Origin of the sequence: Paenibacillus sp. NPDC058177, assembly GCF_042883835.1 — a bacterium.
GTDB classification, from domain to species: Bacteria; Bacillota; Bacilli; order Paenibacillales; family Paenibacillaceae; genus Paenibacillus_AQ; species Paenibacillus_AQ agri.
The window spans coordinates 1,326,446-1,372,604 of the sequence record NZ_JBHVVB010000001.1 but is presented as its reverse complement, the minus strand read 5'-3'; the positions used below and the strand labels follow the sequence as shown (position 1 = coordinate 1,372,604).

38 protein-coding genes, 1 pseudogene and 1 other annotated feature are annotated in these 46,159 nt (G+C 45.1%); of the genes and pseudogenes, 25 read left to right on the top strand and 14 right to left on the bottom strand.

The annotated features are described in order from the left end of the window. Nucleotides 1–774: 774 nt before the first annotated feature. On the bottom strand, nucleotides 775–1,692 hold the full coding sequence (locus ACFVU8_RS06515; protein ID WP_387426384.1) for a LysR family transcriptional regulator: 918 nt from the start codon (nucleotides 1,690–1,692) through the stop codon (nucleotides 775–777). A gap of 134 nt (nucleotides 1,693–1,826) precedes the next feature. Here ACFVU8_RS06515 and ACFVU8_RS06510 point away from each other — a divergent pair, with 134 nt between their 5' ends. From ACFVU8_RS06510 to ACFVU8_RS06470, 9 genes are all read left to right on the top strand, one after another. Then, nucleotides 1,827–3,656, top strand: coding sequence for a sensor histidine kinase (locus ACFVU8_RS06510; RefSeq protein ID WP_387426382.1), 1,830 nt, complete (start codon nucleotides 1,827–1,829; stop codon nucleotides 3,654–3,656). Then, nucleotides 3,628–4,719 (top strand): response regulator transcription factor, encoded by a 1,092-nt coding sequence (locus ACFVU8_RS06505; RefSeq protein ID WP_387426381.1) that lies wholly within the window; start codon nucleotides 3,628–3,630, stop codon nucleotides 4,717–4,719. The genes ACFVU8_RS06510 and ACFVU8_RS06505 overlap by 29 nt, the downstream gene beginning before the upstream one ends. Nucleotides 4,720–4,969: 250 nt before the next feature. Further along, entirely contained in the window at nucleotides 4,970–6,295 is a 1,326-nt protein-coding gene (locus ACFVU8_RS06500; protein ID WP_387426380.1) for an ABC transporter substrate-binding protein, read from the top strand. Nucleotides 6,296–6,406: 111 nt separating this feature from the next. Then, nucleotides 6,407–7,285: a carbohydrate ABC transporter permease gene (locus ACFVU8_RS06495; RefSeq protein ID WP_066372789.1), complete on the top strand. Its 879-nt coding sequence runs from the start codon at nucleotides 6,407–6,409 to the stop codon at nucleotides 7,283–7,285. 19 nt (nucleotides 7,286–7,304) lie between these two features. Continuing rightward, on the top strand, nucleotides 7,305–8,132 hold the full coding sequence (locus ACFVU8_RS06490; RefSeq protein ID WP_175372660.1) for a carbohydrate ABC transporter permease: 828 nt from the start codon (nucleotides 7,305–7,307) through the stop codon (nucleotides 8,130–8,132). A 130-nt stretch (nucleotides 8,133–8,262) separates the two neighbouring features. Next, complete coding sequence (locus tag ACFVU8_RS06485; RefSeq protein ID WP_387426379.1) at nucleotides 8,263–8,664, top strand: NUDIX hydrolase; 402 nt, start codon at nucleotides 8,263–8,265, stop codon at nucleotides 8,662–8,664. Nucleotides 8,665–8,952: 288 nt separating this feature from the next. Next, a complete protein-coding gene (locus ACFVU8_RS06480; RefSeq protein ID WP_066369363.1) occupies nucleotides 8,953–9,378 on the top strand; it encodes a DMT family transporter in 426 nt (141 codons plus the stop codon). 30 nt (nucleotides 9,379–9,408) lie between these two features. Further along, nucleotides 9,409–9,903 carry a DMT family transporter gene (locus tag ACFVU8_RS06475; RefSeq protein WP_387426378.1) on the top strand — a complete coding sequence of 165 codons (495 nt, stop codon included), beginning with the start codon at nucleotides 9,409–9,411 and terminating at the stop codon, nucleotides 9,901–9,903. 139 nt (nucleotides 9,904–10,042) lie between these two features. Then, a complete protein-coding gene (locus ACFVU8_RS06470; RefSeq protein ID WP_387426377.1) occupies nucleotides 10,043–10,615 on the top strand; it encodes a TetR/AcrR family transcriptional regulator in 573 nt (190 codons plus the stop codon). A 179-nt stretch (nucleotides 10,616–10,794) separates the two neighbouring features. On the opposite strand, the gene ACFVU8_RS06465 is transcribed toward ACFVU8_RS06470, so the two are convergent. The 3 genes from ACFVU8_RS06465 to ACFVU8_RS06455 all read right to left on the bottom strand — a co-directional run bounded on the left by ACFVU8_RS06465 (nucleotide 10,795) and on the right by ACFVU8_RS06455 (nucleotide 12,815). Beyond that, entirely contained in the window at nucleotides 10,795–11,172 is a 378-nt protein-coding gene (locus tag ACFVU8_RS06465) for a hypothetical protein (protein WP_387426375.1), read from the bottom strand. 5 nt (nucleotides 11,173–11,177) lie between these two features. Continuing rightward, a complete protein-coding gene (locus tag ACFVU8_RS06460; RefSeq protein WP_387426374.1) occupies nucleotides 11,178–11,819 on the bottom strand; it encodes a PadR family transcriptional regulator in 642 nt (213 codons plus the stop codon). 102 nt (nucleotides 11,820–11,921) lie between these two features. Further along, nucleotides 11,922–12,815, bottom strand: coding sequence for a LysR family transcriptional regulator (locus tag ACFVU8_RS06455; RefSeq protein ID WP_387426373.1), 894 nt, complete (start codon nucleotides 12,813–12,815; stop codon nucleotides 11,922–11,924). Between the two features lie 152 nt (nucleotides 12,816–12,967). Between ACFVU8_RS06455 and ACFVU8_RS06450 the strand changes: the two genes are divergently transcribed. Beyond that, on the top strand, nucleotides 12,968–13,762 hold the full coding sequence (locus ACFVU8_RS06450; RefSeq protein ID WP_387426372.1) for an SDR family oxidoreductase: 795 nt from the start codon (nucleotides 12,968–12,970) through the stop codon (nucleotides 13,760–13,762). Between the two features lie 157 nt (nucleotides 13,763–13,919). Here the strand turns inward: ACFVU8_RS06450 and trpS are convergent, their stop codons facing one another. Both trpS and ACFVU8_RS06440 read right to left on the bottom strand, forming a co-directional pair. Beyond that, nucleotides 13,920–14,918 (bottom strand): tryptophan--tRNA ligase, encoded by a 999-nt coding sequence (gene trpS / locus ACFVU8_RS06445; protein WP_387426370.1) that lies wholly within the window; start codon nucleotides 14,916–14,918, stop codon nucleotides 13,920–13,922. A 104-nt stretch (nucleotides 14,919–15,022) separates the two neighbouring features. Continuing rightward, nucleotides 15,023–15,338 (bottom strand) — a binding site (T-box leader). A 52-nt stretch (nucleotides 15,339–15,390) separates the two neighbouring features. Then, nucleotides 15,391–16,047, bottom strand: coding sequence for an NADPH-dependent F420 reductase (locus ACFVU8_RS06440; RefSeq protein WP_387426368.1), 657 nt, complete (start codon nucleotides 16,045–16,047; stop codon nucleotides 15,391–15,393). Between the two features lie 145 nt (nucleotides 16,048–16,192). On the opposite strand from ACFVU8_RS06440, the gene ACFVU8_RS06435 reads away from it, so the two are divergent. The 6 genes from ACFVU8_RS06435 (at nucleotide 16,193) to ACFVU8_RS06410 (ending at nucleotide 27,404) form a co-directional block, all read left to right on the top strand. Further along, nucleotides 16,193–16,783, top strand: a complete 591-nt coding sequence (locus tag ACFVU8_RS06435) for a TetR/AcrR family transcriptional regulator (RefSeq protein ID WP_175372670.1) — start codon at nucleotides 16,193–16,195, stop codon at nucleotides 16,781–16,783. Nucleotides 16,784–16,873: 90 nt separating this feature from the next. Continuing rightward, on the top strand, nucleotides 16,874–18,034 hold the full coding sequence (locus ACFVU8_RS06430; RefSeq protein ID WP_387426367.1) for an MFS transporter: 1,161 nt from the start codon (nucleotides 16,874–16,876) through the stop codon (nucleotides 18,032–18,034). Nucleotides 18,035–18,170: 136 nt separating this feature from the next. After that, nucleotides 18,171–19,517: an SDR family NAD(P)-dependent oxidoreductase gene (locus tag ACFVU8_RS06425; RefSeq protein ID WP_387426366.1), complete on the top strand. Its 1,347-nt coding sequence runs from the start codon at nucleotides 18,171–18,173 to the stop codon at nucleotides 19,515–19,517. A gap of 450 nt (nucleotides 19,518–19,967) precedes the next feature. After that, entirely contained in the window at nucleotides 19,968–23,540 is a 3,573-nt protein-coding gene (locus tag ACFVU8_RS06420; RefSeq protein ID WP_379466727.1) for a discoidin domain-containing protein, read from the top strand. 369 nt (nucleotides 23,541–23,909) lie between these two features. Then, the gene (locus ACFVU8_RS06415; RefSeq protein ID WP_387426363.1) at nucleotides 23,910–26,225 is read left to right on the top strand and encodes a discoidin domain-containing protein; all 2,316 of its coding nucleotides are present in this window, start codon (nucleotides 23,910–23,912) and stop codon (nucleotides 26,223–26,225) included. 402 nt (nucleotides 26,226–26,627) lie between these two features. Next, entirely contained in the window at nucleotides 26,628–27,404 is a 777-nt protein-coding gene (locus tag ACFVU8_RS06410; protein ID WP_379466730.1) for an SDR family oxidoreductase, read from the top strand. Nucleotides 27,405–27,476: 72 nt separating this feature from the next. Here the strand turns inward: ACFVU8_RS06410 and ACFVU8_RS06405 are convergent, their stop codons facing one another. Beyond that, nucleotides 27,477–28,484 carry an ROK family protein gene (locus ACFVU8_RS06405; protein WP_387426361.1) on the bottom strand — a complete coding sequence of 336 codons (1,008 nt, stop codon included), beginning with the start codon at nucleotides 28,482–28,484 and terminating at the stop codon, nucleotides 27,477–27,479. A 156-nt stretch (nucleotides 28,485–28,640) separates the two neighbouring features. Between ACFVU8_RS06405 and ACFVU8_RS06400 the strand changes: the two are divergent. From ACFVU8_RS06400 to ACFVU8_RS06385, 4 genes and pseudogenes are all read left to right on the top strand, one after another. Then, nucleotides 28,641–28,769 (top strand): annotated as a pseudogene (locus tag ACFVU8_RS06400) (MFS transporter); the annotation flags it as partial. Nucleotides 28,770–29,156: 387 nt separating this feature from the next. Then, a complete protein-coding gene (locus tag ACFVU8_RS06395) occupies nucleotides 29,157–30,419 on the top strand; it encodes a serine hydrolase domain-containing protein (RefSeq protein ID WP_387426358.1) in 1,263 nt (420 codons plus the stop codon). Nucleotides 30,420–30,531: 112 nt separating this feature from the next. After that, nucleotides 30,532–31,125 carry a YkoP family protein gene (locus tag ACFVU8_RS06390; protein ID WP_387426356.1) on the top strand — a complete coding sequence of 198 codons (594 nt, stop codon included), beginning with the start codon at nucleotides 30,532–30,534 and terminating at the stop codon, nucleotides 31,123–31,125. 97 nt (nucleotides 31,126–31,222) lie between these two features. Beyond that, nucleotides 31,223–31,921: a polysaccharide deacetylase family protein gene (locus ACFVU8_RS06385; protein ID WP_175372679.1), complete on the top strand. Its 699-nt coding sequence runs from the start codon at nucleotides 31,223–31,225 to the stop codon at nucleotides 31,919–31,921. 34 nt (nucleotides 31,922–31,955) lie between these two features. Here ACFVU8_RS06385 and folE2 read toward each other — a convergent pair whose 3' ends face one another. Next, complete coding sequence (folE2, locus tag ACFVU8_RS06380) at nucleotides 31,956–32,867, bottom strand: GTP cyclohydrolase FolE2 (protein WP_387426353.1); 912 nt, start codon at nucleotides 32,865–32,867, stop codon at nucleotides 31,956–31,958. 206 nt (nucleotides 32,868–33,073) lie between these two features. Between folE2 and ACFVU8_RS06375 the strand changes: the two genes are divergently transcribed. Both ACFVU8_RS06375 and ACFVU8_RS06370 read left to right on the top strand, forming a co-directional pair. After that, nucleotides 33,074–34,675, top strand: coding sequence for a peptide ABC transporter substrate-binding protein (locus ACFVU8_RS06375; protein ID WP_387426352.1), 1,602 nt, complete (start codon nucleotides 33,074–33,076; stop codon nucleotides 34,673–34,675). Nucleotides 34,676–34,808: 133 nt separating this feature from the next. After that, the gene (locus tag ACFVU8_RS06370) at nucleotides 34,809–35,402 is read left to right on the top strand and encodes a hypothetical protein (protein ID WP_387426350.1); all 594 of its coding nucleotides are present in this window, start codon (nucleotides 34,809–34,811) and stop codon (nucleotides 35,400–35,402) included. A 237-nt stretch (nucleotides 35,403–35,639) separates the two neighbouring features. Here the strand turns inward: ACFVU8_RS06370 and ACFVU8_RS06365 are convergent, their stop codons facing one another. From ACFVU8_RS06365 to ACFVU8_RS06355, 3 genes are all read right to left on the bottom strand, one after another. Next, nucleotides 35,640–36,116, bottom strand: a complete 477-nt coding sequence (locus ACFVU8_RS06365) for a ferritin-like domain-containing protein (RefSeq protein WP_387426348.1) — start codon at nucleotides 36,114–36,116, stop codon at nucleotides 35,640–35,642. A gap of 209 nt (nucleotides 36,117–36,325) precedes the next feature. Then, a complete protein-coding gene (locus ACFVU8_RS06360; protein ID WP_379466740.1) occupies nucleotides 36,326–36,991 on the bottom strand; it encodes a Type 1 glutamine amidotransferase-like domain-containing protein in 666 nt (221 codons plus the stop codon). Nucleotides 36,992–37,125: 134 nt separating this feature from the next. Continuing rightward, nucleotides 37,126–38,100, bottom strand: a complete 975-nt coding sequence (locus ACFVU8_RS06355) for a GNAT family N-acetyltransferase (RefSeq protein ID WP_387426347.1) — start codon at nucleotides 38,098–38,100, stop codon at nucleotides 37,126–37,128. 581 nt (nucleotides 38,101–38,681) lie between these two features. Here ACFVU8_RS06355 and ACFVU8_RS06350 point away from each other — a divergent pair. The 3 genes from ACFVU8_RS06350 to ACFVU8_RS06340 are packed head-to-tail and all read left to right on the top strand — an operon-like array spanning nucleotide 38,682 to nucleotide 40,828. Continuing rightward, nucleotides 38,682–39,194 carry a DUF402 domain-containing protein gene (locus ACFVU8_RS06350; protein WP_387426345.1) on the top strand — a complete coding sequence of 171 codons (513 nt, stop codon included), beginning with the start codon at nucleotides 38,682–38,684 and terminating at the stop codon, nucleotides 39,192–39,194. Nucleotides 39,195–39,239: 45 nt separating this feature from the next. Then, entirely contained in the window at nucleotides 39,240–39,902 is a 663-nt protein-coding gene (locus tag ACFVU8_RS06345; protein ID WP_387427220.1) for an RNA polymerase sigma factor, read from the top strand. Further along, the gene (locus ACFVU8_RS06340; protein WP_387426343.1) at nucleotides 39,869–40,828 is read left to right on the top strand and encodes a DUF4367 domain-containing protein; all 960 of its coding nucleotides are present in this window, start codon (nucleotides 39,869–39,871) and stop codon (nucleotides 40,826–40,828) included. Before ACFVU8_RS06345 ends, ACFVU8_RS06340 begins: the two co-directional genes overlap by 34 nt. Nucleotides 40,829–40,984: 156 nt before the next feature. On the opposite strand, the gene ACFVU8_RS06335 is transcribed toward ACFVU8_RS06340, so the two are convergent. From ACFVU8_RS06335 to ACFVU8_RS06325, 3 genes are read right to left on the bottom strand one after another with little or no spacing between them, the layout of a single operon-like run. Then, nucleotides 40,985–42,811: an ABC transporter ATP-binding protein gene (locus ACFVU8_RS06335; RefSeq protein WP_387426341.1), complete on the bottom strand. Its 1,827-nt coding sequence runs from the start codon at nucleotides 42,809–42,811 to the stop codon at nucleotides 40,985–40,987. Beyond that, complete coding sequence (locus ACFVU8_RS06330; protein WP_387426339.1) at nucleotides 42,811–44,649, bottom strand: ABC transporter ATP-binding protein; 1,839 nt, start codon at nucleotides 44,647–44,649, stop codon at nucleotides 42,811–42,813. The genes ACFVU8_RS06335 and ACFVU8_RS06330 overlap by 1 nt, the downstream gene beginning before the upstream one ends. 1 nt (nucleotide 44,650) lies before the next feature. Further along, entirely contained in the window at nucleotides 44,651–45,778 is a 1,128-nt protein-coding gene (locus tag ACFVU8_RS06325) for a helix-turn-helix domain-containing protein (RefSeq protein ID WP_387426338.1), read from the bottom strand. Nucleotides 45,779–46,159: the final 381 nt, after the last annotated feature.

Below are 46,159 nucleotides of genomic sequence, written 5' to 3'. Positions count from 1 at the left end.
GCACAAATCTAAAGCACAAACTTTAAAGTCCAAACCTAAAGCACAAACCTAAGCACAAACCTAAGCACAAATCTAAAGCACAAATCTAAAGCACAAATCTAAAGCACAAACTTTAAAGTCCAAACCTAAAGCACAAACCTAAGCACAAACCTAAGCACAAATCTAAAGCACAAATCTAAAGCACAAACTTTAAAGTCCAAACCTAAAGCACAAACCTAAAGTGCAAACCCAAACCCAAACCCAAACCCAAACCCAAACCCAAACCCAAACCCAAACCCAAACCCAAACCCAAACCCAAACCCAAACCCAAACCCAAACCCAGACTTCAAACCTAAGACTCGGCTTCACTCCAGTGAAGCCTGGGGCTTTCGGCCGTATTCATCCTATGGCGCATACTTTTCAATAATGAAAATAGCTCTATATTCCCAATTAAGTGCAATTTTGTATCTTAATTTCCCCTTCAGAAGAGAAAAATGGAAAATAAGAGCATTTTTGTACCTTATTTTAGGAGGAATAAGCCCATAGAGCGTATTTCGAGGAATTTAACATACAAAAATGCACTTATTTAACTTATATCTTTAGTTGCAGCTGAATTAAGGTACAAAAATGCTGCTATGTACACTTTGGGCGCGGTTAAAGCAATGTTACTCTTCAATCGGCGTTGTTTGTTACTACATTCTATTACATCAAGCTATTGTTACTTATGATCTTAACGTTGGTGCCCCAACACAAAAATGCCCGGCCGCGAAGACCGCGTACCGGGCGCAAGTAAAGTTACTTGCCTGCAGATTGTAAGGCCGAATCCCCAATACCCTTTTCTAGAACAAATTCCTGCAGCATCGAGAGATACGCCTTTACCGGTTGGCTCAGGAACTTCCCGCGATTATGAATAATCGCTACCTGCCGGCTTAACACGGGATGAATGATAGGGATGGCGCGAATACTACCGTCATTGTACAGATGGATCAGCGATTTGGATAAGACACTAACGCCTGCTCCCGATTTGATGAGGCTGAAAATAGAGTCTATTGTGTTCGTCTCGATGAATGGCTCCAGCGAGAAGCCGGAGGTACTACAAGAGGCGTCTATTAACTGGCGGCACCGGTGCTCCTTAGGGAACATGATGATCGGCAGCTTCTGTACCTCAGCAAACTCAATAGAAGGCGAGTCGGCTAAAGGATGTCCGGCTGGCACGGTCAAATAAAATTGTTCCTCATAAAGCGGAATATGTTCTAACCGGTCGTCTTCGATGGGAAGAATGGTTACAGCGATATCCATCTCATTTTGCAGGATGGGGTCTACGACATTTTCAGCGGCTACGATTCTGATCTTGATCTTTGGAAATTGGCGATTGAACTCCACCAGTAGCAGTGATACGAGATGATTCAGTTCGCCTGGAAGGGAGCCGATCGTAATGGTGCCGCGTTCGCCATCCTGTAATTCTTCCAATTGTTCCTTGGCGCTATGCATTACATTGAAGATGGTGCACGCATGATTATAAAGTATAGATCCAGCTGCTGTGATGGCAATTTTCTTACCAATCCGGTCAAAAAGCGGTATGCCAAGCTCGTCCTCCAGCGCCTTGATCTGATGACTAAGTGTAGGCTGGGTAACACCCAGCTTGTCTGCCGCACGCGTAAAATGTAGCTCATCGCAGATGGCTTTAAAATATTCGAGTTGCCGTAGTTCCATGTGTCCGTCTCTCCCTGTTACATTATCGCTGCCTACTATAGCAGAAGCCCTCTTGACAGGCAAATGATTTAATACTTTATAGACACGATCCGTTATAATAAGCAATGCGGAATGTCAGCAAGGGAGAGGAAGAGATGAAGATTAAGCGGATAATTTGGAAATGGTTCAGTGGAATGACGTTCAAGAGCAAGCTGCTGACTGTCTTTATACCTTTAATTGTCGTGTCGCTTAGCATTTTGGGAGTGGTATCCAGTGAGATTTTTAGCCGTTCTCTCATCAATCGTAGCGTTAATGATGTAATTGATCAATCGAGTCTGATTATCAATAAGCTGGATTCCATTACGAAAAATATGGAGATTTGCTCCAATATGCTGGTCACGGATGTGAACCGGTTATACGATAACTTTCCCATTGAACGAACAGCTGTAGAGGAGAATCAATTCCGGTTGACGATGCAGAGCCGCTTGGCGATTGATCTGTCATTGTTCGCGGAAACAGATGCAGCCGTTTTCATTGACAGTAACGGTAAAATTTATACGTCCTATCCAGCACGAAATGATGAAAGCGAAGCCATTCGCAGTGGCGTTCCTGAGGAACTGCTGAAACAGGGCAACTATGGCTCAGCTTACTGGTTTCCTATGCAGAAAAGGAATTACATGACACCAAATCCTGATGTACCTGTTCTAACACTAGGAAAGGTAGTTATTAACATCAACACTGGGGAACGCTATGGCACGTTATTCCTAATTATTAAAGAGCCTACCCTGTCAGCTTCTCTTGTAAGCGGGAACAATATTAATCAAAAGAACTATTTTCTCGTGGACGAGCGCCGGATCATCGTGGCCAGCCCGGACAAGGAGCAAGTACTGACCCCAATTACGAATCCAACAGAGCTTGCGCTGCTCAAATCAACATCAGATCAAACAGAGACGGCTACCCGAAATACAGATGGCAAGAGACTAATTACGGTTACAGATTATCCGGGGATGCAGTGGAAGCTGCTTAATGTAGCGGACCTGGATGTTCTGACAAAGGATGTTGGAAAAAACACAAAGCTCACAATTCTGATCGGCTTCACCTGTCTTCTGTTGTCTTTGCTGGGGGCCCATTTTCTCTCCAAGGTGGTCCTGAATCCACTGCAGGATTTGACGAAAAGAATGCGCCGGGTCATGGACGGTAACCTGTATGTAGAAGCACCAGTTCACACCAATGACGAAATCGGTTTGATTTCCCGTGTGTTTAATTCCATGATCAAGCAGATTCAGGAGCTGCTGCAGAATAAGGAGAAGGAACAGAAGCGGAAGCGAGAATATGAGCTGGCATTGATTACTTCTCAGGTGAAGCCGCACTTTTTGTACAATACGCTGGATACGATTTATATTCTGAATGATATGGATCGTAATCAGGAGGCACGGGATACAACCAAGGCCTTGGCAGATTTTTATCGGGTGGTGCTTAGCAAGGGCCGTGAGCTCATTATTCTGGATCAGGAAATCAAGATGACTACCGACTATTTGTCCATCATGCAGATGAGATACCCCGATGTGTTCCAGTATGAGATTCGTATCCCGCAAGAACTGCGGAACACGCCGATTCCGAAGTTATCGCTCCAGCCGTTGGTGGAGAACGCTATCTATCATGGCCTGAAGACCAAAGGGGAGCGTGGACTCATTGTAATCTCCGCAGTGAAAGAGAAGGAGAAGATCATCCTCCGCGTGGAGGACGACGGAGTGGGAATGAGTGAGGAGCAGCTGAAAGAGGCTTGTTGCTTCCAAGAGGAGGACAAGGTGGTTAAATCCATCGGGGTTTATAGTGTTCAGGAGCGAATAAAATTGTATTTTGGAGCAAAATACGGTTTAACCATATTCAGTGAAGAGGGAAAAGGAACAAGGGTGGATATTACTGTTCCAGGCGGAAAAACAGGAGGGAAAGCGGATGTACCGGATTATGATCGTGGACGATGAACCCTTGTTTCGAGATTATTTACGGATGAAAATGGATTGGGAAGACTATGGCTACATGGTATGCTGCGAAGCCCGCAATGGCAAAGAAGCGCTGGAGGAAGCAGAGATTCATCGCCCTCATCTGGCCTTGATTGATATCAATATGCCGTTCATGAACGGCTTTGAGCTTGCAGAGCAACTGAAGATACGTTTCTCGGAGATGACGATTGTCTTCGTGACAGGCCACAATGAATTTGAGTATGTCCAGCAAGCGGTTCGTCTGGGCGTTCATGATTATTTGTTAAAACCATTTAATCGGGAGGAACTTGCGGCCATGCTGGAACGGATTCAGCCGAAGCTGCCGAAGCTCCAAGAATCGCCCGAAGAAGCACAGGCTGCTCTGCAGAGTGCTGATGTCAATAACAAGCAATACCCTGCAGCCGCGATTCAGGAGAGTATCCTGATCTCGTTGCGACTTAGTGACCAGGACACATTAAGTGAGGTAAAGCGCGCCATTCAATCGCTTCGCTCCCATGATTTGAACAGCGAATACGTCTACACGATGCTTATGGGGCTGGTCTCGATCGGACTGTCCTTTGCCGGAGAGCGGGGAGTAGCCTCAGAGCATCTGCTGGAGAATCTGACTGGGTCGTCTCCTGACAAGAATCTCCGCGGGTGTGTGACCTGGGATGAGATAGAGGTTTGGTTGCTGAGCTTTTTCGAACGGCTGATTGGCTTGACGGAGAGCACAAGACAAACCAAGTCTTATAAGCTTTACAGTGATGCAAAAGCATATATTGAACAACATTACACCGAAGAAGAGTTATCCGTTGAGGCTGTTGCTGCCATCTTATTCGTGGACCCCAGCTATTTGCGGCGCGTATTCCGCAAGGAATCCGGTTATTCGGTGCTGGATCACATCACCCATATCCGAATGAAGAAGGCTAAGGAACTGATCCATAAGGGGAATATGAAGCTATCGACGATTGCATACGAAGTTGGATACAGTGATCCGAATTATTTCAGCAAAAGCTTCAAAAAGAAATTTGGCATGACGCCTACAGAGTTTGAACAACTGAGGTAAAAGGGAGCCGGGTCTGCCCGGCTCTTTTGCATGAATATAGGAATTTATATGTTCTACGCTATAAATTATCCTTATATTTCTCGCTGAAACGGATACCTTCCCTTAGAGTCGGCATTGCTGATTCTACTTGTTGTCCCGTTTTTTACTTATCCGGCCCGTTTTGCTCATTCTGCAAAAGGCACAGATCATTTTATAATGAAAGCGCAAACAAGAAAGCGCTAACTAAATTAAGCTACAGGGGGAAATAAAGATGAAGAGCACATGGAATAAAACGTGGGCTGGAGTACTTGCATTGACACTGGTTGCGTCCCTGACCGCCTGTGGTGGCGGATCTTCTTCAAACAAACCGACTAACACAGGCACTTCAGGAGGAAGTGAAGCCGGAGCGAATGAGAAAGTCAAACTGAAAGTGTACGCACAACATTTTGATGATGATACCGCCAAGCCGTTTGATTACGCAGTTGAAGAACTGAAGAAGGAAATGCCAAATGTGGAGATTGAGCTTGATCCGGCAGTTCAAGACGGATTCCAGAAGCTGAAAACTTATGCGGCGACAGGAAATCTGCCTGATATCTATTATACAGATTGGAACACACTACAAACCTTCTCCAAATCCCAAAACGTACAGGTACTCGACGATTATGATACGACCAAAGAATACAAGGCAAATCTTAATCCAGGCGTCGAATCCCGGATGGTTGCTCCAGATGGTCACGTCTATGCCTTCCCGGATACAGGTGTAGAGTTCGAGCTTCTGTATTACAACAAGAAGATTTTCCAAGAAGCTGGCATTTCGGTCCCAATCAAAACGATTGACGAACTCGCAGAAGCAGCTCAGAAATTAAAGGCTAAGGGTTATGTACCACTCTCCATCTTTGCCAAAGAAAAATGGATCACTACAGCGTTCTACAATGCCTTCTTGACACGTGAGGATGGCATCGGAACAGGCGTATTTGAAAAAGGTGATCCGAAGGAAACTCCGCAAAGTGCAGTCACTGCCGCTGAGCAAGTGAAAAAGCTGCAACAAGTCGGATTGCTTGATGTCAATGCAACCAATACGAATTATGACCAGGCCTCTTCGATGTTCTATACCGGGAAATCCGCTATGATGATTAACGGCCAATGGGAAATTTACAGTGCGCAAGAAAAGATGGGCGACAATGTAGACTTCATGTACTGGCCGGCCAAAGACGAGCAAACCTATGAGAACATGAAATTCCAAATGAACGGCTCCGGTGGACCACAAGGATATGCTGTATCCTCCAAGAGCAAAAATATTGATGTGGCTGTTAAAGTAGCGGCTTTCATCGCCAAAAAATCGGCTGAGTACAAATTTACGGTACTAGGTAACCCAATCGTTGCACCGAAGATCGATAAGCCTGTTACGGCAACAGATATTCCGGCAATGATGAAGCGCCTGACTACGGATGTACTGCCTAACGCTAAGGGCTACGCTGTAGCGGTCAGCAAGTTGAGCATCAGCACAGCGATTGATGATAATACGCAAAACCTGCTGGTTGATGGATTTAGTGTAGATGATTTTGTTAAAAATATGAATCGCGCTTTGGCCAAATAAAGAGAGAGCTACAGAGAAACGTTTAAGAACCCTGGACTTCAAGCTTCGGCTTGGGGCTTCCGGGGTTCTAAACCAGAGAATATTTATTTTGGAAAGGAGCTGTGGAGGGTTATGAGACAGTATTTGGGCAATAAAAAAGCGATTCTATTCTTCCTTCTGCCCGCCATGCTAATCTACACCATAATTATCATTTATCCGGTGCTGCAAACCGTTTACCGCAGTTTTTACAACTGGGACGGTCTCAGTGATGCAACCTTCAACGGGCTGGGGAATTTCCGCGATTTATTCACGGACCCGCTCCTGAAGACATCGCTGAAAAACGGTGGGATTTTTGCTTTAGTGCTTGTTGTATTTCAAATCGGCTTGGGTACAATTCTGGCTTTAGTCTGTGCAGACGTTACGGTTAAGGGACGCAAGCTGCTCAAGACGGCTTACTTTATTCCGGTCGTATTGTCCGTGACGGTTGTCTGCCAGCTCTGGATCGCGATCTATGATCCGACTAACGGGCTTATCAATCGTCTGCTGCAAATGCTGGGTATTCCTTATCAGCAGCATTGGTTAACTTCACCGACCAAATCGATTATCGCAATTGCATTCGTCAATGCATGGCAGTTCATGGGTTATCAATTCGCACTTCTGTATGCAGGCGTCAAGTCTATTCCTGAACAGTATATGGAGGCCGCGACGATCGACGGCTGCAGCAAATGGAAGGCCCACTGGAAAGTGACACTACCGCTAATGAAAGAAACGTACAAGTTCTGCTTTACGATCGCTATCACCGGCGGAATTAGCGCCTTTACGCAAATGCTGATCATGACCAACGGTGGACCGGGAACGAGCAATTATACGATGACCTTCATGGTATACCGTTACGCTTTCCTCGAAAGCAACTATGGTTATGCTTGCGCCGTAGCGGTAGTTCTGGTAATCATTTCGCTCATTGCAACGGTGGTTATCAACAAAGTATTTGATCGTAACGAGGCGGTCTAGGCAGAAAGGGGAACGTGACATGAAAAAGGCGTTAGGCGTACTTTACCAGGTTCCGCTGTGGATCTATTTTATCGTTTCGGTATATCCGCTAGTCTGGATGATTTCATATTCATTGAAAAATAACGACGAAATTTTCTCGACCAATCCGTTTGGCTTACCGACACACTTCCGCTTTGAGAACTATGTGACTGCATGGTCACAATTCAATATTCCAAAATACTTTATTAACAGTATTGTAGTTTCATCCATTGCTACAGTCTTCATTCTGCTCTTTGCGTTGATGTTCGCCTTTGCTGTAGCCCGGCTGACCTGGAAGTTCAGAAATGCTGTTCGGATCTATATGCTGGTCGGGATGTTTATCCCGCTTCAGGTAATTATGATTCCGCTCGCGATTCTGGTTCGGGACTTCCATTTATCTAATACGTATGGAGCACTGATTGTTCCTTATATAGCCTTAGGGCTTCCGTTCTCAACCATGATATTCTACGGATTCATGCGTGGAATTCCAACGGAGATTGAAGAAGCGGCTTGTATGGATGGTGCGAATATCTACCGGATGTTTATGCAAGTGATCATGCCGATGGTTATGCCGGCTATTGCAACGGTTGCAATTTTCCAATTCCTTACGAACTGGAACGAATTCACCCTTGCATATATCCTGATCTCTAATGAAGCGATGAAAACTCTGCCGCTCGGTCTCTTGTTCTTCCAAGGACAATACAGCACGGACTGGGGCGGAATGGGTGCCGTAATGACGATGGCTTCGCTGCCGATGATCATCGTGTATCTGTTCTTCAGTGAGCAGGTGGAACGAGCAATGACGGTCGGCTCTGCGGTTAAGGGATAGGCGAAACAAGCTGAAACTTAGTAAGGCTAAAAACTTTCTGTCTTTCGAGACAGAGAGTTTTTTTATTGTTTTTTTGAAACGAAGCGCCCTCATGCTATAATGTTCAGAAAAACAAACGCAGGAGACTGAAATGACTACATTGATTGATAAAATAGCTTTGGTTCATATGGTTGAAGGTCGTGTGCTGGCTGCCCGCTCCACCGGAAAAGATACCTACTATCTGCCTGGAGGGAAACGTGAGCCCGGCGAGACCGATGAAGAAACGCTTGTTCGTGAGATAGAGGAGGAATTGTCCGTTCAGATTAAGCCAGAGACGATCTCGTTATTAGGGACCTTTGAAGCAGGGGCACATGGCAAAGCAGAAGGTGTGACTGTGCGAATGACCTGCTATACTGCGGAATTTGAAGGGGAGTTAACCGCCGCCTCGGAAATTGAGGAACTGGCATGGTTAACCTACAGCGATCGGGATCGCGTCTCCGCCGTCAGCCAATTGATTTTCGACAAGCTGCATGAGTTGAAGCAGCTATTCTAAATGAAGTCCTGAATGAAATTCCAAACGAAATTCTGAGTAAAAGTCCGTTTACAGCCTATAATAGGCGTGAAGCGGGCTTTTTTTGTTCAAATATAAGAATTTATATGTTTCACTTTATAAATCATCCTTATATTTCTCGCTGAAACGGATACCGTCCCTTAGAAGACGGAAAAGCTGTTTCTACTTGCTGAAAGCGGAATTTACGAATAAAGGACAGATGTCCTTCCCTGAATGGGCCGTAATGTCTTTTAATTAGTAGGAGAGTTAGATGAAGGAGAGAGACATGAGATGAGAGGAATTATTTTTGCATTTTTGGGTGGGGCCTGCATTACGCTGCAAGGTGTCGCTAACGCGAGAATTAGTCAGGATATTGGCACCTGGCAGGCTGCGACAATCACTCAGCTGACCGGATTTTTGATGGCATTGCTGATCCTGTTGTTCGTCCGGGACGGCAAGCGGCAGGGTTTTAAGAAAGTGAAGCCTTTATATTTGCTGGGAGGCTCCTTTGGTGCTGTTATTATTTTCACCGAGGTTACAGCGATTCGGATGATGGGTGTGACCTATACGATCTCTGCGCTGCTAATTGCCCAGTTATGCCTGACATTCTTAACTGATGTTCGTGGATGGTTTGGGGTCAAAAAACTGAAGCTGCGGGTACCGCATTTTATTGGCATCGGGATGATGATCGCTGGTGTCGTAATCATGAAATTTTAAAATTGTAATACACAAATGGGGGAAACACATATGCTAGCGGGAATACTACTGGCGCTTATCGCCGGTTCACTTGTCGGCCTGCAAAATATTTTTAACAGTAAAGTTAATGAACATACCGGTTCATGGTCAACGACTACATTGGTGCTCGGTATGGGCTTCATCGCTTCACTGACCATCAGCCTGATTGTTGAAGGAAAAAGCACCTTTGCGCTGCAAAATATGCAGCCATGGTATTGGATCAGCGGAATGATCGGCGTTGGCGTTGTGATCTGTCTCGTTCAGGGAGTGAAGCTGCTGGGACCTACCTACGCGATCTCCATCGTGATGACTTCACAACTCGCTTTTGCCCTGCTATGGGATTCTATGGGGTGGCTTGGACTAGAAAAGGTTCCGTTTAACTTTAATCAGTTTCTTGGAGTACTGGTCATTGTCGGCGGAATTATTGTGTTTAAATTTGGAGGTAAAGCGAAAGGGACAGAAGCAGCACAAGCACCTGTCCTTGGCAGAACGGGTACACAGGAGTAACGCAGACAAGAGGTTTGAGCACCACCTTAGACCCCGCACCGGCGCGCCGGGAGGCGCACACGTTGCGGGGGAACTCTTACAGTACTTCGTGCAAATTGTATCCATTGACTTTAACCGAACGATCATTTAAGGTGAGGTCATGAGACATAAAGACGAAAAAAAGAGTGAAGCCATCTTTGAAGCAACGATTAAACTATTGAATGAAATTGGATTTTCGGATATTTCCATGTCCAAAATTGCCAAGGTAGCGAACGTTTCCTCGGCAACCATCTATGTGTATTTTGAAAATAAGGAGGATATGTTAGCCAAGCTTTACGTTAAGGTTAAGGAAAAAATGAGTCAGCAGATGAGCAAGGGACTGGATGAATCCCTGTCTTCCCAAAAATTGTGCGAGCAGCTTATGCGAAATTCTCTGGATTTTATCATGAACAACAAGGATTACTTCCTGTTGCTGGAACAGTATCAGCACTCTCCCTATGTTGAACGGCTATGCCTGGATGATACGTCATCGATGTTTGTTGGGCTATATGAACTATTCGACAAAGGGAAGCAGAAGGGAGAGCTTAAAGCGCTGAACACTATGCTGCTCTTGTCCTACTGTTACCTGCCAGTCACGCATTTCGCCAAATCGGCATTCAAGGGGCAACTGGAGGGCAGCGAAGAGAATTTCCAGCAGATTATTCGTATGAGTTGGGATGCGGTTCGCTCCTAGATGGAGAAGCCGCTACTATATGTATGACCGAAGAAGTATTTAACTGGGGGAAGCTAGAGAATATTTAGCATACAACGGAAGACATCCAGACGCATATAGGCGGTAAAAGAGTCTGCAAATAAAAGAACCCTGTCGGTTAACGACAGGGTTCTTTTTGGTTATGGGGGGGACGCCAGCCATTAATTTGCACCATACCATTCCTTAGCCTCTGTCTTGCCGAGTCTCCAAACGACAAGGACCGGCAGGATGATGCCAACCAAGAATCCGAAGTTATGCCAGACAAAGTACTCCACGATCCGGAGAAGAATAAGAATGCTGGCGAGTACGATAGCATGGTTACGCCGGGAGGGAATGGGTTGTCCCAAGCGGCTTGCGACCCAAATGGCGACCAAGCCAAAGAGGATCATGATCGCCGCCAATGTCATTTTCAGAGAATTATTACTGCCAATGGAATAGAAACCGTTGAAAAGGTTAACAACCGCTGCGAGATATAAAAGAATTTGCGTCAGCATCACCGCCTGCGGCTTCTGACTGCTTGTCCGAAGATTGCTTGACATATGGATCACTCCTCTTCAATAGGTGAATGTGGGCGATTGGTTGGGCTCAGCGCCGTTTCAGCACGGTCGCACCATTGCAGAACGGTTTCTGAAAACTCTTTTCCATACTGCTGCAACAATAAGGGACCGGTGAGGGAGGCGGCGCTGCCAGGGATGTCCCAAGCGGCACCTGGCTGAATGCCTTGAGTGCTTCTTAAGAACCATTCAAAATGATTGCGTCGCTCTTTTATCAGGTTGAGCAGTAATTCAGGTTCTTCCTGACTGGCAAACAGAAATTTGACGAGATTCTCATCCCTGATCTGAATAGGAGCGGAGGGAGTGGACAACCATGTCCGCAGTGCGCAGCGGCCACAAGTGGTAAGCTTCCAACGCTGGCGTGATCTCGGGCCTTCGATGCCATTAAAGGCTTCAATCAGTTCTAAGCCCTCAAGCACCTTCAGTTGGGGGTAAAGCTGACCGTCACTGATTCCCCAGAAGAAGCCTACGGATCTTTTGGCAGCCTCGCGAATCTCGTATCCACTTCGTGGCTGAAGAGATAAGAATCCCAGTATCGTCCATGCAGTTGGCGTCAATTCTAATGGCTCCGGATGATCAGAGCTTGCTGAGAGCAAGTTTTCATCGTCGCTATTAGCCGTATGACTATTCATAAAGGAACTTCACCTCTTTCATATATCTCTCCCAGAGATATATTCTCATGGTGTAGCATCCTTGTCAACTCACCTCTTTTTAATTCCCTGAACCACGTTGTATTATTCCTCTGACTCGGCCACCGGTGAGGTTTGTTCCACGTACGCAATAAAGCGTTTGGTAGCTGGCGAGAGGTAACGGTCTTTGCGCCACTTCAGCCCGATCTCCCAGTACCAGCCCTCCTCCTGGATGGGAATCCAGGCCAAGCCATCGAGCATGAGGCCCAGCGTCTGAGGAAGAACAGACACCCCGAGTCCGGCTTTGATAAAGCCGGCAACCGTAGCCAAATCCTCAGCGTCATATGTGGAGGTCAGCATAAAGCCTGTATTTTGAAAACGAGAGGTTAGGGTAGCCTTCAGGCCACAGTTGTTCTTGAGTCCGACAAAGGGTTCCCCGGACAGCTCCAGCAGGCTCAGTGATTCACGTCCGGCAAAGGGGTGAGTGGAGGAGACAACGATATATAGGGGCGTTTTCTCGATGATGATCCATTCGTGATTGTCCATGATGGTTTCCCTGGAAGTGATCATCAGATCAGAGTGACCGGTCTCCAGATGCTCATCAATATCACCATTGTTGCCTTGCTTTAGTTCAAATCTCACTTCTGGATGGTCAACGCGGTAGTCCCTGATAAGAGAAGGAACTCGGTCTACACCTAAGATGTTCAAATAAGACATGGAGATGATACCTTGGTCGGGATGAATCCATTCCTCGATTTCCTGCATCCCGTTCTTGATGTCCTGCAAAGCTTGTTCCACCCATTTCACGAACATTTTCCCGTAACGATTCAGTTGTATATTGCGTCCATTACGCTCGAAGAGCGGAATACCTAACTCGCTCTCCAGCTTGGTGATCGAATGGCTTAATGCAGGCTGGGTGATGTTCAAAGCCTTGGCAGCCATGGTCATATGTTGCAGACGGGCAGCAGTCAGGAAATATTCTAGTTGGGTAAGCTCCAACTTCGGCACCTTCTTTTATATGAAATATATTAATGAATTTGATTATAACTATGAATTAGACAATATAACAAGTCGGAGGATAAGATTACAGTGAACTTGATGAACAAGTGCATTTGCCTAGTCGGCATAAATAAATAGCAGGAGGATGAATCATGAATATATTTTTGAAAAATCCGTTAAACGAGTTTGCAGGAAAAACGGCGCTGGTTACCGGTGGGACAAAGGGAATGGGTAAAGCGATCGCCAGCAGACTGGCTCAAGCCGGAGCCACGGTGATGACCAGCGCCCGCTCTGTCCCCGACGAGTTGGGTGACGCTAGCTTGTTCGTCCAAGCTGACTTGGCTACTCCTGAAGGGGTGGAGAAGGTCATTCAAGCGGTGAAAAGCCGTTTTGGCAGCATTGATATTGTGGTGCACTGTGTAGGTGGATCGACAACTCCCGCCGGGGGCGCGCTCGCCTTGACCGATGAAGATTGGTTGCATGAGCTGAGCTGGAATCTGCTGGCTGCTGTTCGCCTGGATCGGGGCCTGCTGCCGCTGATGGTAGAGAAGAAGGCCGGAGCCATCGTTCACATCTCGTCAATCCAGAGAGTTCTGCCGTTGCACGAGTCGACCTTAGCGTATGCTGCTGCCAAAGCTGCGCTTACGAACTACAGTAAAGGGTTGTCCAAGGAGTTTTCGCCCCGAGGCATTCGTGTAAATACGGTAGCTCCTGGTTTTATCCAGACGGAGGCTGCTGATGCTATGATAGACCGTCTTGCTATTCAGACAGGCAGCAGAGAAAGCGCACTGGAAGAATTGTTGCAATCCCTTGGTGGCATACCGCTTGGACGTCCGGGTACCCCGGCAGAGGTGGGTGAACTGGTTGCTTTCCTGGTATCGGATCGGGCAGCGTCAATCACGGGCAGCGAATTTGTTATTGACGGCGGAACGATTCCGACGGTCTAATATTTATCCGGGTGGGCATAACCATTCATGAAGTGTGATGGAGAAGGAATCCTCTCGGTCAACGGCACAGAATCTTAGGAAGAGAAGCACCGTCAGATTGTGCGAATACAGCAAGAAAAGGCGGGGCAAATGCCCCGCCTTTTTCATAGCGTTTAATCTATGCATCTACCGCGAAATAGTTCATACCCATCGCCTCGCGCACCTCGAGCATCGTTTCTTTGGCAGCCAGGCGCGCTGTTTCCGTACCTGATATCAGAATTTCATCCACACGCTTGGGATGATTCTGATAGGTTACACGTCGTTCCCGCATAGGCTCCAGCAGCTCATTAATGGTAGCGAAAATCTTTCTTTTACACTCCGAGCAGCCGATCTGCCCTTTAGTACAGTCTTCATGGATTTCCTGTGCTCCTTGCGGGCGGAAGGCCTGATGATATGCATAGATTGGACAGATATCAGGATGACCGGGGTCGGATTTGCGGATACGGGCAGGATCCGTAGTCGCTTTTTGAATCTGCAGACTGATTTCCTCCGGTGTGGAGTCCAAATAGATGGCATTTCCAAGACTTTTGCTCATTTTGCTGTTTCCATCCAGACCGATGAGACGAGGGATCTCGCCTACAAGGGCTCTAGGTTCGATTAATACGGGTTTATATAACTGATTGAAGCGGCGGACGATTTTGCGGGACTGCTCGATATGGGGAAGCTGGTCTTCACCCACCGGCACCAATGACGCTTTGCAAAAGGTAATATCTGCGGTCTGACTCACTGGATACCCAAGGAAGCCGTAATACATATCCTGAAAGCCGCGTTCTGCTGCTTCTGCCTTGATTGTGGGGTTATGGCGCAAAGCGTTCACCGTTACGAACATGGAGAAATAAGCTGTTAATTCGGCAATCTCCGGGATCAAGGACTGCACCAGAATAGTAGCCTTCTCAGGATCAATTCCCGCCGCCAAATAATCCATAGCCACCTGACGCAGATTGCGCTGAATCAGCTCCGGCTGTTCGAAGTGGGTCGTGAGGGCCTGCACATCTGCAAGCAGTAAAAAGGTGTCATATTGATGCTGCAATTCTACCCGGTTCTTCAGACTTCCGACGTAATGTCCAAGATGGAGCTTTCCTGTAATCCGGTCTCCGGTTAATATACGTTCTTTCATGAATAATCCTCCTCAATAATAGGCTTGTGCGACTGAAATTACGGAACCACCAACCATCGTCCATGGACATCACCCCCTTTAAAAAATACAAAAAAACCCCGTCCGCAAAGGACGAGGTTATCGTGGTACCACCTTTTTAACCGCTATATAAGCTGAACTTAAGAATTTGGCTCCGTTAGATTCTTAAATTCACTTTCTATACAAGCGGTTCACTAAAAGTACAGGAAGACGCCATGAATAGGCGGTCTTGCGATACTCCTCTCTTGGTAACGGGGAGAGACTCCCGGCAGCGCCTACTTTAAGGTTCAGCGTAGCGACTCAGAAGCCCATTCGGCATCAGGTGAGGATCGGTTCACAGCGGCCACCGACTCTCTGGACCTCAACATCTGATGCGTACTTACTCTTCTTCAACGTCGTTCATCCGTCTCACATTTCTGTTATTATAATCGACTTTATGTTAGAAATCAAAGCCTCAGGCTTTAAAATCTTCAATTCGTTCAGGACTGGCGTCTGCCAGGGCTTGGCGGAGACTATCTGCTCCATGCTCCCGGTAGCTCGGTGTACCCGGCTGCTGACGCCAGGACTCGTCCAGTCCGCCGGCATCTATAGCGTCAAAACCCAGCTCCTCGACAAGCTGAAGTACAATTGCCTTGGCAGCGGGATCATCCCCGGCTACCGGCAGGGCAATGCGGTTAGGTGAACCAGCGGGTACTCCGCGTTCAAGCAGATTAGCAGCGGTAATCCCATTGAATACTTTATTGACGGGGCGTTTCAAGTACTGCTCGACCCACCGGCTTTCCGGCAAGCCAGCCTCGATCTCCGCAATCAAACCGTCACGTTGACGGGGATAATAATTCCCGGTGTCAATAATGACAGCGTCTGGTGCAGTGTGATCTAAGATCCCCTCGGGAAGATCAGGAATATTCTTTTGCGGAATCGTGACAATGACTAACTCTGCTCCTCGGGCGACTTCTGTAACTTCTTGAGGCGTGGCGCCAGTCTCTGCTGCGAGCTCTGTCAAGGTGTGAGGTCCGCGGGAATTGGCAATTGAGACTTCATGTCCAAGCTTGGTAAGACGACGGGCAAGATTTCCACCGATATGTCCGGCTCCAATAATGGCAATTTTCATATATTCCGACTTCCTTTCCCGATTTAATATGGTATAACATCTTCACTGTAACAGAGAAGTATAGCACTGTAAACAACTTCTTGACTGAACGTTACAAATTATCTATACTGTGATTTATTATTGTTTGGAAAGGAGGACTATTGTCATGACCAGAGGTGGGCGCCCACGAGAATTTAAAGATACGGCGGTGATCGACGCAGCCATGGAAGCCTTTTGGATAAACGGATATGAAGGCTGCTCTACTGAGGATTTGTGCAAACAGACCGGCCTTGGAAAAGGCAGCTTGTATAATGCATTTGGCAGTAAGCATGAGTTATACGAACAAGCCCTTCAGCGGTATCATGAGCAGGGCATTCAGGAGCAGAGCGAGCTTTTGCAGCGTCCGTTGCCATTGAAAGAAAAGCTGCGGGGACTACTGGAATGGGCCGTTCAGGAGGATTTCTCTGAAACAGGGCGCCGGGGCTGTCTCTTGATTAACGCAGCCATGGAACGGGCAGGGGTTGATCCGATGGTGGAGCAGGTGGCAACGCGGCATATCGGGTTTTTAGAGGAGATGCTTTCTGGACTGATGGAGCAGGGGATTGAGACTGGTGAAATCACTTCAGGGAGAGCAGCCAAAGAACTAGCAGGTATGTTTCTCAGCAGCTATTACGGACTTCGTGTACTTAACAGTTCCGCACAGAATCGTGATTTGGCCAACACCATTGTGGAAGGCACATTGGCAGCCATTTACTAGCCGGGTATCCGGCACTTTTTTTTGCGCTAGAATTGTACCGATCATTACAATACTTAGATTTACAATAAATTATGAAAAGAGGAGATTGAAATGCCATTTGCAATCTATGTACTTAGCTTGGCTATTTTTTGTATGACCACCTCAGAATTTATGGTAGCCGGAATGATGAATACACTTGCCGCAGAATTCGGAGTAACCGTATCAGCAGTAGGGTATCTTATTACCGCCTTTTCGGCAGGGATGGTTGTGGGTGGACCGTTGCTGACCGCAGCTTTGCTAAATACACCAAGGAAAAAAGCATTTATTACCCTAATAGCAGTCTTCTTCGTCGGACAACTGCTTGGTGCTGTGGCGGGGAACTATGAGCTGATGATGGTCTCACGCATCATTACCGGTATAGCCTCATCGGCAGCCTTCGGTGTATCGATCTCGATCTCTGCTTCGCTCGTGGATGAGAATACCCGCGGACGTGCGGTGTCAATTATCTTCGGTGGTCTTATGATCGCTACGGTTCTCGGTACTCCTGCGGCAACATGGGCTGCGGAAGCTTATGGATGGCGATTCAGCTTCTGGGCAGTCGCGGTTCTTGTCTTGCTATCAGGAATGACCGCCTTGCGGTTGATTCCGGTATTGTCTACGCCCGAACCTACAAGTTTGCGGCATGAGCTGAAATCCTTTCGTAACCGTGGTCTCTGGGCAGCTTATCTGACCAGCTTTCTCATTATTGGGGCGACATTTGCAGCGTTCAGTTATTTTGCGCCTATTTTCACCGATTTGACAGGCTTTTCTGCAGCCTCGGTTCCACTGCTCTTTGTCGTTTATGGAGCTGCGACTGTGGTAGGGAATTTAATTACGGGCAGACTGGCCGATCGATATATGATGCCACTGCTGACCATAGGTCTGATACTCTTGTCGGTAGCGCTCCTTGCATTTGCCATTGGTGCACATGAACCGGCTGTGGTGATAGCGGCTGTTATCGTCATTGGACTTGCCGGGGTTCCCATGAACCCGCCTATGGTGACCAGGGTTATTCGAGCGGGAGGAAGTGGTCTTATGGTAAACACCATTCATACCGCGATCGTTACCTTTGGTGTAGTGGTAGGCTCGTCGGTTGGTGGCCTGGCCATTAGCGCCGGTTATGGATTGGTAGCTCCGCTCTGGATAGGGCTTATCCTCGCTCTGGCGGGTGTAATCTCCTTACTGCCATTTTTGCTCGGGTTCTCCCGTAGTAAAGTGGTGGAAATAAAGTGATCATTCACAGGCTATGCTAAGCCACAGGTATATTTTTTAAAAGCGGATGTCTTGACATGGAGTGAACTCCATGGGATAAGATGCAGAAGAAATGACAAGCTTGGGTGATAAGCTGCCCAGTTGAAAGGAGCGAAAGATGGAGTCTGTGTACAGTATTGCAGACATTGCCCGGGAGACGGGCCTGACTTATGATACGATCCGTTATTATGAGAAAATCGGGCTGGTGCCGCCTTCAGAGCGGACGGAGAATGGTCAACGCCAATACGGAAAATTGGATCTGGAACGGTTCATATTCATCGTGCGGCTAAGACGAACCCGTATGCCGATAAAATCGATTGAACGCTACATGCAACTGGCGATGGATCAGCAGTATGAGAGCTGTTATAACGTATTGCTTGAGCATAAGCAGCAGATTGACCAGCAACTGACAGAAATACAGTCTACGCTTGAGGTTATGAATTTCAAGCTGGAGCATTATCAGGATATGATGAGGCTCTCAGAATTAGGAGGAGAAAACTTTATGAACAATTATTCTTATTATACTGCTACACCGCAAGCACCGCTTCCTTCCGGATTTGGAGTGACTACTACAGCCGAAGAAGCACTTGGAGGCCGTGATCTGACCGGGAAAATCGCTATTGTCACTGGTGGTTATTCCGGTATCGGTCTGGAAACGACCCGAGTACTGGCAGAAGCCGGCGCTACAGTAATTGTGCCTGCAAGAACGCTAGGGAAAGCCCGGGAAGCACTGGCGGCCATTCCACGCGTAGAGTTGGAAGAACTGGATCTGATCAATCCGGCATCCATTGATGCCTTTGCCCAGCGGTTCATAGATTCCGGTCGTCCGCTGGATATCCTCATCAACAATGCAGGGATCATGGGACCTAAGGTCACTCACGATGCGAGAGGGTATGAGGCGCAGTTTGCCACTAATCACTTAGGTCACTTTCAATTGACGGCCCGCTTGTGGCCAGCGCTCAAGCAATCAGGCAGCGCCCGTGTAGTTTCGTTGTCTTCTATCGGGATCCATATTTCTGGTATCGACTTCGATGATCTGAACTTTGAGAACCGGCCGTATGACAAATACGTGGCTTATGGTCAATCCAAGACGGCGAATTCACTGTTTGCTGTTGGACTGGATCGTCGCGGGCAGCCGCATGGCATTCGTGCATTTGCCGTTCATCCCGGCTCGATTGAGACAGACTTGGCACGGGATGTCTCGGAGGAAGAGCTGACTGCTACTAGCAGTCAATATACCTTCATCACTACTGAACAGGGGGCCGCGACCAGTGTCTGGTGTGCTGCTAATCTACAGCTTGAGGGCAAAGGCGGAGTATATTGTGAGAGTGTGGATATCTCAACGCTTGTCCCGGACGATGCTCCCTTTGGTCCTGGAGTGCTTCAACGGGCCATTGATCCCGGTTTGGCGGAGCGTCTATGGCTGCTGAGTCAGAAAATGACTGGTGTGACCTTCGATAGCTAATGCTATTTTTGGAATGTGAATGGAATCATTCCTGATTGTAATATAAGGACAAAAACAGGCCGGAGGAAAGAATCTCTAGCCTGTTTTTTTGCTGTGAGCCTAAGTAGCAGATGGAACACTGTGGAAGTAGGACAGAAGCATCACATACAGGAAATTGGGCATGGCGTGAAATTCCGACTTTTGGATTATTTGCCTCAATTATCATGGAAACGCCTATATTTACCGTAGAATTGCCACTTATTTCTAGATCGATGATGCCTCTATAATGAGTGTGAATGTCATAGAAGGGAGGAGCGCCTGCGATAACAGATTGTTTAAGTAAGAGCGGGTTGGGCAAGAGGTGGTAAGCGCTTTAAAGAATGGATGCATTGTTTTGTAACCGCTAACAACTCGTCCATTGATGGGATTAAAGCTTTTTACGTACTTACACATCACCTGAGGAGGAATATAATGCGCAACAAGTATGTTGTATGGTCACTCGTATTAACAATGCTGATCTCGAACTTATTCCTGACCGTTGGATCTCCTGAACCTGTATCGGCTGCCGGTGGACCAAACCTGGCACTGGGCAAAAATGTTACTGCGAGCGGCTACACTCAAACTTACAGTCCGAACAATGTGAATGACAGCAATCAAGGGACTTATTGGGAGAGCACGAACAATGCATTCCCTCAATGGATTCAAGTGGATCTTGGTGCCAATACAAATATTGACCAAATCGTATTGAAGCTGCCAACGGCCTGGGGTACACGGACACAAACGCTAGCTGTGCAAGGCAGCACGAACGGTTCAACGTTCTCGGACATTGCCGGCTCTGCGGATTATGAATTCAATCCAGCCGTTGCTGGCAATTCAGTTACCATCAATTTTACTGCCACGAACACACGTTATGTTCGTTTGAACGTGACGGCCAACACCGGTTGGCCAGCAGCCCAATTTTCCGAATTTGAAGTGTACGGTGCCAGTGGCCCAACGCCGACTCCGTCGCCGTCCGCAACGGCAACTCCGGTGCCGACTGCATCGCCAACCGCTGTACCTACGGCGTCGCCAACAGCCACACCAATAGTAACTCCGTCGCCAACGACCGCACCTACGGTCGCTCCTACGCCAACACCGACCCCTACGCCAACACCGACTGCAACACCTGTACCTACAGCAACGGTGACCCCGTCGCCAACGGCTAGTCCGACCGCAACGCCTACGCCACCAACAGGCAGTAACATTGCAATCGGCAAAGCGATCACTGCCTCTTCCAGCACTTTGAACTTTGTAGCTGCGAACGCTAATGATAACAACACCAACACGTACTGGGAAGGCGGCAGCAACCCAAGTTCGCTGACGCTGGATCTCGGTGCGAATCATAACATCACTTCCATTGTGTTGAAGCTGAATCCTGGTTCTGCTTGGAGCACACGGACACAAACCATTCAAGTGTTAGGCCATAATCAAGATACAACCACCTTCAGCAATCTGGTTGCTGCACAAACCTACACATTCAATCCCGCTTCCGGTAATACAGTAACGATTCCAGTTACTGCAACGGTTAAACGTCTGCAATTGAACATTACAGCCAATTCCGGCGCGCCTGCCGGACAAATTGCTGAATTCCAGGTATTCGGAACACCGGCACCGAATCCCGATCTTACAGTTACTGGAATGTCTTGGACACCGACTTCTGTAGTTGAGAATAATGCAATCACATTGAATGCAACCGTCAAGAATATCGGTTCCGCAGGTTCTCCAGCTGCTAAGGTGAACTTCTATCTGAACAATGAGCTGGCCGGGTCTGCGACAGTAGGTGCTTTGACAACAGGGTCATCGGCCACAGTATCTGTGAATGCGGGTACCAAGACTGCGGGTACGTATACGGTCAGCGCCAAGGTAGACGAGAATAATGAGATCATTGAAGAAAATAAAGCAAATAACAGCTACACACATCCATCTTCACTGGTTGTTGCGCCAATTACAAGCTCTGATTTGGTCGGCACGGTCTCTTGGACCCCTAGTAATCCAACAGTCAACAATCCAGTAGCATTTACTGTTAACCTGAAGAATCAAGGGAATCTGGCTTCGGCCGGGGGAGCTCATGGTGTTACAGTCGTTCTGAAGAACGCCGCTGGAACAACTGTTCAGACTTACAATGGTACTTATAACGGTACACTTGCGCCGGGAGCATCAGTGAATGTCAGTGTAGGTTCCTGGACAGCAGCAATTGGGAACTATACGGTGACGACTACCGTTGAGGTAGACGCCAATGAAGCTCCGGTTAAACAAACCAACAACGTCAGCACAACTAATCTGACCGTATACTCGGCTCGTGGTGCAAGCATGCCTTATACCCGGTATGATACGGAAGATGCTACCCGAGGTGGGGGTGCAACACTCCAGACCGCTCCGACCTTCGATCAAGCACTAACCGCATCGGAAGCCTCCGGGCAGAGTTACATTGCTCTTCCTTCCAATGGTTCCTACGTACAATGGACTGTTAGACAAGGGGAAGGCGGCGCGGGTGTGACGATGCGCTTCACTATGCCGGATTCAGCCAATGGTATGGGCCTTAATGGAGCACTGGATGTGTACGTGAATGGTACTAAGGCCAAGACGGTTCCGTTGACTTCTTACTACAACTGGCAGTATTTCTCCAGTGACCAGCCAGGAGATACACCGGGTGCAGGACGTCCGCTGTTCCGTTTTGATGAGGTTCACTGGAAGCTTGATACAGCCCTTAAAGCCGGAGACACCATTCGTATTCAAAAGAACAATGGCGACAGCCTTGAATATGGTGTGGATTTCCTCGAAATCGAGCCTGTTCCTGCGGCCATCGCCCGTCCGGCCAACTCGGTATCCGTAACCGATTTCGGTGCGGTTGCGAATGATGGTCAGGATGATCTTGCAGCCTTTGAAGCAGCGGTTCAATCCGCGGTTGCAACCGGCAAGACATTGTACATTCCTGAAGGCACATTCCATCTAAGCAGCATGTGGAAGATCGGTACGCCAGCCAACAAGATTAATGATATTAAGATTCTGGGTGCAGGAATTTGGCACACGAATATCCAGTTCACTAACCCGAATATTTCAGGCGGCGGAATTTCCTTCCGTGTTCAAGGCAAGCTTGATTTCAGCAATATCTACATGAATTCCAATCTTCGTTCACGTTATCACGAAGGTGCGATCTACAAAGCGTTCATGGACAATTTCGGCAAGAACTCCATAGTCAGCAATGTCTGGGTAGAGCATTTTGAGTGCGGCTTCTGGGTGGGTGACTATGCCCATACACCAGCCATCATCGCTGATGGTCTGGTCATTGAGAACAGCCGGATTCGCAACAATCTTGCTGATGGTGTGAACTTTGCTCAAGGTACCAGCAACTCTACAGTTCGTAACAGCAGCATCCGTAATAACGGTGACGACGGTCTGGCGGTATGGACCAGTAACGTCAACGGTGCGCCGGCAGGCGTGAACAACACGTTCTCCTTCAATACGATTGAGAACAACTGGCGTGCAGCAGCGATTGCCTTCTTCGGCGGCAGTGGTCACAAAGCCACCAACAATCTGATCGTGGACACTGTTGGCGGGTCTGCAATCCGCATGAATACCGTATTCCCTGGATACCATTTCCAAAACAATACAGGTATTCTGTTCTCCGATACTACTATAATTAACAGTGGTACGAGTAAAGACCTATACAATGGTGAACGTGGAGCAATAGATCTTGAAGCCTCCAATGATCCCATCAAGAACGTAACATTCACCAACATTGATATTCAAAGAACACAGCGCAGTGCTATTCAGTTTGGATATGGCGGCGGGTTCCAGAATATCGTGTTCAATAACATCAATATTAATGGCACAGGTCTGGATGGCATTGAGACATCGCGATTCACATCGCCACATAAGGGTGCAGCAATTTACACCTATACCGGCAACGGCTCAGCCACATTCAACAACCTGACAACCAGCAACATTGCCAATCCTAATATCAACTTGATTCAAAATGGTTTTAACCTTACCATCAACAATTAATAGTAAAGTCCCAAGCAGGGTACTCTTCGGAGTATCCTGCTTTTTTTCACTGGTTTAATCCGTAGAAAAATATCGAAATTTGGAACGTAGAGTTAGGAGATATAAGAGTTAATTACTATTTATTACCTCTAATATCATTAGGATGCATACATTAATCGTAGAATTACCACTTATTTCATTGGCAATGATTCATCTATAATTGGAGTATATGTCATTGAAAGGAGGATCGACAGTAATTCCGATTTATAGACAGAGAGGCGGGCAAAAGAAGAAAATAGCGTTTTACTAGACAAAATGTAACCGTTATCAATTATTCGTTTTAGGATATCTATGCTTTATCGTACTTACATTTGCCTTAGGAGGAATAGAATGCGTAAAAAATATATCGCGTGGTCTCTAGTATTGACCATGCTAATCTCAAACTTATTTCTGACAGTTGAATCTCCTGCTCCAGTGGCTGCTGCCGGCGGACCGAATCTAGCGTTAGGGAAGAATGTAAGCGCTAGCAGTTATACCCAAACCTATGGACCGGGCAATGTGATTGATAACAATCAGGGAACATACTGGGAGAGCAATAACAATGCTTTTCCGCAATGGATTCAAGTGGATCTTGGCGCGAATACGAACATTGATCAAATCGTATTGAAACTTCCGTCATCCTGGGGAACACGGACACAGACTTTGGCTGTACAGGGAAGCACGAATGGTTCGACATTCAACAATATCGTAGGCTCTGCCAACTATGCGTTCAATCCTAACGTTGCTGGCAATTCCGTTACCATTAATTTCGCGGCTGTAAGCACTCGTTACGTTCGTCTGAACATAACGGCTAACACGGAATGGCCTGCAGGACAATTATCTGAATTTGAAATTTATGGTGCGGGCGGTACGACCCCTACACCAACGCCAACGCCAGCACCAACGTCAACACCAGCACCTACAGCCACTCCAGCTCCAACGCCACCTGTAAATTCTAACCGTGGAGCAACCATGCCGTATACGCGTTATAATACTGAAGATGCAACCCGTGGCGGCGGGGCAACGTTAAAATCGGCTCCGAATTTCGACCAATCACAGACAGCTTCGGAAGCTTCCGGTCAGCGTTATATCGCACTTCCTTCCAACGGTTCCTCCGTGCAATGGACGGTAAGACCAGGTGAAGGCGGCGCAGGTGTGACCATGCGCTTCACGATGCCAGACTCTGCTAACGGTATGGGTCTTAACGGAGCGCTGGATGTCTACGTGAACGGAACCAAAGCTAAGACCGTTCCATTGACTTCTTACTACAACTGGCAGTACTTCTCTAGCGATCATCCAGGAGACACGCCAGCCGACGGGCGTCCGTTGTTCCGCTTCGATGAAGTACACTGGAAGCTGGATACTCCGCTCAAAGCGGGCGATACCATCCGCATTCAGAAGAACAATGGCGACAACCTGGAATACGGTGTAGACTTCCTTGAAATCGAGCCTGTTCCGGCAGCCATTACCCGTCCGGCGAATTCCGTATCCGTAACGGATTTCGGCGCCGTAGCCAATGATGGGCAAGATGATATTGCTGCCTTCGAAGCAGCTGTTCAATCGGCAGTATCTACAGGCAGAACGCTCTATATTCCAGAAGGCACCTTCCATCTGAGCAGAATGTGGAAGATCGGAACAGAGAGCAATATGATTAACAATATTACCATCTTGGGTGCGGGCATCTGGCATACAAATATCCAGTTCACGAACCCTAACGTTGCAGGCGGAGGGATTTCCTTCCGCGTTTCAGGCAAACTTGATTTCAGCAACGTCTACATGAACTCCAATCTTCGTTCACGTTATGGTGAACAGGCCATCTACAAAGCTATGATGGATAATTTCGGCAAAAACTCCAGAGTCAGCAACGTTTGGGTAGAGCACTTTGAATGTGGTATCTGGGTGGGCGATTATGCTCATACACCTGCTATGATTGCCGATGGTCTGGTGGTTGAGAACAGCCGTATTCGCAACAACCTCGCAGACGGCGTTAACTTCGCTCAAGGTACAAGCAATTCTACTGTGCGCAACAGCAGCATTCGTAATAACGGTGACGATGGTCTGGCCGTATGGACCAGCAGTGTCAATGGTGCACCTCAAGGTGTGAACAACACCTTCTCCTTTAACACCATCGAGCATAACTGGCGTGCTGCGGGTATTGCCTTCTTCGGCGGCAGTGGTCACAAGGCCACTAACAACCTGATCGTTGATACAGTAGGCGGTTCCGGTATTCGGATGAATACGGTGTTCCCTGGATACCACTTCCAGAACAACACCGGAATTACTTTCTCTGATACTACCATTATCAACAGCGGTACAAGTAAGGATCTGTACAACGGTGAACGCGGAGCGATCGACCTGGAAGCATCGAGTGATTCGATTCGTAACGTAACGTTCACGAATATCGATATCATCAACACTCAGCGCAGTGCCATTCAGTTCGGATACGGCGGCGGATTCCAGAACATTGTATTCAACAACATCAACATTAATGGCACAGGTCGGGATGGTATTGAAACTTCGCGTTTCACTTCCCCGCACAAAGGGGCAGCAATCTATACCTACACCGGCAACGGTTCGGCAACCTTCAATAACTTGAATACCAGTAATATTGCCAATCCGAATACCAACTTTATTCAAAACGGCTTTAACTTGACTATCAACAATTAATGGTTAAAGTCCAAGACAAGGTGCTCTTCGGAGAGCACCTTGTTTTTTTATCAACCAACGGCTCTATCTCTATAGTATCTCTACGGTTAACGGACAATAGGAAATGATTTACTATATTGTGTAATCATGATACGATGGCAACTGGAGATGTTACGAAAGGAGCATGGACTGGAATGGGAGATATCCTTTAATGGCTAAGTGAATGGAATAGATGGGCTGATGCCTTCTTTTATGGAGGGTCAATTTTGTCTATTTTAAATTTAACCATTATAGGGATCGCTGGGTTCATGTGCTATAAATACGCCAAGCGAATGCCTAGTTTAGGGTATTCGTTTTTTATTGGGAAGCTTACATCTCCAAGTAGTGCATGATTTCAGCGTTTCCGCAAGGAGATGATCTCGGATGAAATCATTAATGAATAAGATTGCGATTGTTACTGGAGCTAGCCGGGCGCAAGGAATCGGCACTGCAATCTGTCTAGAGTTAGCTAGAGAAGGCGCTGATATCTTTTTCACACATTGGTCCGTATATGATCGCGGAATGAACTATTATATGAATGAAGATTTAGACTGGCCGCAGCAGTTGAGAGAGGAAATTGTCAGCTTGGGGGTACGCTGTGAGTCCATGGCGCTAGATTTGTCGCAGCCGGATGCACCAGGGATATTGTTGGGTGAAGTTCAAAAGCAGTTGGGTTCCCCGTCTATTCTAGTGAACAACGCAACCTATTCTGTGGATGTAGATTTTCGTTCCATAGATGCAGCGATCCTGGATGCTCATTATAACGTGAATGTTAGAGGTACATGCCTCTTAATGGTTGAGTTTGCCCGCCGGATAGAAGGACAACATAGTGGGCGTATTATTAATATGGTGTCAGGACAGGACAAGTCACCGGAGCCGGGGAATTTAGCCTATGTTGCAACCAAGGGGGCGGTTTCTACGTTTACAAAATCCATCGCACTTGAATTAGCCCCGTTGCAAATTACGGTTAATGCAGTAGATCCTGGACCTACAGATAGCGGATGGATGAACAGTGAAGTGAAGGAACACTTACTCCCTAAATTTCCGATGGGACGCATTGGTGAACCTAAGGATGCTGCGAAGCTAATCGTTTTTTTGGCAAGTGAAGAAGCAGGATGGATTACGGGGCAAATCATTCATTCAGATGGGGGCTTCTGGTGAAGTAACGATTCATATATTTACTAAGGGAAGGACATGATGTCCTTCCCTTTTTTTGCTCAACTATTCTCCAGGCTATTCATCGGCTATTGTAATACTCGGTTCCAGTTCCTTGAGCGTTAGCCATTTCATCCCTATTTCAAAATCTTCTTGGAATGTTGTTTCCAATAAAACTTCAGGTTCTACAGGCATGTTGTGTTTGGCCCTGTACTCCTTCCAGTATTGCGCCCAATCCGCCGGGTTCATCTGTTGCTGATAAATGACAATTTTATGCGGAGCGAGAATGGCATTGGTAATATGAATAGTTTGGCTAACAACCTCGGCAAACGCCTGAAAGTCCAGGGAGCTTCCCCAATCCACATGTAGTGGGAGGAATTTAATTTCACCGGCCATGCCGTCTTTTCCTTTGACAATTCTGCCATCCAGATAGATGCCCATACCAGGAGGGGTCTTGTCTGGAAAATAGATGCCGACAACCGTTTGTTCTTCTTCAGGCTCTCTCTCTACACAATATCCAACCACAGCAGCGTTGACGTCATTTTCAAGCACGACAGGAAGGCCAAACTCTTGCTGCAAATCTTCAATGATTCGAATCCCGTTGAGCCGTTCATGACTGCTTACGGTAATTTCACCATGAACAGATTGCCCTGGAATACCAAGCCCGATGACATTAATGGAAGGATACTGCACTAGAAATTGGTTAATAATTGCATAGAGACGTTCTTTTTCGAACAATGCCATTACATTGTCTTCCCGTGCCAATACATCACCTTGCAGATTGATTACTGTTGCAACAACAGTATCTTGACCCTGATATTCCCTCATATAGAGGACTAATGCCAAATGATAGTTGAAATTATAACGGTAATTTAAAGCGGGTCTTCCCCCGCTCGATGAGACTAACTCATCCTCCAATAACTCTCCATACTTCACAAGATCTTTAACGAGCGAATTAATAGTCACGACACTTAACTTCGTTAATGCTGATAGCTGAGGCTTTGTTGCTGTTTGCACTTGCTTCATTACTCTTCTTACGTGATTCAGGTTAATTTCTTTGATAAGGTTCTTACTAGGCTGATTCATTGGAAGCCTCCATTATTCCTTAATGAAGATTTTTATTCACTATGCAGCAAAATTGATTCTAAAGTCAAGTGTAGCTAGAGCTCACAAGTTAGTGAAGCTTATTGTAACGGTATTGCTAGAATTAATCTTGACAATAAAATCGTACTGAATTATAAGGTGTCTCGAACCCCGATGATACTCGATACGCTGGGTGCCTCTATGGAACAAATGGGGTGGATCATATTCGGGCTGGCCACAGGCTCGATCATCGGACTCTTGAGTGCCAGCCATTTGATTGCGCATAAGGCGGACGTTATGTCATGATGATGGGTCTGAACATTAGCTCAGCTGGATTGTAGTGTTAATAGCTGTAGGCATAGCGGGTTTATTTTCACATGCGGCAAAGCCAATAGGGGAAAAAGATAGCGAGTCATAAATGCTGTGAATGAATAGAAAATATGCAAGGCTTCCGAGTTGCTTTAGATTCGGTAGTCTTGTTTTTATAATTAGGAAGAAAAGCGTGATATCCCTTTCGTTTGGTTCTCCGGCAGATTGTCATAGTCTGGAATAAAGAGTAGGATAAGAAAGATGAACCAGACTGCTGCTGAAAGGGATGATTGTTTTGAGTGAAGTGCAGTTTAACCCCGTTACATCCTATGAACCATCCCGTAGAGGTGAGGGGGAGAGACACCAATGCAATCCGCAAAAATGAAACTAGAGGCTTATATTCGCAGCTATCTGGAATTGTGGGAATTCTATGGGGTTATTCAAGTAATCAGCAAAGGTGAAGTTTTATTTGAAAGCGCATACGGATACGCAAATCTTGAGTTTGGGATCAAAAATAATATCCATTCGTGCTTTTCTCTCGCTTCCGTGTCGAAGCAATTTACCGCTTCTGCAATTATGCTGTTGCATGATCAGAACAAGCTGAATATCGATCAGCCTGCGCAGGTTTACCTTCCTGAAGGCATGATGATTAATGAGTCTATCCGTGTACATCATTTACTGTCGCATTCTTCCGGGTTATATAATTTTCATAATTTTGAAAATGACTTTTTTGCTGGATACAACAGAAACGAGTATTCGCGGGACGACTTCTTTAAAAGATATATTAACAAACAGCCTACAACACCCCCAGGTACCACCTTTGACTACAATAATTCCAACTATAATTTACTGGCCTGGATCATCGAGAATGTCTCTGGAGAGCGTTATGAGGATTTTATCCGAAACAACATTTTTAAGCCTTTGAAAATGATGAACAGTGATGTAGATGATGGCTGCAAACCTATTAACAACAAATCTACTCCGTATACAAAAGATTTTAATACAATCATTAAGAGTTCTTATCATAATGAAAAATTCAGCATCGGTGCTGGCGCTATCGTTTCTAATTGCGAAGACTTGTTAAAATGGTATATTTGTTTGCGGGATCGGAAGCTCCTTTCCCCAGAAGCCTATTCCAGGTTCTTCAACGAAAACCAAAATAACTACTGCTACGGTCTGGAACATCATTATGTGTATGGGGCGCACAGATATACTCACGGGGGAGATCATCTAGGAGTAAGCACGTATATGCAGAATTACTTCGATGAGGATCTTTGTATCATCATTCTTTCGAATAACGAAGCCATCGACCAGTACAGACTGGGTCAAGCCATTGCAGATATACTGCATCATATAGAGGTCAAGGCTCCTACACAACATGATGAACAGATCATCAGCGAGGACATGCTTACAGAATTTTGCGGGACCTATCTGAAGGACAAGATCGAAATCGAACTTATTCAGGGGAAACTATACTTTACGAGATTTTCAGGGAATCTTCATATCGAGATTTACCCGGTAGGTGAAGGGAGATTTGTGCGTAGACATTCGGACCAGGTTGACCCCTATCGTATTGAAATGAACGAACATGGGAAGAGGACATTTTTCGGGTATCCGAAGAATGGATAGCCACTACCCGAATTGAAGTCCGCGACCGTCGCGGGCTTTTTTTCGTTAAAAGACAGTGATTACCAGCTGCGCTGCGTCAAACATATATAGACGCTAGGGAGGAGAGAACAAAGTGACTTTTAAAATACGAAAAACGGCCGTACAGTCCCTCTGGATGATGTGGGAAAAAGCGTTCGCGCTGCTGTCTCATTTTCGCGGTTCGCACAAATCTCGATTTGGCATATGTACAGTGTTGCTTAAAAAACACCGGGGGGAGTCCATAGTTTGTCAGGATGACACGGTTATTCAGCACGGGGAGTGGATAGGGGAAATCCATCTCGATAATGAAATGATCCTGAAGCTGATTCAAGCCGAAGGTTCGGACCGGGCCGCGCTGCAAACCGCCCGTATGCTACGTAAATCCATGCAGCAAATCAACGATGCTTTCGAATCGCATTCCGAGTTCAATCAGGCTAAAGCTTTGATGGGGATTACACTGCTTCACCGGGGACTAGTTCACGGTCTGGGTTTTGAACAACAAAGCCTTAAATCCGGATTTTTCGAGTGGTTCACAACGATCTATCTTCGACTGCTGCTCTCAGCTATGCACCCGGAGGGAAGACAGCGAATTCGCCGGAGGACAGAACTGCTGGTACCCATACGGCTCATTCATTCGCGGAATTCCTTGCAAAAACGTTTCTCCCCCTTACAGAAAACTACGGGTTAACATAGTTTATGATGAAATAGACAAACGAGCTATTCTCCCCTGACATTAAACGCATATATTTAATTTACCATCATTATTTTTCATATGGAGGAGAGTCATGCTCAAATACCTGGCAGGCGGAATATTGTGTGCAGCCTCTTGTTACATGTTTGTTCCCAGCTTGATCAGCCGAATGACCGGTTTTGGTGTTTTCCGCAAGGGAAGAGCTCAAAAGCAGGTGGCTTTTACTTTTGATGATGGCCCGCATCCGAAATATACTCCAGTATTATTAGATTTATTGGAATTGTATCAAGTTAAAGCAACCTTTTTTGTGCTTGGCGCGCAAGCAGAGCAGTATCCGGAGCTCATCCGCAGGATGGACCGGGAAGGCCATCAGATCGGCATTCATAATTATTATCATAAGACTAACTGGCTGATGCTGCCCGGTACGATCCGGCGTGAGCATCTGGAACGTTCTGCCGATATTATAGAATCGATTGTTGGAATTCGGCCGAACCATTACCGCCCGCCTTGGGGCTTGATCAACCTGTTTGATTTTTTCCATTACAGACATTACCGCATTGTTCTTTGGTCGCTAAAAGGCGGCGATTGGAGCAGCAGGGTCTGCCGCACCCGCTTACAGTCCACCCTCTTAGGCCGAATTACTGATGGTTCTGTTGTCCTGTTACACGACAGCGGAGAGACCATGGGTGCAGACCCGAATGCACCGTACTACATGATGCAAGCGCTGGAGGAGGTACTGGGAGAGCTGAAGACCAGGAACCTGCAATTCGTGCGTCTGGATGAGATGGCTTAGGAAAAAATGAGAGCTGGGATCCGGGTTACGGACCTCAGCTTTTTTGCCTTTTATCAAAAGAAATTCGGGCGATCGCATCATGCTGATGAATCGATTCCTCATTACGGCATTCCACTGTGAACTTCTCCACAAAGTCATATTCGTAGAGATCAGCGGCAATCAGCCGAGCGAGATCTTCGACAAATCGAGGATTCTCGTAGGCCCGCTCAGTGACCATTTTCTCATCCGTTCGTTTCAGCACGGGGTGAAGCGCAGCACTGGCATTCGACTCAGCCGCTTCCAGCAGCATTACCTTCCAATTGTCGTCCAGAAGCTGCGGGTCAACATTGACCCGAATCGAGACCAATCCCCGCTGATTGTGCGCGCTGTATTCACTGATTTCTTTGGAACACGGACAAAGTGTAGTTACAGCAACAGTAATACCCACCGTAATTTCAAACTTCCGGTACTTAGACTCGTCATACGCTATTTCAATATACAACTCGGAATGCCCTAACCCGATTAGATTAGAGGCAGGTGCTGAACGCTCATAGAACCAAGGGAACTCCATCAACAGCTTCGAACCAGTCTGATTCATAACTAAGGCTAGTTCTTTTGTCAATTTACATAATTGAGCAAGATCTGTAGACAACCCTTCCTGCCGATAGGATTCCAAAGTTTCTGTCAAGCGGCTCATATTGATTCCCTTACTCTTTTGACCCAGATTCGTAGTCAACTCTATGCTTGCTATGGTCGTCTGAACATGAGGTGCCATAGTTGAATGGATGGTGAGCGGATGCTTAACTCTTGTGATGCCGACCTCTTCAATTGCAAACAAATAATCTTCTCTATGATTCTGCAGGTCGGTCATCTGATCTTTAAGGGTGGGCTTGTTTCCGGTAACGGGCGGGACAGACCCGAACAGCACATGCCGTTCTTTTTTTGTTGGAAAAGAGGATCTGGTCATCTATAGTAACGCTCCTTATTGTAAAGTAAATGAATTGTTATATTAATAGTAAACATTACTAATAACAAGTCAATAGTTTTATGTGAGTAGGTCTTATATTTTCTCCCATAATTCGACAAAAAAGTTTGAATAGTTGGTTTATAATGGCTGAAGAGTTTCTGGGTAAAGGAAGTTAGTCATGCTTAGATAATGAAGGGGATTAGTCGATGAAAAAATGGCTGTATGTGTGTTTATGCTTTAGTTTGCTGATGAGTCTGGGTGTATCTAAGGGACCTGTAGCTTCTGCTGCAAAGGCGCAGCAGGTGTTTCGAATCGGGGTTGAACACCTGCCAGAATCGCTCGATCCAGCAGCGGCTGAGGTGGGTAGTTCTTATACGATCGTGAAAGGATTATTTGAGGGCTTGGTTCGTCTGAATAACGCGGGGCAAGCTGTTCCCGGCATGGCTGAAAAATGGACGCTTTCGGATGATGGCAGAACGTATACCTTTACCCTTCGATCTGGTGCCAAGTGGAGCAACCAGCAGCCGGTAAAGGCGTCAGACTTCGAGTACGCATGGAAACGGGTCCTTGCACCGAGTGCTAACACTCTTTATGCGTACAGCTTCTTTGTGATTGCTGGCGCAGAGGACTATAACAACGGGAATTTGAAAGATCCTGCGAAGATCGGTATCAAAGCAATAAATCAAAATACGCTGCAAGTGAAGTTGAAGCAAAAAACTCCTGAGTTCCTCCAAATTCTTGCACATCCAATCTATCTGCCGGTTCATGCAGACACGGTCAAGGGAAATAAGAATTGGGGTAATACGGACAAAACCATGGTCACTAATGGCCCATTCAAGCTTAAATCGTGGGATGACGATGAGGCCGTATTGGTCAAAAATCCCGACTACTACTTGGCGAAAGAGATTTCTTTCTCAGAGGTTCGTGTAGTGGTTCCAAGATTCAGTCTGGATGGGATCAACACCGTGACATCAGCTTATCTTATGAATAATGTAGATTGGGTAGGCGGAGAAGAGAATATTGATTATGAAGGTTTGGATGACAAAACTTTCGGTGATTTGATCCACTTGCCATACGGCAGCACGTATTTCTACCAATTTAATCTTAACAAAGCGCCGTTCAAAAATGTAAAGATACGTAAAGCGTTAGCGATGGCTATTGATCGGAAGGCCTTATCTTATGGCACGCCAGCGTATGGTTTTGTGGCTCGGGGGATTCGGGGGACGAAAACGGATTTTCGCTCGGAAATATCGGATACGGCATACTTTAAAGAGGATCTGAAACAGGCTGGGCAGCTGCTAAAAGAGGGTCTGAAGGAAGAGGGACTGAAGGCACTCCCAAGCTTCTCTATTATTATTAACGAAGGTGACGGTCATAAGACTATAGCACAAGCAGTGATTGGAGATTGGAAGAAGAACCTTGGAATTAATGCAAGTATTGAAGTGAAGAGCTTTGGAGAACTGATCGATAAACGGCATAAGGGGAGCTATAGCATAGCCAGAGCAGGATGGGGGGCGGACTTCAATGATCCAGTAACCTTTTTTGAGTATTTCACCTCTTGGAGTGGCACAAATGATTCAGGCTGGAGCAGCCCACAGTATGATAATTATATCAAACAAGCCCAGCAGACCTTTGATACTCGCAAGCGCATGCAGCTATTAGCCAATGCAGAAAAAGTTCTGATCGACCAAATGGTCATTATACCGTTGTATTATTATGTGGTTGATGTTTTACGTAAGCCCGATATCAGGAATGTGTATATTGATAACGATAGATCCGTTATATTCAGCAGAGGATATTTTCAGTGAAATTTAACGCGAAATTTTGAAGATCACCACATAAGGCCCGCGTTTGCGGGCTTTTTTAGCTGTCAGCCTGTGAAATATTAGGTAGATGTATCCGTTTCTAGGGAAACATAACTTTATAGTGGGAGTGTGAAATATGAAAAAAATATTAGGGGTTTGTATTATGATAATGTTGATACTAGCATCGGCTTGTGGAAATGTTGAAATGACATCAAATCCAAATAATTCCAGTGAGCTTAAACCTGCAACGGATGAGTCTATTATTCCAAAAAACACATCCGAATATTGTGATATAGAAAGTATAAATTTGGATAGTGAAGCTGAAAAATATTTCTATGGAACTTGGAAAGTTGAGAAGCATTTAGGATTTGCAAATTCATATAATGATGCTTCTGAATATCCAACAGGGCAAAAATTTATTGGAGATGAAATTATCATCAAACAAGACTTTTTTTCATCAAAAGGACTTAAAAACTATAGTGTTTATCAATATGAACTAAAAAAACCATTATATGAGATTACAGCGACATGCTATAACTCTGACTCTTTTTATAGATTATATAAAATAGATATCCCAGATTTAAATATAAATGATGTAGTAAAAGTAATAAATATAAGTGACCCTTCTACAAAAATTAGAGTACCTTTAAGTTTTTTTGTTGTTAATACCGATAGGCTTATCTTGTTATCAGAGGCAACTATTTTTGAGCTTAAAAAAATTACTGATTAAATGAATTAAGGTTATGTAATAATAATGGATGCCGCTCTTCCGACTCCAGGTGTCGAGGATTTGGAAGCCGCCGTGGAGTCGATCCATCTGAGACGTAATTAGTTGACGCATATTGTGCAGCAAAGTAGGTAAGAGAATTGAGGAAGTTAGGCCGTTCCACTTCCCGAGAGAGGAGAGCGGCACATCCGCGCGTTCTATAAAGATCCGTGTATTTATGAAAGGCAGTTCAAGTAATTGCTACTGATTTGCAGCTAAATTTTGTAGCAACAGATTATTATATTTAGCCGCATGTTTTTGCTCATCGAGAATAATTCCATACAAAGTATCCTTGTAAATACCGTACGGAAGACCGAACCATATCTTTCGATATTTTTCAACTGCAGATAATTCACCTTGGAAGGCTTTTTGCAACCCGGCAATATAAGAATTAACATTCTCTGGAACTTCATTGCTAACTCCCATCACTTTATGTCCTGTTAATTCCCAATACATTTGGTGAAACATTTGATTATGTCCTCTTTCATCGTTCCGAATAGAGGTGATAACTTCAGCTTGTTCTTGGTTCGGAGCAAGTTTGATGAGCTGGTCATAAAAAAGCTCATCATTTCGTTCACCTTGTACGGAATTCCTCATTAATTCAAGTGCATCTTGTGTTGAAGTGGCCCAAACGGGAACGAATTGTGATCTAGACCAATGCGGATAAATCATATGCATGAGCGTAGCCTCCAGAAATATAAGTATTTATATCCTCAATTATATGCACATGAGCCTAGTGTGTGATTAATTCTGAGTTTTGGTTGAACCATACAGAGGTTGCTTATATGGGGCTACAGGGTGCCAAGTAAATGAGCAGTATACACAAGTGAGAGGTAGTAGATGTATCCGTTTCTAGTGACTTGTATTGAAACAGCAACTTACCCTAATTAGAGCGTCTCAACCAATTTCTGAATCTTTGAGTGGGAAATTAAATATACAGGACCCATTATTTCTATTTTGCCATCCTTTACACGTATAGCGCTCTTCTGTTCTGCAGCATAAACATCAATCTCTTCAGACAAGGGGAATAGGTAGCCTTGAACAAACGTGGCGTAGTCGCGTTGAGAGTGAGATTCATAGGCAAAATGATCAAAGCCAATACTATCATAAATACTACTTGTTTCAACTTCATCAGTGTTATTCAAGCTTAACCATTTTGCAGCCATGTTTAACGCACCGGCGCTGGCACCCATTATAACGGCATTGCTGTTCTTAATAACATCCGATAATTCATATTCCGCCAAAAAATCGTTCTGCAGAACAGGATCTCCACCGCATAAAAAAATGACAGAAGCGTTTTGAATTAATCGCTGGGCATCTTCCTTCTGCATCCGGTAATCAATGAAATGATATTCATTAAAAATAATGTTAGCCTGATTCAACCATGTCCATTCAGAAACATCATCAAAGTTAATTTTCTCATCTGTATAACCAGACGGTGTAGCACTAATCATAACAAGCGATTTTCTGTCTAGTATATCCTCATGCAAACATTGGACCAGCTGCTCTGGAAAAAAATCATTAAACCAACTGAAATAATAGTGAGTACTCAAACTTAATTACCTCCATATGTATTATTTACATGGAGGCCGCCGGTATTCGGCAGCCTCGTTTTTGAGCCAGGTATCCGCTAGTTGAGTGACGATCTCTTTTCTGACTTTTTTCGCATTTCAAATGCTGATAATGGTTATTGGATTGATTTCAACAACTTTATCTCGGAGGAGGGTAAAACTAAACGCTCAACCTCCACATCAAGTGGCATGAATCCTAAATTATAATAAAGGGATTCGGCATATGTTCCTTGCAACACACCAATCCTTAATATTGGATAATCCCCGTACAAATGTGTTAATGCTCTCTTTAGCATTTTGGAAGCTAATCCCTTGTTCCTGTATGTGGGGAGGACACCGATGTTAAATACACCAGGAGAAAATATTCGCTGGTGCTGGTAGTTACACAAGAATAACAAACATGCTCCGACTAATTGATTAGTATTATTATCATATACCAGCGTAGATGCATTAAGCATTGAACTGGTAAAATGATTTAAATTCAAGTTAAACATAAAGCTTTCATTCGAGGAATGACCTCTTCGAGCTGCATTAATTCCCCCTTTAAAGCTCTCAAATAACAATTCTGCTATTTCTAATTCGTTTGCATACTTTCCGTTCTCGATAACAGGCGTTTCAATTCTAACACAGTCATCCCATATGATATCGAGGACTTCGGTTGGCCGTTGCATCCAACGGGAACGATTAATGTCTACCCAAAAGCCTGCTCTGGAAAATAAATCAACTTGATGCGGAAGTACATCAATCACCGTTATATCCTTAGAGCCGTCAGAAAAATCCACAAGGAGTTGCTTTATTAATTTCACTACATTTAATTCATCATTAAAAGGCGGAATAAAAAACAAGTTATACATACTACTTGCGGATAGAATTACCCCGCCAATTTTTGCCTCATCTTTAAAAACCCAAAATGAATTATCGCCATCATATACATCAAAGGCAGATTCTTTAAAAAATCCGTTATGCGCTTGATTATAATAAACACTGTAATAAATACTCCAGGCTTTAGCATCAGCTTTGCGTAAAGAGAATTGATCTGACAATGCATAGAAAGTCAGATCCGTCGACCATGTTCGGGTGTTTGTGCACATCTAATTTCCTCCGTTTTAATTGATTTGACTTGCAAAGATTAGATAATTGATAGCTGTTCGTCTTTACCATTTCACATCACCCTTTCAAAACATTATAATTACATTTTAATCCAACAATAAGTCGAAATTGTGATAAAAAACAAATAAAATAAAAAAATATTTTGTGGTGTCCTTTGTGCTTAGAACCACTACGGTGACCGTACTATAGGTCGATGAAAGTCCTTGATTGCGTTATTCTGCCCGTATAGATGATGCACAGTACGAATATTCTTGCCAGTGCCTGTGAAATATTAGGTGGATGTGTCCGTTTCTAGTGACTTGCATTGTTATATAAGTATTCATAAAGAGAGAGGGGGACTACATATCGACACCACAGGGATCGAAGATTATATTCAACAGGTGCAGCAGGGCGCGGCGGAAGCATTCATCCCGATTGTAGAGGCGTACCAGCCCAAGAGAGGACAGAGGCGGTGTATCTGACGTTCAGCAGTATTAAAGAGCAGTTGACGCAAACTGTGCAGTAAGAAAAAGTTGCTGTTACAATTACAATAGATCAAAATATAGTAAAGGTTGTGGTCAATATGAAAGATATTCTTGAGAGAAAAATTAAATATAATTCTGAAATAGTGGACTATAGATGTAATTTATTGGAAATTAAAGATCAAGGGATAAAGCTGTTTCATGTTATAGAAACCCCCTTTACTATGATCGCTGGAAATGCTGAATTAACTATTCCTAAAGGAAGCTATACTGTTGCGTACTTCTGGGAAGATCGACCATATAATTTGTATTTTTGGAGAAATAGCGAAGGAGAGTTCATAGGTGCTTATTTTAACCTTGTAAAAAATACAAAAATTAGTTCAGACATGGTTTCTTTTGAAGACTTAATTTTGGATATTTTAGTCTTTCCTGATGGTAGATATTACATTTTAGATGAAGATGAACTACCTGTTTCTATTGAACATTTTGAAGAAGGGAAAGTTAAATGTGCATTAAATATGCTGACCTCTACATTGTTTGAAATCCTCGAAGAGGTTAAGAAAGAAGCTGCTAGTACGTATAATCATGAGTTACTTTCGAATTATCTATTTTAATTTATTTTTTGATGTTGCACAGTACGAAGATTCTTGACATTGCCTGTGAAATACTATGTGGATGTGTCCGTTTCTAGTGACTTGCATTGTTATATAAGTATTCATAAAGAGAGAGGGGGACTACATATCGACACCACAAGGATCGAAGAGTATATTCAACAGGTGCAGCAGGGCGCGGCGGAAGCATTCATCCCGATTGTAGAGGCGTACCAGCGGCAATTATTTATCTACTGCTGTCGTCTGCTGGGTGACGAGCAGGATGCTGAGGATGCAGTGCAGGATATTTTTCTGAAAGCCTATAAGTCAATTTATAGCTATGCGCAAGCCGTCAGCTTCAGTGCCTGGCTATACAAGATTGCTTACCATCATTGTCTGAATTTGATTCGTAAGCGTCAATTGTACGATAAGCTGAGCCGACTATGGAAAGGGCATTTTGTTGCAGAGAGCGCCGAACAGGAGTATTTAAGAGGGGTTTTCAATGAGCCACTTTCTAAAGCACTGACCAAACTTTCTGCGGAGGAAAGAAGCTTGCTGATTCTGTATGTTTTTCATGAGAAGAGCTATACAGAGATTGGGGAAATTGCAGGCAAAAGCCCGGAAGCTGTTCGTAAAAAAATAACCCGGGTTCGCAATAAGGTGAAAGATAATATCAATTCATGTCAGGAGGAAGGTCAATGGGAGCATTCATGGATTCAGACAAAGAGTTAAGGAGATATTCCGTGTCCGACGATCATTTTCGAGAGATAGACCTCACGTCCAGCATCAGACAGGAAATTGCGAAGATGGGGCATACCAATGCTACAAGATCCCGGCCTGTTAAAAGAAAAACGATTCTATCCATTGCTGTAAGCTGTGTTTTTCTGCTCTCATTTACCGCTTATGCCGCCTCTGGACACCTGCAAATCTTTAATAGTAAAGGAGAAGTTGTGGTTAAAACAACCGATCCATCGCCTTCGTTGCCTGATAAGCTGAGCAATGAATTGGAGATATACCGTAAACAAGTATTAAGTCTTTTACAACCCGGCGAAGTGGCGGCTTATTACATCAAGGATGATTATATTAACAAGCTGAACGGCTATGACACGGTAAATGAACTTAAATTCGAACAGCTTCCCATAGATTATCGTTCCTACAAAGATTTCTTGGCTGAGCAGGCACGGACTTCGGCACCGAGACTTCAGCAGCCCGGATATATTCCCCAAGGGTTGAGCTTCTCTTACGGAAAAGTTTTTCTTGAGGTACCTCTTGGTAAGGAGCGCGAACCGTTAAAACAAAAGCTAATCGATCGGGCGAATGCTTCCAAGAACACCGACAAATTATTTATCGAAAAATTGCAGGCGGCCAAAGCTTATTCGTCAGTCCTCCATTTAACAGATGGGAAGAACGATACCGCTGTGGGAATCATGGCCAGTTATGGCCAGGGAATCAGCTTGACCAAAACACCGGATGCTACGTCCGAGATCATACAGCTAAAGCAAGTGGAGGCGATGTATCTCAAGCAGCCTACCCATGGCGAAACGATCACCTGGTATGACAGCAAGCAAGGCATTGTATACACGATAATGGTGAATAAAGAGGGGCTAATGAGTAAGACGGAGCTTATAAAGATGGCGGAAAGTTTGGTTTCTGAGTGATATCTGCGTTGCGTTAGCAACGGCTGATTAAGAAGGAAGCCGGCCATGTGACCATGGGCTCATGAAGTGAAGCACAACAAAGGAGGCTGATCCCAAAGATATATCTTCCTATGGGACAGCCCCTTCTTTTTGTAACAAATCTAATTTGTTGTGATTCTAAGCGAGATATGTAGCTGTTAATTCATCTGCATGAGTGCCTTCTTGTTCTGAAGCTTGAAATTGAATGTTATATAACTGTGCGTAAAGCCCATTTCTTTCTAATAAAGAATCATGTGTGCCTTCCTCAACAATAGTACCTTGATCTAAGACAATAATTCTAGACGCTTCTCGCACGGTTGAGAGTCTGTGCGCAATCACTAGTGTTGTTCGATCCTTCATTAACAGATCAAGTGATTCCTGAACCATTCGCTCGGACTCGTTATCGAGAGCGGAGGTAGCTTCATCCAGAAGAAGGAGTGGAGCATCCCGAAGGAAAGCTCTGGCTATGGCTATACGTTGTCTTTGACCACCGGATAAAGTTGATCCATGTTCACCTAGCAAAGTGTCATAACCATTAGGCAGCTTCGATATAAATTCCTCTGCACCTGCGAGACGGGCGGCGTGCTCTATTTCTTCATCCGTTGCTGTACTAGAGCTGTAAGCAATATTATCCCGTATACTCCCTGAGAACAAATAAGGGGATTGTGGGACATAGGTGATCATTGCCCGGGCTTCTTCAAGCTGATCAGGAATAGATCTTCCATAAACAGAGATGCTACCTGCATTTGGCTCATACAGTCCACAGCATAAGCGAACGAGTGTCGTTTTCCCCGACCCGCTTGGTCCTACAACAGCGATGGTTTCACCGTGCTGAATGTGGACATTAATACCAGTAAAAAGCGGGGATTCATTACTCTTGTTAGATGAATAGCTGTAATGGACATTCTGTATTTGTAGTGCAGCCACGTCATCAGAAATTACAGGTAATACGCCTGGTTTTGGTGACGCGTGATCGTTTCCTTCATCAGGTGAATCTAATATAGCGAATACGCGGTCTGATGCACCTAAAGCTTCCTGTACACTGCCCCATGTTTGGGACATATGGACAAATGGCCATTGAACCCTTCCCATCAGAATAATAAAGGCGAGTACTCCACCTGCAGTCGTCCCACCTTTTAAAGCAGATAAAGCTATTAAAGCCGCACATGTTATCATAATGATATTGTTGATAAAAGCAGAAGATTGCCATAGGAGTCCATTAAGAAGGGATCTTCTCAGCTGCATTCTTCGTAACTTCTCACGTTCTAACGCATATTTGTCTAAGAGAATTTCTTCTAGTGAGAAAGCTCTGACGACTGCCATGCCTTGCAGTGTTTCTTGTAGAATCCCACGCAATTCTGCCTCTTTCGCATATATTTCAGTAGATAATTTACGTAGCCTCCGATCAAAGAAGCGGCCAGAAAGAAATACAAGGGGTCCCGATCCGAGCGCAAGCAGGGCGAGCCAGACATCCGTTTTGGCCAAGTATAGAAAGGAAATACAACATAAGAGAAGGTTATAGCCTAAATCATATACAATACTGTTAATCATACCAATGGCTGCACCTGCATCCTGATTATTACGTGAAGTCAAATCACCGGAATGCATGGATTGTACTTGCTGGAAAGGGATTCGGTTACTCTTGCCAAATAGCTTACCACGGATATCCCAGGCCATCCGGCTTTGAATGACAAAGCGGAAGTAATGCTGCAGCATAAGACAGCAAATGATAATCACACAGACAATGGCACAAATAACGGTTATCCGCGTAAGCGCATCCATATTAGAGCCGTTGATCGTATCAATAAACACCTGCTGTACAGCTGCAATTCCTACATCCATTACTAACCTGGCGGAGAGGAGGAGTAGAGCAACAATAAAGCCAATACGATAAGGCCTAGCATAAGACATTAATCGACGCAGCACATATCCTAGTTTAAGATTTTTGGATTCTTGTATATTCATTACGCTTCCTCCATGACTGCAGCAGAAATATCATTCTTCTTCAATGTTGTCTCCACCATGGCGTAATACTTTCCTTTCAAATCCATTAGCTCCAGATGGGTCCCCTCTTCGACAATAGAGCCTGCTTCCATATAATAAATATGATCTGCATTTCTGATGGTAGAGAGTCTGTGGGCAACAACAACGGTTGTGCGATCATGCATGAGTTCCTGCAGTGCTTGCCCGACAATTTCTTCATTATGACTGTCGAGCGCTGCAGTGGGTTCATCAAGTAGTAGAAGCTTAGGCTTTCGCACAAACGCCCTGGCAATGGATAGTCGCTGTCGTTCGCCTCCAGATAATGTAAGCCCCCGTTCACCGATAAAAGTCTCATATTGATGAGGGGTTTTCATAATGAATTCATGGATACCAGCGTGTTGTGCAGCTGAAATAATCTCTTCAAAAGTAGCATCAGGTCTTCCCCATGCAATATTCTCATAAAGTGTTCCGGAGAATAGATAGGATTCCTGAGATACATAAGCCAAATTGCTACGCCAGGATCGAGGAGGAATGCTACTTAACAGTACATTACCGGAGTGAATTGTACCTTCATTAGGCTCATAAGATGACAGTATCAATTGAAGGAGGGTACTTTTTCCGCTTCCGCTAGGACCGGCAAGCGCGGTTACCTTACCAGGTTGAATCGTCAGATTGACATTAGTTAAGACTTGATCATCACCATAGCCGAAACCGACGTTGTTAAAAGAAATGGGATATAATCCGCTAACCGCCTGATTGGTGTTCATCGAGACTCCCGAATGAAGATTTTTATCATTGGAATCACGGTGTACACCTTCTTCTTGTAAATCCAGGACCTCAAATAACCGCTTACCTTGCGCCAAAGAGCCTTGTAATTCAGTCCATAGATTCGCAAGCTTCGACACTGGGTTTGCAATTTGCTCGAAGCATACAAGAAAGGCTGCCACGGCGCCCACATCCAAACGCCCTTGAATAACCAGATATCCACCATAGGAGAGAACATAGAGCAAACCACCAAGAATAACCGCAAGAGGCATATTATAAGCTACAGCTTCTAAGCGTGAGACCGGTAAATGAATTTTCAAATATTTCATAACCCGCCCTGTGAATTGCTGCTGAAGCTTGGGCGCAAGTGAGAAGGTACGAACAACCTCTGCACCCTGTACCGTATCCTGTATAAACATTTGTTGAGTAGTTTCAATGTGCTGTCTTTGCTCATGCATGGAACGCAGGCGAGAAGTGAAGGGCAGCATCACCAGAGGTACTAATGAGCAAATCAATAACATTCCCAAGGTTAAGGCATATTGGAGAGAGAGTAGATAGGTCAGAAGAAATGTAATTTGCATCAGATTACTGAAGAGATCAATCGTCTTCTGGTTGATACCTTGCTGGGCAGCAGTCGCAGAATCGTTAATACGGCTGATGAGATCACCAGAATGATAACGGTCTAAATCTTTCATTCGAACATTTAATAATCGGGATAGAACAGATACTTGCAGCTTGGAGGTAGATTTGAACTCAAGTACACCTGATAAGTAAGTTTTTAGAAAATTAGCCGCAGCATCCACAATTACGATGATTAGGGCAATAATTGCGCCGGACATCAAACTAGACATATCTTTATTCGTAGCAGCATTAATCATACGCCGTAAGGATTCAGCGATCCCAACCGATGCCAGAGAAATGATTGCTGCCAAGACACACAATAGGAGATACCACCCTAAATAGGGTCTTCCAAGCTTCAGTAAACGCATAAATGTATTCGAAATCGCTCGTGATTTCATTGTTGGCTCCGCTTGAGCATTCATAGATTCATTCAAATTAAACCCTCCCTGGTTCCTCGTCGAGCATGACCTTCGTAGTGATAGCAAGCAGCTCCCGCAATTTATCCACTTGAAGATGGTAATATAAGCGATGATCCTCTCTTTTGAGCTGGATGAGGTCTAAGAAGAATAAGAAGTTGGCATGATAAGTTACCGCAGCTGGTGTGATGCCAAGAGCTGTTGCAATTTCTTGCCCATAGTGCGGGCGTTTCCGTAATAGTAATAAGAAGTCTAAACGTCTTTTATCCGAAAATGCCTTCAAGAATAGCTCTGTCTTTTCCCGCTCAGCAGCAGGGCCAAATGCAAGATCATTATGTACCCCGAAGATTACCGTTCCCACACGTTCGGATTCTGCTGTGTTAAAAAAGAGACAATGGTTCCCGAATTGAGTCATGAAGCTAACATGAAAATTAGTAGGAACGTCATATAACGCAGGTTCATTTTTGTTAACCTCACGAATAAATCTTTCGGGATTACCTAGGAACATTTCTTCATACCACCGGGAGGCGTCTTGGGATGCTTTTCTTAACGGCTCTTTCCAACGCGAAAACACATCCCGATAGAACTGTTTGAAGAGATGCGTATAACGTTGCTTCGTGTCCTCCGGATGTTTGAGGCATTCGAGCAATGGCCCATGGGCATTAATAACCTCTGGATGTGGTTTTGTTCTAGTTACAAGCTCAGTCATTAAGCGAATATCCTTTTTAACGACCTCCCAATCGTTTCCTTCGAGTAGTTCTTCTAATTTATCGCAATACACGCCATATACCATCTCAGCAACTACCTTCTCGGCCGGACTTTTCTCCAAACGAATGATCCATGCTTCGGCCGTTAGTGGTTCTGCACAGGTACAGATGGATTCATAGAAAGCAAAGTCCAGTGCTTTATGAAAAAAGTTATATTGAAAGAAAAACAGAAGTTCTCGGATGGAATGAGGCGACAAAAGCGACCGTGCTTCATCATGATAGGATAAGGCATGGGGGTCCAGCTCCATCTTATAATCCGCTGCCCATGTGCGTATCTGCTCTTCATTAGCAATCATCCCCATGGATACAATTAATTCTAAAGCCTCATTGTAAGCAAATTTAATATTCTTTAGTAAGGTATTCTTCATCGTATCTGCCATCTCAGCCTCCAGTTTGAATATAATATTAATTAAATGTTATGCGTGGTTAGTTAATGTTTAGTCATCACTTAATGTTAAAATAAACCATATCCTATTTTTTGTAAAGATAAATATTTTGTTTTTATTTGGCAGTGTAATCCAATTCGAACAATTGTGAGGAACTGAAAATGTTATTTACAGATAACAGACCGATTTTAGATTTAATTCAAAGTGATAATGATTCACAAGCTGTCTTTAAAATCAGAAGAAGTTAAGGTAGGAGATATTAGTGATGAGGGGGAATATGGGGAATTTTTTGTGCTTGAGAATTTGGACGGCAATTTATTTGATGTATGGCGACATCATGATTGCGAGCTGGTTTACTAGATCTTTTTCATGTAA

Bases quoted from the DNA above. Each gene is read 5' to 3' on its own strand.
- folE2 (WP_387426353.1), bottom strand. From the start codon at position 32,867: ATGACCAGATCCTCTTTTCCAACAAAAAAAGAACGGCATGTGCTGTTC.
- ACFVU8_RS06430 (WP_387426367.1), top strand. From the start codon at position 16,874: ATGCCATTTGCAATCTATGTACTTAGCTTGGCTATTTTTTGTATGACC.
- ACFVU8_RS06505 (WP_387426381.1), top strand. From the start codon at position 3,628: ATGTACCGGATTATGATCGTGGACGATGAACCCTTGTTTCGAGATTAT.
- ACFVU8_RS06515 (WP_387426384.1), bottom strand. From the start codon at position 1,692: ATGGAACTACGGCAACTCGAATATTTTAAAGCCATCTGCGATGAGCTA.
- ACFVU8_RS06510 (WP_387426382.1), top strand. From the start codon at position 1,827: ATGAAGATTAAGCGGATAATTTGGAAATGGTTCAGTGGAATGACGTTC.
- ACFVU8_RS06475 (WP_387426378.1), top strand. From the start codon at position 9,409: ATGCTAGCGGGAATACTACTGGCGCTTATCGCCGGTTCACTTGTCGGC.
- ACFVU8_RS06325 (WP_387426338.1), bottom strand. From the start codon at position 45,778: ATGGCAGATACGATGAAGAATACCTTACTAAAGAATATTAAATTTGCT.
- ACFVU8_RS06405 (WP_387426361.1), bottom strand. From the start codon at position 28,484: ATGAATCAGCCTAGTAAGAACCTTATCAAAGAAATTAACCTGAATCAC.
- ACFVU8_RS06485 (WP_387426379.1), top strand. From the start codon at position 8,263: ATGACTACATTGATTGATAAAATAGCTTTGGTTCATATGGTTGAAGGT.
- ACFVU8_RS06420 (WP_379466727.1), top strand. From the start codon at position 19,968: ATGCGCAACAAGTATGTTGTATGGTCACTCGTATTAACAATGCTGATC.
- ACFVU8_RS06340 (WP_387426343.1), top strand. From the start codon at position 39,869: ATGGGAGCATTCATGGATTCAGACAAAGAGTTAAGGAGATATTCCGTG.
- ACFVU8_RS06375 (WP_387426352.1), top strand. From the start codon at position 33,074: ATGAAAAAATGGCTGTATGTGTGTTTATGCTTTAGTTTGCTGATGAGT.
- ACFVU8_RS06480 (WP_066369363.1), top strand. From the start codon at position 8,953: ATGAGAGGAATTATTTTTGCATTTTTGGGTGGGGCCTGCATTACGCTG.
- ACFVU8_RS06415 (WP_387426363.1), top strand. From the start codon at position 23,910: ATGCGTAAAAAATATATCGCGTGGTCTCTAGTATTGACCATGCTAATC.
- ACFVU8_RS06470 (WP_387426377.1), top strand. From the start codon at position 10,043: ATGAGACATAAAGACGAAAAAAAGAGTGAAGCCATCTTTGAAGCAACG.
- ACFVU8_RS06440 (WP_387426368.1), bottom strand. From the start codon at position 16,047: ATGAAAATTGCCATTATTGGAGCCGGACATATCGGTGGAAATCTTGCC.
- ACFVU8_RS06450 (WP_387426372.1), top strand. From the start codon at position 12,968: ATGAATATATTTTTGAAAAATCCGTTAAACGAGTTTGCAGGAAAAACG.
- ACFVU8_RS06410 (WP_379466730.1), top strand. From the start codon at position 26,628: ATGAAATCATTAATGAATAAGATTGCGATTGTTACTGGAGCTAGCCGG.
- ACFVU8_RS06460 (WP_387426374.1), bottom strand. From the start codon at position 11,819: ATGAATAGTCATACGGCTAATAGCGACGATGAAAACTTGCTCTCAGCA.
- ACFVU8_RS06465 (WP_387426375.1), bottom strand. From the start codon at position 11,172: ATGTCAAGCAATCTTCGGACAAGCAGTCAGAAGCCGCAGGCGGTGATG.
- ACFVU8_RS06370 (WP_387426350.1), top strand. From the start codon at position 34,809: ATGAAAAAAATATTAGGGGTTTGTATTATGATAATGTTGATACTAGCA.
- ACFVU8_RS06500 (WP_387426380.1), top strand. From the start codon at position 4,970: ATGAAGAGCACATGGAATAAAACGTGGGCTGGAGTACTTGCATTGACA.
- ACFVU8_RS06335 (WP_387426341.1), bottom strand. From the start codon at position 42,811: ATGAATATACAAGAATCCAAAAATCTTAAACTAGGATATGTGCTGCGT.
- ACFVU8_RS06395 (WP_387426358.1), top strand. From the start codon at position 29,157: ATGCAATCCGCAAAAATGAAACTAGAGGCTTATATTCGCAGCTATCTG.
- trpS (WP_387426370.1), bottom strand. From the start codon at position 14,918: ATGAAAGAACGTATATTAACCGGAGACCGGATTACAGGAAAGCTCCAT.
- ACFVU8_RS06425 (WP_387426366.1), top strand. From the start codon at position 18,171: ATGGAGTCTGTGTACAGTATTGCAGACATTGCCCGGGAGACGGGCCTG.
- ACFVU8_RS06355 (WP_387426347.1), bottom strand. From the start codon at position 38,100: ATGTGCACAAACACCCGAACATGGTCGACGGATCTGACTTTCTATGCA.
- ACFVU8_RS06495 (WP_066372789.1), top strand. From the start codon at position 6,407: ATGAGACAGTATTTGGGCAATAAAAAAGCGATTCTATTCTTCCTTCTG.
- ACFVU8_RS06385 (WP_175372679.1), top strand. From the start codon at position 31,223: ATGCTCAAATACCTGGCAGGCGGAATATTGTGTGCAGCCTCTTGTTAC.
- ACFVU8_RS06350 (WP_387426345.1), top strand. From the start codon at position 38,682: ATGAAAGATATTCTTGAGAGAAAAATTAAATATAATTCTGAAATAGTG.
- ACFVU8_RS06490 (WP_175372660.1), top strand. From the start codon at position 7,305: ATGAAAAAGGCGTTAGGCGTACTTTACCAGGTTCCGCTGTGGATCTAT.
- ACFVU8_RS06365 (WP_387426348.1), bottom strand. From the start codon at position 36,116: ATGCATATGATTTATCCGCATTGGTCTAGATCACAATTCGTTCCCGTT.
- ACFVU8_RS06435 (WP_175372670.1), top strand. From the start codon at position 16,193: ATGACCAGAGGTGGGCGCCCACGAGAATTTAAAGATACGGCGGTGATC.